Genomic DNA, 55,202 nt, shown 5'->3' with positions numbered 1-55,202 from the left:
CACTCGATCCGCGAGCAGGCGAGCGCAACGCAGGAAATCTCCAGCAATGCCCAGCGCGCCGCGCAGCGCACGGGCAATGTCAATCACAGCATCCGGGTTGTGACCGACGCGGTCGACGAGACCGGCCGCGCGGCGGGATTGCTGCTCGACGAATCCAACAATCTCGCGACCAAGGCGACCGAGCTGCAACAGCAGGCGGACGCCTTTGTGCGCCAGGTGCAGGCGGGCTGAACTCGAGGCTTATCGGATCCTGTCGAGATAAGGCGCGGATTCGATCGACCGGCGGATCAAGCGGCGATCTGCTGCGGATCCGCGTAGATGACGAGAAAGACTTGATCGACCAGGCCGCCGCGCCGACTGCGCACCGGCAGCAGCAGGCGCGTGATCGATTCGACATCATTCTGGAAGACGCGCATGGTATGGATCATGGGCCGATGCGTGCACACGACTTCGTGCATGAATTCGGTGATGCGGCAGCCATATCGCGCGTCGACGTCGCTGGCTCGCTTGCCGGTCCAGTCCTCGCCGGTGATGGCGACGATCGCGGTGCCTTCCAGCCGGATCCGGAAGTCGTGCCCGCCGTCGACCGCTTCATAAATGCTGATATGGCCGAGCCAGGGCCGCAGCGCGAATGGATCGAGCTGCGCGCGGTTCGGGACCTCGTCGCTGCCCGCGGTCCGAGACCAGAATTCCAGCAGGCTGTGAAGTGACGGGGATGCAGAAGCCGGCAAGGCGTCCAGCCCATGCTCCAGAACCGGACGCCGCAATATGGGAGTGCCAGAACTCAGACGCGTCCTCAAGTTGTCGATCCGTCGAGACGCTGTATTCAGGTTGAACATCGTGGCACTCATTGCAAGCGGCTGCAACATTGATGGCTTCGGCGACCCGCAAATGTGCCGCCGCTGCGGACTCCCGTGTTGACACCAATCTCAGTGGCCTGTGGCAGCCCGGCCGCTAGCTGTTGTTGGCAAGCGCATAGGTCCGGCGGCGCAATTCGCGCATCGCGAGGGCGGCGGAGGGGATTGCCGCCAACTCAGTCCAGGAAATGGGCCTGCCGACACGGACTTGCAGGGGCTTGCCGCGGCGCTTGTTCAACTCGCCGATCAGCAAGGCGATCCGCCACGCCAGGCTGATCTTGCTGGCGGCGTGAAACATCGGTCCGTTCTGCCCGACGAAATAGACCGGCAGGGCAGTCGCCTCGGCGGAGCGGATCAGCCGATAGGCGAAGTTCTTCCACGGCAGATCGTCCGCGCGCGCAAACCCTCTGAGCGGAAGCTTCAACGGCGCGGTCGACACGCCGCCGGCCGGAAAGATAACGATCGTCTCGCCCGCCCGCACCGCGTCGAGCGCGCGGCGCCGCGCTTCGATGTTGTTGCGCAGCGCATCCTCGGTCCCGTTGAAATCGATCGGCAGGAAATAGGGGATCGCCTCCGGCACCCGCATGAGCTGGCTGTGCGCAAGGACCTTGAACGGGCGGCCAAGCTTCTCCGCCAACGCGCAGATCGCGATGCCGTCCAACAGGCCATAGGGATGATTGGCAATGACCACGAGGCGCTCAAGGCGATTGACCGGCGGTGGCCACGGCTCGCCCTCCATCTCGAGCGAAATGCCAAGCCAGTAGAGCGCGCTTGACCACAGCGACATGCCGCTCAGCGGCCATTGATCCCGCCATTGTTCATAGAGCCGCACCAGCCGCGATCGCCCGCCGAGCAGTTCGATCATATTGATGAGGGCGCGCTCGAAGACCGGCGCGGTCGGATCGGCGTAGGTCAGGGGGCTCGCCGTGCGCGCGAGCGCGACGAGCCTCACGCCGGCCATGTTGCTTCGGATTGAACAGCGAGTCGGATGACGCTTATCATGCGCGCAGCTTACAATAGCTGGATGACGGATTGGTGACATCCCGCCGCGGATTGCACCGGATGGATCAAGGGAGATTCAATGGCACAACGTCTGAGTTCGGCCGAGCTGGTCACGCGCTTCATCGACGAGCGGATGTCGCGCGAGATTCCGGCGCAACAGGCCCTGCGCGCCGAGACGCGCAAATTGCCTGGCTCCGGCATGATGAGTCGTCCGGAATCCGATGCGCTGCTCCAGATGCTCATCAGGCTCACCGGCGCCAAGCACGTGATCGAGGTCGGCACTTTCACCGGGTCCGGCTCGCTGGCGATGGCGCTGGCTTTGCCGGAGGATGGGCGCATCGTCGCCTGCGACGTCAACGCGGAGTGGGCCGCCATCGGCCGCAAGCATTGGCAGCAGGCCGGCATCGCGCACAAGATCGACCTTCGCCTTGCACCGGCCTCGGAAACCATTGCAGCTTTATTGAAAGGCGATGCAGCCGGTACATTCGACATGGCGTTCATCGATGCCGACAAGACCGGCTATGACGCCTACTACGAGGGATGCCTGAAGCTGCTGCGGCAGGGCGGGCTGATGGTGCTGGACAATATGCTGTGGAGCGGTCACGTCGCCGATCCCGACATGCATGACAAGGACACCAATGCCCTGCGTGCGCTCAACCTGAAGATCAAGGACGACGGCCGGGTGGATTTCTGCCTGCTGTCGGCGGACGACGGAATCCTGCTGGCGCGCAAGCGCTGACGGCTGGCGGAGGCGGCGATGAGTACCGAGCGGCAGGTCGCAAAGCACTATACGCATGGCTCGCTGCAGCAGGCGATCTTCGATGCGTTGCGGGCGATGGGCAAGGATCCAGAGCGGTTCTCGGCCATGGATCTGTCGACAGGCGACGAGCTTCATCTCGGGTGGGTGCCGGCGACCGCCGCGCTGGCAAAGGATCTCGGGCTAGCGCCGGGCATGCATGTACTGGATGTCGGCTCCGGCATCGGTGGTCCAGCACGCTTCTTCGCGGAGACCCATCGCTGCCGTGTCACCGGCATCGATCTGACCGACGAGTTCGTGCAGGTGGCGACGGAACTTACGCGCCGATGCGGGCTCAGCGATCTCGTTTCCTTCCGCCAGGGCAGTGCCCTCGATTTGCCGTTCAGTGCCGGCGCGTTCGATGCCGCGACGCTCATCCATGTCGGCATGAACATCGCGGACAAGGCAAGGCTGTTCGAGAGTGTGCGTCGGGTGCTGAAGCCCGGTGCATTGTTCGGCGTCTATGAAATCATGCACGCAGGCAAGGGCGATCTGCCGTATCCGATGCCGTGGGCGCAGACGCGCGAGACCAGCTTCGTCGAGACGCCAGAGACTTATCGCCACCTGCTGAGCGCGGCCGGCTTCACCATTGAAAGCGAGGAGAACCGGCGCGAATTCGTGCTCGATCTGGCGCGGCAGATGCGCGAGAAGGCCGAGAAACATGGCATGCCGCCGCTGAACCAGCAGGTCCTGATGGGTCCTGCCTTCCGCGAGCGCCTCGGCAATGTGATGGCGACGCTCGAACGCGGCACCATCGCACCGGTGCAGATCATCGCGCGGGCTGCGTAAGGAGGTGATCGATTCCTATTCCCGATCCGATCTACGCCGTTGCGGGAGCATGGCGACGACCATGGCGCCTTTGCCTTCGGCGACGTCGATTTCGGCCACGCCGTCCAGCACCTTTGCGGCGCTGCGGAGCGCGTTCCAGGCGATGGTGAGCGGGCGCTGGGCGGATTTGCGGTCGGTGGGCTCGCGGGCGGCTTTCAGGACCTCGGCGGCGGACTGGGCGCAGCCGCTGGTCTGAATGGTCAGCAGCAGCCTTTCGTCCGAGCCGCATTGTGCGCGCAATACGATTTCGCCACCATGCTCGACGCACGCGAGGGCGAAATCGAGCTGCGCCTCGATCACCTTGCCGAGCAGGCGGCGCGGCAGATGGACCAGAGCAGCACTCGATTCAATCTCGGTCTCGATCACGGTGCGGCGACGTTCCGCATTGCGCTGGCGCTTGGCAATGATGTCGGTCACCAGCTCGCGTAGCGCGGTTTCGGCGCCGCTATCCTTGCGCCGTTCTTTGTCCGGATGGGCAGCACCATCGAGCAGCGCGCGCGCCTGATCAATGCCGCCCAGCGCCTCCGAAAGATAGCTCTTGTAGATCGCGACGCCGACCGGCCCGAACACCTCGTCGCTCATCATGTTGATGTTGCGGCCGATCAAGTCGAGGCGCGTAGTCACTTCCTTTGCGAGCTCATGCAACAGCTCGGCATTGGCGCGCAGGCCGTTGGGACCGTCGCTCTGCAGCGCGCTGTGGATCGGACCCGTTGCCGCGTTCGATCTCGGTATCGCCCAATCGACTTCGCGGAGCACGCATGCGATCAAAGAGCGGCCGAAACGCTGATAAGTATTGGCGAGAATCTCGACAGGACGGCTGAACCCGCCCGGCAAACGCAGGATCGCCGTCGAGGGGCCGCGCAGATTCGTCAGAGCCTCGGGCGTCCAGGTGGCGCCGCGGCCATCGTCCACAGCGCGCGATACCAGCGCCGAGAAGGGCGTGCCGATGAGTGCGCTGCCGCTCAGGCCGAACATGCGTTCCGCCGCGGCGTTGGCGAGGTCGATGGCGCCGTCCTCGCGCAACGCGACTACGGCTTCCGGCAGCGCGTCGAGCAGGGCGCGAGGGTGGTCATCGCTCTCGTCGTTCGCGGTTGCCGTCCAATATTGCAGGGAATCTTCTCGCAGTTTGCGGCGCTCGAGGCAGGCTGAGAAGCATAGCCGCGCGACCGAGCGGTCCAGCGGCTCGCGCAGGATGTCGTCGATACCGATCTCGATCGCCTTCTGAGTCGGTGTGCTCTGCACGTCGGCGCTGACCGCAACGCACACAATGCTGGCGAGCAGCGCATCGCCGCGCAGGATCTCGATCGCCGCCAGATGCTGGGTGCCTTCCCGGACCAGGTCGACGATCGTCAGGTCGAAGCCGCCGGTGCGCAGGGTGGCGATCGCCTGCTCAGCGCTGTCGACACGTTCCGCCGGCGGGCGATCGAGCGCGGCCAACGCGCTGTCGATCGCCTGGAATCCATCCTCCCGCACGGTGAGCAGAAGTGCTCGCCGAACGGCGGTTGCCGCTTCACTCAATTCTCCCGGAACCGGGCCTGACAGCGAATTCATGGGGCTTCTGCGCCACCGTTTTTGTATCGGTTTAGACTGGGGTAACAGGTCTTAAAATTGCGTTAGTTTTTGAGGCAAAGTCAGGGGAACTGAGCTATGACGGCGGCGCCGGCCGCCAACCCCAGCCGTCCATTGGCCCCGTCTTTTCAATGAGCTACGAGGGCTATAGTGGCGCTTCCAGGCACGCGGGCCGAGCAGCGGGCTTCGAACGCTGATCGACGTCTTCCTCCCTATCGTGCGGGCGCGCCTGGGTGTGCTTTTTGAGACTGCGGCGCGCGCAGCAGTGCCGCGCAGGCGCGGGCGATCGCCGGGGCGAAGTCGGACATGGTTCCGGTGACGCTGCCGTAAATCAGCGCAAGGGCAGGCTGGATGATCGCGCCCACCGTCATCGCGGCGGCGAGACCAGGATCCTGCCGCGGGATCTCGCCTCCTTCGATGGCGCGTGACACGAGGTCGCGGAAGATGATTGCCGGGCTGGTGGGTGCGGAGCGGATGTTCGGCAGCGCTGTGTGTTGCACCAGAAGGAGGAACCGATAGAGCGTCGCGTCCTCGTCGAACAGCCGGCACATGTAGTCGATCATCGCGCGCAGTTTGGCGTCGAGATCGCCGACGGTTTCCCGCTGGATGCGATCGAGCTCCGCACCGAACCGGAAATAGTGGTCCTGGAATAGGTCCCGAACGAGTTCGTCCTTCGATTCGAAGTGCCGATAGATCGTGCCCTCGGCGATGCCGGCTTTCTTCGCCAGATCTCGGGTCGTGGTCTCGGCGACGCCCTTTTCGACGAACAACTCCAGCGCGGCGGACCTCAGGCGGTGGCGGGTGGCTACGGCAGGCACGTCCAATCCCTCCCAGGAATGCGAGTGAGTGATCACTCATAAGTGAGCCTCGGTTGTATAGAGAGAGTCAAGGGGAGTCGCGCTTTTATCGACAAGCGCCTGTTCTGCCGTCGATTTTGCCCGTGAGAGGAGGCGAGCCATCCGTCCGGCAGCGGTCCCTGGAGGAGCTAAAACCGTCGTCCGTCGACGATCAGGCGCGCCGGTTCCCAAGCACTGTTTGCGCAGACCAAATGGAAATCAGACGGAGCGTGCATGAACGAGTGCCAGCCAGCGATAGCGGCGGACCGGGCTATGCCCAGACCTTGGAGGGTTCTGGCGGGCTGCGCGCTGGCGCTGGTCGCGGTGGCGATCTGGTCCGGATGGCTGGTGATCACCCGCTTGGCGGTGACCAGCACGCTGACGGCGGAGGATCTGGCGGCGCTGCGCTTCGGCGCGTCAGCGCTGATCCTGCTGCCGGTGGTATGGCGGCGCGGTTTGGAGTTGGACCGATTTGGCTGGCGGGGCCTGGCGCTGATCGTGATCTGCGCCGGGGCGCCCTATGTGCTGCTGGCCTCGCACGGTCTCGCGCTGGCGACGGCGGCCGAGGCAGGTGTGCTCATTCCCGGCACCATCCCGCTGTTCGTCGCGCTGATCTCTGCCTTTACCGTGCGCGAGCGTGTAGGACGGGTTGCGCGCATCGGGCTGGGGCTGATCATCGCCGGCATTGCCGTGATCGTCGTGCCCGCGCTGCTGCGGGCGGTCGGATGGCAGCTGGCGGGCTATGCCATCTGCCTAGTCTCCGCCGTCATGTGGGCCGCGTACACGATCGAAGCGCGGCGCGCCGGCGTCGACGCGCTGCATGCGACTGGGATCATCATGGTCGTCTCGGGCGCCTTGTTCCTGCCGATTTATCTGTTGCTGCCGGGCCAGAGGCTGTGGGAGGCGAGCCCCGCCGAGTTCTGGCTGCAGCTCATCTATCAGGGGCCGCTGACCGGCATCGTCGCGCTGCTGGTCTATACCAGGGCGGTCGCGATCCTGGGCGCCACGCGCGCTTCGTCCTTCACCGCTTTGCTGCCGCTGTCCGCCATGCTGCTGGCGATCCCGGTGGTCGGCGAACGGCCGGACCTGCGCACGGCGATCGGCGCCGTTTCGGCTGCCTTGGGCGTCCTGCTGGCGACCGCCTTTGCGCGGCGGTAGTGGCCCATTTGGGGGTGGCAGGGGCGGGGCTTCCTGGCTATAGCTTGCCCCATGAATGAAGGGGTTATCCTGCTCTCCGGCCTGGTCCTCGGCATCTGGGTCTATCTGGTGCTGTTCCATGGCCGGTATTGGCGCGAGCGGCCAGCCAAAGCGCCGACCGACGGTCCGAAGCACTGGCCGGAGGTCGCCGCGATCATTCCCGCGCGCAACGAGGCGCTGGTGGTGGGAGAAGCACTGAGCTCGCTTCTGAGGCAGGAGTACCCCGGCAAGCTGCGCATCATCCTGGTGGATGACCAGAGCAGCGACGGCACGGCGGACATTGTGCGCGCCACAGCCGCAGAGCTCGGCGCCGCGGATCGCGTCCGCGTCATTTCCGGCAAGCCGCTGCCCGAGGGCTGGACCGGCAAGATGTGGGCCGTCCATCAAGGCGCAAGCGAGCTCGAGGATTTCTCCCCCGGCGCCAAGTATGTGTGGCTGACCGACGCGGACATCGCCCATGACGCCGGCAGCCTGCGCGGGCTGGTGGCGCGGGCAGAGGCCGGCAATCTCGCGCTTACGTCTTTGATGGCGCGACTCAAGACGGATACCTTCGCCGAGTGCGCGCTGATTCCGGCCTATGTCTATTTCTTCCAGATGCTCTATCCCTTCGCCTGGGTAAACGATGCGAAGAAGAAGATGGCGGGCGCGGCCGGCGGGTGCATGCTGGTGCAACGCAAGGCGCTTAAAGCGGCCGGCGGCATCGCGGCCATCAGGAACGCGCTCATTGACGATTGCGCGCTGGGCAAGGTGCTGAAGAAGCACGGGCCGATCTGGCTCGGCCTGGCCGACGGCGTGCGCTCGCTGCGCGGCTATCCCGCCTGGGGCGATATCTGGCGCCTGATCGCGCGCTCGGCCTTCACGCAGCTCCAACATTCCTTGCTGCTGCTCGCGGTTTGCGTGTTCGGCATGGCGTTGACCTTCCTCGCGCCACCGCTGCTCTCCATCCAGCCCGACGTCGGCGCGCGCGCGTTCGGGCTGGCGGCCTGGGCACTGATGGCGCTGAGTTATCTGCAGACTCTCGTCTATTATCGCCAGCCGATCTGGTGGGCGCCGTTGCTGCCGCTGACGGCTCTGTTCTATCTCGCGGCGACCATCGATTCCGCGCGCCGGCACCTGATCGGACGCGGCGGCGAATGGAAGGGTCGTGTGCAGGCCCAAAAGCCGGTGTAGCGGCGATGAGCGAGGCGGCCGTGGACATCGCAACGCCCTCGGGCAAGAACAAGAGCACGGAGAATTTCCCGGTCGGCTCCGCGCTGATCCGCCCCGCTCTGCGCCCACATGTGCACGCCTATTATCGCTGGGCGCGCACGGCCGACGACATCGCCGACAACTCGGCGCTGACGTCGGAGGACAAGGTCGCGCGCCTCGATCTGATGGAAGCGGTGCTGAAGGACCCTGCGCGGCGCGATGTGCCGGTCGCCGCCGAGATGCGCGAGAGCCTGAACGTGACCAACGTGCCCGCGGTCGATTGCACGGATCTGCTGATCGCGTTCCGCTGGGATGCGACCAAGCTGCGCTACGACGATTGGGCGGACTTGATGAAATATTGCCGCTACTCCGCTTCACCGGTTGGCCGTTATCTGCTCGACGTCCATGGCGAGGATCCGGCAGGCAAGCATTACTCCGACGCCTTGTGCGACGCGCTGCAGGTCATCAACCACCTGCAGGATTGCAAGGCGGACTATCTCGAGATGAACCGGGTCTACGTGCCGCTGGATCACCTAGAGGCCGAAGGCATCGGCGTCGAAGCGCTGGCAGAGCCGAAATGCTCGCCCGCCTTGCGCCGCGTGCTCGATCGCCTGCTGGACGAGACCGACGAACTGATGCAGCGCGCGCGCAAGCTGCCCGCCGCCTTGCGCGATACGCGCCTGCGCTGCGAGAGCGCGACTATCGTGCGTCTGGCCGATACCTTGATCCGTCATCTGCGGCGGCGCGATCCGCTGGCCGAACGCGTGAAGTTGAAGAAGCCCGCCGTCGCCTGGTGCGCGATCCAGGGCATCGCCTGGGCGCTCGCCACGCCCAAACCCAAGCGGACGTCATGAGCGGCAACGGCGCAATCACCACCAACATGGCCGGCCTGCAATCGGACATCGCGGCCAAGGTGCAGGCTTCCGGCACGTCGTTCTATTCGGCAATGCGGCTGCTGCCGCAGGCGCGGCGCGATGCCATGTTCGCGATCTATGCCTTCTGCCGCGAGGTCGACGACATCGCCGATGAACCGGCGGAGATCGCGGACAAGAAACGCCGGCTGGACGGGTGGCGGACCGAGATTGCGCGGCTCTATGACGGCGTCCCGCAGCATCCGATTGCAAAGGCGCTGCTGCCCTGCGTCAAGAAGTTCGACCTGCGGCGGGAGGATTTCCTGGCGGTGATCGATGGCATGGAGATGGACGCGGTCGAAGACATCGTTGCGCCCTCGATGGTCAAGCTCGATCTCTATTGCGACCGGGTGGCGAGCGCCGTGGGGCGGCTGTCGGTGCGGGCCTTCGGTGCGACCGAGCCGCAGGCGGATGACGTCGCCCATCACCTCGGCCGTGCCTTGCAGCTCACCAACATCCTCCGCGACCTGGGGGAGGATGCGGAACGCGGCCGTCTCTATCTGCCGATCGAGCTGCTTCACGCCGCCGGCATCCTGGAGCACGAGCCGATGAAGGTCATGGCGCACCCGAACCTGCGCACGGCCTGCCGGCAGCTGGCGCGGCGCGCCCAGCAGCATTTCGCCGGCGCCCGGGTCGCGATGGCCGCCTGCGCCAAGGGTCCGATGCGCCCGGCGGCCATCATGGGCGGGGTCTATCGCGCCATCCTCGAGCGGCTCATCAAAGCCGACTGGCGCGACCCCTTTGCACGCGTCTCGCTGCCCAAATGGCAGAAGATCTGGCTCGCCTTCCGGCACGGGTTCCTGTGAGCGTGGCCAAGTCTCTGCACGGGCGCCGCATCCATGTGATCGGCGCTGGCCTCGCTGGGCTGGCGGCGTCCGTGCGGCTTGCGAAAGCAGGCGCGCATGTCAGGCTCTACGAAGCGGCACAGAATGCCGGCGGGCGCTGCCGCTCCTACCTGGATGCCGAGCTCGGCTGCCGGGTCGACAACGGCAACCACCTGCTCGTCTCCGGGAACGATGCGGCGATGGCCTATGTGGCGGAGATCGAATCCGCGGCCACCTTCATCGCCCGCGACATGGCGGAGTTCCCTTTCGTCGACTTGAGGACCGGCGAGCGCTGGTCGGTCCGGCCGACCGACCATCGCTTCCCTTGGTGGATCCTGCTCGCCCAGCGGCGTGTCGCCGGCTCCCGTGCGTGGGACTATCTGCAAGCGCTGAGGCTGCGCGACGCGGGGCTCGGCGATACCGTGCGTGCGGTGCTGCCGGCCGAGTCGGTCCTTTACGAGCGGCTGTGGCGGCCACTGACGATTGCCGCGCTCAACACGCTACCCGAGGAAGCCTCCGCGCGCCTGCTTTGGCATCTGTTCGCAGAGACCTTCGGGCGCGGCGGGGCAGCGCTCCATGCCCTGCTGCCGCGCGACGGCCTGTCGGAAAGCCTGGTCGATCCCGCCCTGAAGCAGCTCGCGGCGCGGGGCGGGCAGATATCCTTCGGTCACCGGCTGCGTAGCTTGACCGTGACTGCGGGCGCGGTCGCCTCGCTCGATTTCGGCGCCAAGGGCCAGGTCGATGTGGCGGCCGATGAGGCCGTCCTGCTGGCGGTCAATGCGCCGGTTGCAATCGATCTGCTGCCCGATCTTGTCGTGCCGACCGAGTTCCGCGGCATCGTCAATGCGCATTACGGCATCGAGCCGGCGAACGTCGCGCCGCATAGCTTCCTCGGCGTGATCGGCGGGACCGCGGAGTGGGTATTCGTGAAGCCCGGCCATGTCTCGGTCACCATCAGCGCGGCCGAGCATCTGATCGATCGCGCGGCGGAAGATCTGGCGCAGTCGATCTGGCGCGATGTGCAGCATGCGTTGAAGCTGGGCGCAACGCCGATGCCGCAATGGCGCATCGTGAAGGAGAAGCGCGCGACCTTCGCCGCCACGCCCGCGCAGCTGCGCCGGCGTCCCGGCCCTGTGACAGCGCATCACAACTTGTTCTTGGCCGGTGATTGGACGGATACGGGTTGGCCATCTACCATTGAAGGTGCGATTCGCTCCGGCTTCGCAGCGGTGCAAGCGATCGCGGGCTGAATGCAAATCTGAGCCCGCCATATTGAGGGCGCATTTCATCGCTAGGAAGTCAGCGAGACTCCAGATGTGGGGGAGAGGTGCGCAATGCTGGCAGCCAGCATTACCCCGATCGGACCGGAACGGACCGGCTATGCCGATGCGCCGGGTGGCCGCATCTGGTGGCGCATGGATGGCATCCGCCATCTCAAGTCAAATCGAGCACCGCTGATCGCGATCCATGGCGGGCCAGGCGGCTCGCACGACTATCTGCTACCGCTCACCAAGCTCAGCGAAGAGCGCACCGTCGTCCTCTATGACCAGCTCGATTGTGGTGACTCCGACAGGCCGGATGATCCCGGCAACTGGACCATCGATCGCTTCGTCGCCGAAGTGGATGCGCTGCGCGCCGCGCTGGAGATCGAGCGCTGCATCGTTCTCGGTCACTCCTGGGGCGGCCTGATCGCGGTCGAATATGCCGCGCGCGGTGCTCCGGGACTACAGGGTGCAATCTTCGCCTGTCCGCTGATCAGCACCGCGCGCTGGGTCGCCGATAACGCCGCGCACAAGGCGGCGTTGCCGGCGGATATCCAGATCGTGCTCGATCGGCACGAGGCGTCCGGGACTACCAACACCCCGGAATATCAGACGGCGCTCGGCAGCCTGATGAAGCAGCATTTCTGCCGCCTCGGCCAGGAGCCGCCGGAAGTCATGCGCCTTTTCAAGAAGCTGAACGGCAAGCTCTACCGGACTCTGTGGGGCGACAGCGAATTCGCCTGCACCGGCATGCTCAAGGATTACGATGGCAGCGTGCTATTGCCGCGCATCAACGTGCCCTGCCTATTCCTGTGCGGCGAGTATGATGAGTCCACTCCCGCCGCCAATCGAGATTTCGCATCGCTGACGCCTGACTCCAAGGTCTCGGTCATTCCCGGCGCCAGCCACATGCCCATGTTCGAGAACCCGATCGCCTTTTTGACAGCACTACGATGGTTCTGCGGGATTTAATTCCCTCGATCTGAGCTGCTCCCCCGCAACTATTCCTTTTGTTCTATGGTCGCCCGACCACAGGTTGAAAAATTCACCCCTTATGCCGTGTGGCTGCTTGACTTGTAACAACCTGGCTCTATGGTTAAGGGGCTATTAACGGGGGCTCAGCTCGTAAAGCATTTACTAACCATCTTTTTACTGCGAGGAGGGGCGCATGATCGAGCACACACAATCCCTAGAAGGGGATGCTGGCGTCGGCGATATTCTCGTGAAGATCCGCGGCCGGCATTATCTCATTCCGGCTGAAGCGATCGGCAGCCCGCTGGAGGACAGTGGGAGCGAAGTTCTCGGTATGCTGGAAAAAGAGTTGAGCACGCTGGAAGCCACCAGCGACTCCCGGATGATCGGCGTCGACTTCGTCATGGAGCTTGGCGGGAGCGACGATCGCAACGCCCGCGCGATCACCGACGATCGCAGCGCGCGGCAATGCGTGGAGCCAACGCGCAGCGCACGGCAGTGCGTTGAGCCGACCCGCAGCGCGCGGCAGTGCGTGGAGCCAACGCGCAGTGCACGGCAGTGCGTGGAGCCGACCCGCAGCGCGCGGCAGTGCGTGGAACCGACCCGCAGCGCGCGGCAGTGCGTGGAGCCAACCCGCAGCGCGCGGCAGTGCGTGGAACCGACCCGCAGCGCGCGGCAGTGCGTGGAACCGACCCGCAGCGCACGGCAGTGCGTGGAGCCAACGCGCAGCGCACGTGCCATCCACCCGCAGGCGGCCTGATCGACCGTTTGCGCAGTGGACCAAGTAAACGGGGCCGCGCCTAAAGCCTATTTGCGCGGAACGCATCGGGCAGTCGCGCCAGCGGAAACGCTGGCGCGATTTCGCCGTTATGCAGCCCCGATGGGCATTACCCGCTTGGCCGACGTCACCGGCCTCGACTACATCGGCATCCCCGTCATCATGGCGTGCCGCCCCAACTCCCGGGCCCTTTCGGTCGCGCAGGGCAAGGGGCTGGATCTCGATGCCGCCCGCGCCTCCGGCTTCATGGAGGCGGCGGAGACGTGGCACGGGGAGCATATCGATCTTCCCATTCCAGTGGCGTCGCGCCGGACGCTGAAGCGGGGGCGGCGCGTAGTCGACCTCGGCATCGTGCCGCGCACGCACGGCTTTAATGCGACCGACCGCACCGAGTTGCCGTGGATCGAAGCGGAGGATCTGTTCAACAACGAGCCGATCTGGGTGCCGTACGAGCTTATCCACACCGACTGCCGCGAGTTCCGCGAGCATCAGAACAGCGGCCATTTCCCGGTCTGCAGCAACGGGCTCGCCTCCGGCAACACCCGCCTGGAAGCGATCTGCGCCGGCCTTTACGAGATCATCGAGCGCGATGCCAACGCACTCTGGGCGCTGCTGCCGCGTGTCGCGCGCGCCGCGACGCGGCTCGACCTCGATACCGTCGACGATGCCTATTGCCGCGTGCTGATCGATCGCCTGACCGAGGCGAAGATGTTGCTCTCGGTCTGGGACATGACCAGCGATGTCGGCGTAGCCGCCTTCTTCGTGCGTCTGCGCGAGGGGCCGGGCAATACAAGAATGCCGTTGGGCGCCTTCTGTGGCGCGGGCTGCCACCTGTCGCGCGGCATTGCCTTGTCTCGCGCCATCACCGAGGCGGTGCAGTCGCGCCTCACCTATATCTCCGGGTCGCGCGACGATCTGAAGCGCCACAATTACGAGGAGCCGGCGCACCAGCGCATCTCGGAGCTGGCCAACAGATTGTGGGAGAGCCGCATCCCAGCACGCCGCTTCGACGAGGTGCCGGACAACGCGCGGGGCGATTTCGACTCCGATCTCAAGTTCCTGCTGGAGCGGGTGAAGGCGGTCGGTGCCGAGCATGTCTGCGTGGTTGACCTGACCAAGAAAGAGTTCGGCATTCCGGTGGTGCGGCTCATGGTCCCCGGACTGGAACTCGACCCGGAAGACGCGCCCGATTATGCTCTGGGTGAACGCGCACAACGCTTCCAGCAGAGCCTCGCATGACCATCTTCGTGTTCGCCGGACCCTCCCTCGCTCGCGCCGATGCCGGCGTGCCGGGGCTCACCTATCTGCCGCCAGCCGCCGAAGGCGACATCTACCGCGCGGCTTGCGAGAACCCGCGCGCCATTGCCCTGATCGACGGCTATTTCGAGGCGCAGCCAGCCGTCTGGCACAAGGAGATCCTGTGGGCGATGTCGCAAGGCATCCACGTGTTCGGCGCGGCCAGCATGGGTGCCTTGCGGGCGTCGGAGCTGTGGTCCTTCGGCATGGTGGGCGTGGGCGTCATCTATCGTGCCTATCGCCGCGGCGCCCTGATCGATGATGCCGAGGTTGCGGTGCTGCATGGGCCGGCGGAGCTCGGGTACCCCTCGGTCACAGAGGCGCTGGCCAATGTGCGCGCGAACCTGTCGCGCGCGCAGGCAAGGGGCGTGCTCTCGAATACGACCCGCCGCCTCGTGCTGCAAAGCGCCCAATCCATCTACTACAAGGATCGCACCTGGGACCGCATCCTGGCCGAGGCGGTCGGCACCGGGATGGCGGCAGAGGACGCAGCGGCACTGAAGTCCTGGCTCCGGACGAACAGCTTCGATCTGAAACGGCGCGATGCCGGCGCGCTCATACGCCTGATGAAGAGCCGCGAAGCGGCATTCGATGAGCCGCTGCAGGTCTCCTACGAATTCGAGGACACGACCTTCTGGCGCGACCTCATCGACCGGCATGAGCCAGAACCTGAAGAGTCGCTCAGGACCGCAGTCTAAGCCACAGAATTTGCATTATTTTCTGTGAGCACCCTGAGGTCTTTAATCTCCTTTATCGCGCCCTATCTCTGACTATACTGCCCCATCAATCCTGACAGTCGAGGATCAGAAATCATGTCGCAAGCCGCGCTCAAGAAACCATCCGCTTTGTCGCTCAAGGATCCGAGCCTGTTCCGCCAGCAGTGCTACATCAACGGCGCGTGGGCCGATGCCGACAGCGGCAAGACCATCGATGTCACCAACCCGGCGACCGGAGAAGTACTGGGCACCATCCCCAACATGGGCGCCGCCGAGACGCGCCGCGCCATCGAGGCGGCGAATGCCGCCTGGGGCGGCTGGCGCAAGAAGACGGCGAAGGAGCGCGCCAACATCCTGCGCAAGCTCTTCAACCTGATGATGGAGAACCAGGAGGACCTGGCGATCCTGATGACAGCGGAGCAGGGCAAGCCGATGGCGGAGTCCAAGGGCGAGATCGCCTATGCCGCCTCCTTCATCGAGTGGTTCGCCGAAGAGGGCAAGCGCACCTATGGCGACGTTATCCCGGCGCACCAACCCGACAAGCGCATTGTGGTGACCAAGGAGCCGGTCGGCGTGGTCGCGGCCATCACGCCGTGGAACTTCCCCTCCGCCATGATCACCCGCAAGGCCGGCCCGGCACTGGCCGCCGGTTGCCCGATCGTGCTGAAGCCGGCGACCCAGACGCCGTTCTCGGCCCTCGCCTTGGCTGAGCTCGCGCACCGCGCCGGTGTGCCGGCCGGCGTCTTCAACGTGGTCACCGGTTCCGCCACCCAGATCGGCGGGGAGATGACCTCCAACCCGATCGTGCGCAAGCTGACCTTCACCGGCTCAACCGAGATCGGCAAGATCCTGCTCGAGCAGTGCGCCAAGTCGGTCAAGAAGACCTCGATGGAGCTGGGCGGCAACGCGCCCTTCATCGTGTTCGACGACGCCGACCTCGACGCCGCGGTCGAAGGCGCGATCATGTCCAAGTACCGCAACACCGGCCAGACCTGCGTGTGCGCCAACCGCATCCTGGTGCAGGACAGCGTCTATGACGCCTTCGCCGCCAAGCTCGCCACCGCGGTCGCCAAGCTGAAGGTCGGCGATGGCCTCAAGGGTGAGACCCAGCAGGGCCCGCTCATCGACATGAAGGCGGTGGAAAAGGTCGAGGAGCATATTGCCGACGCCGTGCAGAAGGGCGCCAAGATCGCCGCCGGCGGCAAGCGCCACGCGCTCGGCCTCAGCTTTTTCGAGCCGACGATCCTGGTGAACGTCACGCCCAACATGAAGGTGACGCGCGAAGAGACCTTCGGTCCGGTCGCGCCGCTCTTCCGCTTCAAGACCGAGGAAGAGGCGGTGAAGCTCGCCAACGATACCGAGTTCGGCCTCGCTGCCTACTTCTATGCCCGCGATCTTGGCCGCGTCTGGCGCGTGGCGGAGCAAATTGAGTCCGGCATCATCGGCATCAACACCGGCATCATCTCCACCGAAGTGGCGCCGTTCGGCGGCGTGAAGGAGTCCGGTATCGGCCGCGAGGGCTCCAAATACGGCATCGAGGACTATCTCGAGGTCAAGTATCTCTGCATGGGCATCTAAAGGCCCACCGGACTGATGTAACGCGAACGGGCGGAGCCTCGGCTCCGCCCGTTTCTTTTTCGATGTGCCCCAGATCACTCGGCCAGCCAGGAGGAAAACCGCCTCGATAACGCGTCATGGTGCGACGCCCAGAATTCCGGATCGAGCGGAAACGCGGTTGCCATGTGCGCGGGGTGATCCGGAAGATCATCCAAGGCAGCCTTTGCGATCATCGGCACCGCATCCATGTTCGAGGGCCGTATCGGACGGCCTCCGCCATCCGGGCCATCTGAGCCGGGCTGCTGGCGAGCTTCAGGAACTCATAGGCCAAGTCGGAATTGGCACCCTTTGGAATGGCCCAATAGTTCCAATCGATTTCCTGGTAGTCCCACATAGTCCCAAAGGCGCCGGAATTAAGTGGGTTCTTGATGCCACCGGACCATGCGCTCGCCATCACGACCCGAGAATCGGATAGGAACTGGTATGGTTGGCTGCTTCCCTTGCCATAGTCCCACCAGACGATCTCAGACTTGATCGTGTCGAGCTTCTTGAAGGCGCGATCCACGCCGGTGCTGGTCGCCAATTCGCGATAGATCTCTGCTGCCGGCACACCATCGGCAATCAATGCCCATTCCAGGTTCCCGAAGGGTCCCTTCAGCAGGCTGCGCTTGCCGGGGTATCGCTGGAGGTCAAAGAAGTCGCCAGTCGCGGCATCCGTAAATCGCGTGTGCGGAATCGAGGTCGACCACGTCCACCGACCGGGCCTTGTGCAGATCGCCGTCATACTCTCTGTCCGAAACCATTACATTGGCCGCCGTGGCGAAAGGTTGGAAATAGTTTGCGCGCTGCGCCCGCTGATAATTCCCGCCCCACGACATTCCGGTCCGGGCTCTGCCCGCCGCATCCGGCCAGCAGCGCAATCGCGCCAACCGCGACATACTCTACGAAGCCATTCTCATGTATTGCCCCCAAAGCCACGTAAAAGTTGCATTCGTCGCCAGAAAGCTCGGCCTGGTCAAGCCGCCGTCTTGCAACCGGCAAATGAGCACGGTAGCCAAGAGCGGGGCGAGCGCGACTTTCCAGGAGTACCATCAAATGTCCAACGGCAATCCGCTGAAGCACAAATTGCGAGCCGGTCAGGCTTGCTTCGGCGCCTGGATGCTCAGCGCCTCGGCCGACATGGCGGAGATTCTGGGCTATGCCGGCATGGATTTCCTGCTGCTGGATCACGAGCACGGGCAGGGCAGCATCGATGATGCGATCGGCCAGCTTCGCGCCATCAAGGGCAGCGATTGCGTCGGCGTGCTGCGCGTTCCCAGCAACGACTACGTCTATATCAAGCGCGCGCTTGATGCCGGGGTGGCCGGCATCATGGTGCCAAACGTCAGCAGCGCGGCCGAGGCGCGCCGTGTCGTGGATGCCTGCCGCTACGCGCCGACCGGAATCCGCGGCGCGTTCGGCGGCATGCGCGCGATGAAGTATGGCTTCAATCCGGCCTACCACCAGGAATTCTTCGAGGACCTATTGATCGTCGTGCAGGTGGAAAACGCGCGGGCGATCGACGCCATTCCGGAGATGGCCGCAGTCGAAGGTGTCGACGTGATCTTCATTGGTCCGCGCGATCTTTCGGCCACGCTGGGCAGCTCAATCAGTTCGACGATCCCGTGGTGCGCGTGAGATCGACCGCGCGGCCGACGCGATCCTGGCGAGTGGCAAGCTGCTGGGCAGCACCGCGATCTCCGGCGGGATGGCGAAGGAAATGGCCGCGCACGGCTATCGCTTCATCATTCCCGGCAGCGATGTTGGCCTACTCGGGCTCGGCGTCCGCGCGCTTCTGGCGGAGGCCAAGGGGTAGGAGAGGCGTTCCTCCGACATGGCCTTCGCCAGCAGTCGTTTCTGCGATGGCCTAATCATCGTCGCCATCTCCTCCATCGTCACCGCCACCGCCGGAGCCGCTGCCACCGCCGCTACCACTACCACTACCACTACCACTGCCGCTGCTACCGCTACCACTACCACCACCGCTGCCGCTGCCACCTTTGCCGCTGCTGCCGCCGCTGCCCTCTCTATCGCCGCCGCCGCCATCACCTCTGCTGCCAGACGTGCCCTCGCTGCTGCTTGACCCCGTGCTGTCGTCATCGTCGGCCAGCTGATCGCTCGAGGCGGCATCGACCTTCGAGGTGCCGCTGCCCGCACGTGCTTTTGCGGCCGCGGCAGCGCCGCCTGCGGGCGTGGCCGCCAAGGCCGGTGCGCGATCAGCGTTGGTCACGGTGGCCGTTTTCCCAGGCGTCACGTCCAGCCCGCCAATCCGACCAACCGCCTTGACGGCAACTCTCCCCTCATAGACCGAAACTGCCGATGCGCCGTCGATCGCACTGACTTCGAAATCCGTTCCCTTGACCGTGGCAACCAGATTTGGGGTCTCAACGTCGAATGTCTGGTTCTTCTGCCGCTTTGCGACTTTGGCGCGGATGGTTCCGCCAAGAAGATGCACCGTGGTTTTCGTGCCTGACACCTCGAACGTGACGGCAGTAACAGGGTAGAGCTCCATCAGGTCGCGGCCCAGCTGGATGGTGCGCGTTTCACCGCGGCCGGTCACGATGGCGTCGGATGGCAGATTGCTCCCGGACAGAGACGCGTTCTCGACATCCGCATCGTCCCGAAGGAGGTTAGTCAGCCACTCCCAGGCGTCCGCCCGGCTCTCGGTGGGTTGCACAAGAACGAAGGCAGCCAGCGCGAACAAGAAGGCGCCTGCGATCCAGAACTTCAGTTTCGCACGCTGACGTGTGAGAAGCATGTCGTGGACCCCTCAGGATCGACCGCCGATCCGATAAGGGTGACTCCGCACTCGTTAAGCGCTGCTTAGAAGAAGGACGACATTTACCTTAACTTTAGGCGCTTGGTCTTTGGCTTTCGCTGCCCCTGAGCGCCCCAAACTTGCCCTAACCTCGTGAGATTCCGCACGTTTCCGCCGGCCGGCGCGTGGGTAAAGCTTGACCCGCCTCGAGTCCTCAGGGACGAATCGCCTCCATGCTATCTGTAAGACATCTGGTCTTCGACTATCCGGGGGTTCGCGCCCTGGACGACGTGTCGTTTTCCGTCGAGCCCAAGACCATCACGGCTCTGGTCGGACCGAACGGCGCCGGCAAGTCCACTTTGCTGCGCTGCCTCGCGGCGCTCGACCGGCCGTTTGCTGGCGAGGTCATGCTGGATGGGCTCAACATCCACGACACGCCCCGCGACGCCCATCAGCGCATGGGCTTCCTGCCGGATTTCTACGGACTCTATGACGAGCTGACAGTGCGCCAGTGCCTGACCTACCGGGCGGCCGCCTTGGGCGTCCCGCGGGGCGAGCAGGCGGCGCGCGTTCATCTGGCGGCGGAGCGCATGGAGATCCTGGACCGGATGGGCGACAAGGCGGGCGCCTTGTCACGCGGCCTGCGTCAGCGCCTCGCCATCGCGCAAGCCATCATCCATGAGCCGGCGCTGCTGCTGCTGGATGAGCCGGCGGCCGGCCTCGACCCCGAGGCGCGCATGGGCCTGTCAGCCGTGCTGCGCGCGCTGCGCGACAAGGGCATGACCATCATCGTCTCCTCCCACATCCTGGCGGAACTCGAGGACTACTCGACCCACATGCTGGTGATCCGCGAGGGTCGCATCCTGCATCACCGCGCGCTTGATCCCATGTCCAAGCAGCGCGTCCGCATCCGCGTCGAAGTGGCTGGTGGCGAGCATCGTCTGGTCGACGTGCTGAGCCACGAAGGCGGCGTCACCGAAATCACGCTCATCGGCTCGACCTGCACGTTCGAGTATCCGGCGAGCGCGGTGTCTCGCCACACCTTGCTCAAGCATCTCATGGCGGCCGATCTGCACGTCATTGAGTTCGCGATCGACGAGCAGGGGCTGCAGGAAGCCTATCTCGAGCAGGTGCGTGCGGCAGAGGCAGCACGCGCCCTGCCCAAGATCGGGCGAGGTGGCTGAGAATGTGGTTCAGCGCCGAGTTCCAGCGCAACCTGTGGCTCCAACTGAGCTGGGGCAGGGTGCTGGCCGCACCGATCCTGCTGGGGATCATCGTTGCGGCCCTGCTGCAGGCCATCGCGCCGGCGCCCAGCCATATGGCGGAGTTCGCGCGCTGGGGCTTCGTGCTGCTGATAGCACTGTGGAGCACGCGCCGCGTGGCGGATGCATTGGCCGAAGAGGTCGGGAGCGGCACCTGGGAAGGCCAGCGCATGTCCGGCATGTCCGCCTGGTCGATGGTGTGGGGCAAGATGTTCGGCGGCGCGATCTTCCCCTGGTACTGCGGACTGATCTGCCTCGGCGTGATGGCATGGTTCGGGTTGCAGGCGTCCGCCGGCGCCATGCGTGTCGCCGTGTGGCAGCAGGTCGCCACCCTTTTGCTGGGCGCTGTCCTGGGTCAGGCGACGGCGCTCGTGGTCGCGCTGCTGCTGTTGCGCAAGGTGCAGTTCCGTCGCCGCCTCGCCGTGACGATGGCGCAGATCGCGGGGCTGCTGGCGTTCGGATTGGCGGTCGGCTGGGACTATTCGGCGAACCCATGGGCAGCCAGCGTCGGCACCATCCGCTGGTATGATCGAACCTATGACGCCAATCTGTTCTATCTCAGCTCGGCCGGTGTGTTCACAATCTGGGCGCTGCTCGCTTCGTGGCGGCTGATGCGGGCGGAGCTGCTCTATGTCAACCGTCCCTGGGTATGGAAGCTCTTCACGCTTTTCGCCATGGCCTATGCCGCCGGGTTCGTGAGCTGGGAGACCAAGGCGCTGAGCTCGCGCCTCGCCATCGCTTGCGTGAGCGCGCTGATGCTGACCTATGCCGCATTCTTCGCCGAGGTGAAGGATCCGGTGCGCTATCGCTGGGGCCTCGCGCGGCTCAAGGCGCTGCACTGGTGGCGCGCCCTGGAGTTCATGCCCTGGTGGCTGATCTCGTACATCCTCGCCGTGGTTGCCGGTGCCGCCACCATCTGGTCGATCGCCAGCGGCGGACAATTGACCTGGGAGGATTCCTGGTGGTTCACGCTGCAGCGCGACGCCAACTGGTTCGCGCTCGGGCCGATCGCATTCAACATCGCCGCCCTGCTGCTGTTCGTGCTGCGCGACATGCTGTTCCTGCTGTGGCTCAATTTCGGTGGCAAGACGCGCAATCGCGCGGACCTGACCGGGTTGGTGGTGCTGGCGATCGCCTACTGGCCACTGCCCATGCTGATGATCGGCGCCGGCTTGGCGACGTTCCTGCCGGCGGTCATTCCGTTCGCGGTCACCAACGCCATGGCGATCGCCTGGCCTGCGGCGGAAGTGGTGGTGATCTGGTTCCTACTGCTCCTGCGCTGGCGCCAGGCGACTCGCATCGACATCATCGCCGACAACCGCGAAGAGCCCTCGATCGGGCACCAGTAGCCGGGCGTCTGCTCGATCACAAATGAGTCCCCTCTCCCCTCGCGGATTGTCTCGTCATACGCGCATGAAGATGAAGCGCCGTCACTTCGCGTCGTGAAAGATGATGCCGAGAGTCATGCGGTGGCCGGAGCGCAGGCGGCTGACGCCGTGTCGCATGGTGACGCGATAGGTGCCGCGCGCGCCGGCGACCGGCCGATGATGGACTGGAAAGATCACACCTTCGCCCTGGCCTATCGGCACTACCTCGACACGTGACTGCCGGCGCGGCCGCTGTTCGGTCAACACGAATTCGCCGCCGCTGAAATCGCGCCTGGGATCGGATAACAGGATGGCGAGCTGAAGCGGAAACACATGCTCGCCATAGAGATCCTGATGCAAGCAGTTGTAGTCGCCCGGCCCGTATTTCAGCAGCAAGGGAGTCGGCCGTTTCTGGCCGGCCTTGTGGCAGCGCGCGAGATAGTCGTCGAGCGTCGCCGGAAACCGTTGCGGGATTCCGAGGCGCTCGTTCCATCGATTGGCGATCTTCGCGAGCGCCGGATAGAAGCCGGCGCGCAATGTCGCAACGGTCGCCGGCAGTGGCGCGGCAAAGTACTTGTACTCGCCTTCCCCGAAACCATGGCGCGCCATCACGATCGTGCTGCGGAAGCGCGCTTCGTCCTCGTAGCTCTCGATCAGCTGCGTGCATGTTTCCGCCGGCAGCAGCGGACCGGTGAGGGCACAGCCATGCTCATCCAGGTCCGCTGCGATCTGCGTCCAATCGAGCGCATTGGTGTGCCTGGCGCGCATCATCAGGTCGGTCGGTGTCTCTGGCAGCCGCGATACTTGGTGGGTGTGCATCTTGTCTCCACTCGGTCGACTGAGTGGCAGCGTGCCGTGCGCTGAGCTGGGTCGCGCTCCGATCCTTGCTCAGAGCGCGAAGCCGCGCCGTGCGAGCCAATCGGCATCGATCGTGCCTTCGGCGATGCGCTCCACTTCGACGGTGGTCCGGACATTCCGCAGGGGACCAGCCGACGATTCGTCGAATTCGATGTTGAGCGTGCCGCCGCCGCTCGCGCGAATCATCACCGGCGGCTTGGCGAGGCCGAGGCGGTAGGCGATGAGCGCGATGGCAGTTGCGCCTGTGCCGCAGGACAAAGTCTCCGCCTCAACGCCGCGCTCATACGTGCGCATGCGGAATGAATTCTCGTCGACCCGCGCTGCCCAGTTCACGTTGCAGCCGTGCGGAAACAGCGCGTGATGGCGAACCTCTGGCCCCAGTTCGGCGAGATTCGCTTGGGCCACATCGTCGACGAACAGCACGACATGGGGCACGCCGGTGTCGATGTAGTGGCCGAGCAGCGTGCCTTCGCTAGTCGGAATGGAGAGATTGAGCCGTTCGTCCTGCGGATCAGTCATAGTCATGGTGATGCGGAACCCGTCGATCCGCGCGCCGATCGCGCCGGCATCGGTATCCAGAACGGTTTCCGATCCTTGGAAGAAACGCAACTCCCAGGCACGCCGCACCGCACAGCCCGCGCCATTGCCGCACATTTCGCCGTCGTTGCCGTCGGCGTTGATGTAGCTCATCACCACGTGACCGGCGCTGCCGTTCGACAGGAGGACAAGCCCATCGCCGCCAAGACCGCGACGCCGGTCGCACAAGGCTTGCGCTAATGCCCGGCGATGTGGGCGCAACCGACCGGCGCGATCGTCGACTACCGCGAAGTCATTGCCGCTACCGTGCATGCGTGCGAACGGAATCATCAAGCCACCAATTGTCTCAGACCAATCTCGAACCAATTATGCCCAGCTTGCGTGCCACGGCAAGCATGCTAGGCTTGCCCGCTCAAAAACGCGCCGCATGCGCCGGCAGCTGGCAGCGCCCTCAAGAGCGCGACGCCGAAACGCGGAACGGAGCGGAACAGGGGGCCGGAGGAATTGGACCAACAGAACACGAGGGCTTATGCGTTGCTGTCGCCTGCGTTGGTCTCGCTGGCGCTATTCCTGGTCGCGCCAATCCTGTTCATTGCCGTCTATTCATTCTGGATCCGCACGGCAGAGGGGCTCGACGTGCCGGCCTTCCAGTTCGGCAACTGGATTGCCGTCGCGACCGACTACTATTACTGGCTCGGCCTGTGGGGCAGCTTCAAGCTTGCGCTGATCACGACGATCTCCTGCGCAATCATCGGTTATCCGGCCGCCTATTTCCTGGCGCGCATCCAGTTCAGCAACAAGGTGCTGCTGCTGTTCCTGTTGTTCCTGCCGTTCTGGATCTCCTACATCATCCGCACCATGGCTTGGATCAGCGTCCTGGGCCGGACGGGCGCGTTGAACACCATGCTGATCTCGCTGGGCATCATCGATGAGCCCCTGAAGATGCTCTACAATGATTTCTCGGTGATCATGGGGCTGGTCTATTTCCTGCTGCCCTACATGATCATCAACATCTATGTCAGCCTCGATGGCATCGATCGCAATCTCGAAGCCTCCGCGCGCACGCTGGGCTGCTCGCCCTGGCAGACGTTCCGCGAAGTGACGTTGCCGCTGTCGCTGCCTGGCCTCGGCGCCGGCTGCATGCTGTGCTTCGTGCTGGCAGCCGGCTCCTACGTCACGCCGCGCCTGCTCGGCGGACCGGATACCCTGTTCTTCCCCGATCTCATCTACGAGGCGATCATCTCGCAGCTCGACTGGCCGACCGGCGCCGTGCTGTCGGTGATCCTGCTTCTGTCGCTCGGCCTGCTGGTGGCGGTCTACAACCGCTTCATGAGCCTGAGCGACATCTATCGGAGCTTTGCGCGATGAGTGCGACGCTGGAATCGCGCGCGGCGCTCTGGCTGCTCGGCCTGTTCTCAGTCGCCGTCTATATCTTCCAGTTCGCACCGATCGCTGTGGTGATGCTGCTCTCCTTCAACGGCTCGCGCAGCGGCGCCTTCCCGATGGAGGGGCTCAGCCTGCAATGGTACGAGAAGCTGTTCGCCAACGATTCGATCCTGCAGGCGTTCCAGACCTCGATCGTTCTCGCCCTCGGCTGCTCGCTCGTGGCGACCGCCGTTGGCGTCATGGCCGCCATCGCCCTGGTGCGCTACCAGTTCAAGGCCAAGAACGGGATCAGCACGCTGATCTCGCTGCCGCTGCTGGTGCCCGAAGTGGTGCTCGGCGTCGCTCTGCTGATGTTCCTGAAGCTGATGGGTGTCTATCGCAGCTTCGGCATGCTGTTGCTCGGTCACACGGTGCTGGCGCTGCCCTTCGTTGTGCTGGTGGTGCAGGCGCGGCTGGTCGGGCTGCGCCAGAATTTCGAGGAGGCAGCTTTGAGCCTCGGCGCCAATCGTTTGCAGACCTTCCGCGAAGTGACGCTGCCGCTGATCTCGCCCGCGATCCTGGGCGGGTTCCTGTTCGCGGTCGCGATCTCGTTCGACAACATCACGGCGACCTTGTTCTGGAAGAAGCCCGGCATCGAGACTGTGCCGACCAAGATCTTCGCCATGCTGCGCACCTCGATCTCGCCGGAGATCAACGCGCTCGGCTCGGTGATGATCATCGTGACGATTTTGCTGCCACTGATCGGCGGATTCGTGGTCCGTCGCTTCAGCCGCGGCAGATGAGGACGCCCGGACGGTTCCGGGCGAAAATCGGGAGGAAAGAGTTATGAGATTCGGTGACGACAAGAAGTACGAGCGCCTGCTGGAGGCGTGTGGCAATGGCGACATCAGCCGCCGCCAGTTGATGGGTTTCCTGACCGTGGCTGCCGCCGCGGTCGGCGTGGTCGGCGGTCCGTTCAGAGGGCTCACGCGCGAGGCGCTCGCGGCGGTGGAGCAGGTCCGGTTCGACGGCTGGGGCGGCATCGTATCCGAGGCATTTCGGAACAACGCCTTTCCGGCCTTCACGAAAAAGACCGGGATCAAGGTCGTGGAAGGTGAGTTTGGCGACACCGACGAGTTCCTGACCCAGGTGAAGGCATCGCAGCCCGGCGAATACAACATCTTTCTGGTGAGCGGCGTCTATGACTATGCGCGCTTCAACAAGGCCGGATTCGGCGCCTGGATCAACGAGGCGAACATCCCCAACCTGAAGCTGATCCTGCCCGCCACGCTCGACGCGTTCCGCAACGAGACCGGCGGCAAGCTCTCCGCCATTCCGTTCGATTACGGCACGACGGGCATTGCGTACAATCGCAAATACATCTCCGACGCGGAGGCGAAGGAAGCCGGCGCCAAGATCCTGTGGGACGAGAAATACAAGGGCAAGATGGCGATGTACGACGGCTGGCAGACGCGCGCCTGGATGGCCAGCCTCTATACCGGTCAGGATCCGCAAGGGGCGACCGACGTCGAGGAAATGTGGGAAGCCTGCCGCAAGCAGCGCGATCTGGTGGTGAAATACTGGGGCTCGGGCCAGGAGTTCATCGACCTCATGAGCAAGGAGGAGATCATCCTCTCCGACGGCTGGTCGGGCCGCGTCGCCTATCTCCAGCAGAACGGCCACGATATCGGCTGGGTTGATACCGCCAATGCGGGTTTCGCCTGGCTCGAAGGCCTGATGGTGCTGGCGGGCAGCCCGATGCCGGAATGCGAGCAGCTGCTCGATTTCTGCAGCGAGCCCAAGGTCGCCATCGCGATCGCCGAAGGGCAGAACTATCCGCCGGCGCTCGACCCCAACAAGGTCGAGCTGACCGAAAAAGTGAAGTCACTGCCGGGCTTCGATCCGACCGGCAAGTTCGAGAACTTCATCTGGGAGAAGGCGGACTACTGGACGAAGAACCAGGACGCCTTCAAGAAGGAGTGGGAACGCATCTCCAAGGGCGCCTGAGCATCTGGCGCGCCTCCGGGGAGGTTGAGAGCGTGACGGGAGGAGCCGGCGGCGGAGGGGAGTCGCCGCCGGCTCCGCTTCAGAAGTATCGAGAGCCATCATCGCAATGCATGCCGTTGAATTGAGCCAGGTGACCAAGCGGTTTGGTCACAACATTCTCGCCGTGGACAACATCGACCTGACGGTCCCAGCCGGTTCGTTCGTGACCCTGCTCGGCCCCTCCGGCTGCGGCAAGACCACGACCTTGCGCATGGTCGCGGGCCTCGAAAGCCCAAGCGCGGGCGAGATCCGCATCAAGGGCCAGCGCATCAACGATGTGCCGATCCACCGGCGCAATCTCGGCATCGTGTTCCAGAACTATGCTCTGTTCCCGCACAAGACGATCGCCGCGAATGTCGGGTTCGGGCTCAAATACCGCAATGTGACGGCGGACGAGATCAGCAAGCGTGTGGCGCGGGCGCTCGACATGGTGCGCCTGCCCGGCGTCGAGGATCGCTATCCGCAGCAGCTGTCGGGCGGGCAGCAGCAGCGCATCGCCCTGGCGCGCGCGCTGGTGATCGAGCCGGACGTGCTGCTGCTGGACGAGCCGCTCTCCGCGCTCGATGCCAACCTGCGCGAGGAGATGCGGGTGGAGATCAAGAACATTCAGCGCCGCATCGGTATTGCCACCGTGTTCGTGACTCATGACCAGGGCGAGGCGCTCGCCATGTCCGACCATGTGGTGGTGATGAATAAGGGCAAGATTGAGCAGGTCGGCGCGCCGCGCGAGGTTTACGAGCATCCGCACAGCGCCTTCGTGGCGAGCTTCCTCGGCAATGCCAATTTCATCACCGGCCAGGTGCGCGCGTCGGCCGATGGTCACGCCCAGGTCGGGCTCGGCATGCATGTGCTGAACGCGACGACCAACCGGCGCGTGCAGGTTGGCGAGACCGTCACCGTCGTGGTGCGCGCGGAAAAGATCGATCTGCTGCCTGCGGGGCAGGGCGGCTTGCCCGGCACCGTCGCGGACGTCGATTACTTAGGCGCGCTGGCGCGCTATCAGATCGTGCTCGCGGACGGCACCAAGTTGCTCGGCCTCGCCAGCCTCAAGGACAAGCCCCTGACAGTGGGGCAGACGGTCGAGCTGCGCATCGACCCGAAGCATTGCCGGATTTTGTGAAGGCTCGCACTACCGCTTCTCAGGCCGCCATCCCGGCTCAAGGCCGGTGTGACAGAAGAGTGTTTGCGCGGTTCGTGCATACTACTGCCCCCACGGCCCCTTGCTCTTGACCTTCTCCAGCGCGCGCTGGCGCGCTAGGCCGCGTTCCTGGTCGGGGACGTGGATGAGCCCGGCGATGCGGCGGAGCAATGCGTCTTCGTGCGGGTCGAGCACGCCGTCGGCGTAGGCAACCTCCCACATCATCTCCAGGATGTGGGCGCGGTCCTCGGGGCTGATGCGCTGCACGATCTCGCGGGTGAACGGGAAGAACTGCGTCGCGCTCCGAACCGCTCTTTCGGCGGAGTCCATCAGCGACTGGACGGCATCGTGCGAGAGATCGAACCGGTTCTGGAGCAGCCGCTCGATGGTCGCGCGCTCGGCCGCGTCGAACTGGTCGTCCATACGCCCCGCTTCGATCAGCAGCGCCGCAACGGCCAGCTCCAGTTCGTCGGGCTTGTCCGCCAGGGCCGGGGCCTGTCGGCCGGTCAGAAAGTCGAGCATGCGGTCGATCATGCCGCCTCCATAAAGGTTTGTCGTGCAATGCAAACAGTCTCGGCCTGCTTTGTAACGGGACTATGTCAGACCTAGCGGTTCATCCGGGCCTGCCGGGCCTGGATCTCGGGCGGCCATGTGCTCTTGATATAGGTCATGACGGCCGCGATTTCCTCCTCCGACAGCACATTTCCGAAGGCCGGCATGTCGGTCTGGACGCCCAGGCTCGCGTAGAAGGCGGGCCCGTCGCGCACGATCTGCAGCAGCACGTCGTCCGGATGGTGCCACGTATGGCCGCTGGCATCGTGCGGCGGCGCGGGCAGGCGGCCGTTGGGCAGCCGGTTGCGCCAGTCCGGCTGCCCCTCCAGGTTCACGCCGTGGCAGGAGGCGCAGTGCGCGCGATAGACGACCTCGCCGGCGGAAACCTGCTGTGCGTCGTTGGGATCGATGCGCGGCGATTGTTCACCGAGCCACCAGATCGCGCCGGCAACGATGCCGGTCGCCACGATCACCGCCGCCGTCACCCTCCAGATCGCCGATGGGCGGTGCCTCATGGCTGGCCGAAGCTCTGCCAACTCTTGCCGCCGTCGGTGCTCTGGATGATGCCGGCCTTGTGCGCGATGGCGAACATGCGATTGGGATCGCGTGCGTCGATCGCGAGATGCAGTTGAATCCGCTCGTCCGAAGACAGCGGCGACCATTCATTCGGCTTCTCCTCCTTGGCGCTCATCAAGCCTTGCCCGACGGCATAGGCGTAAAGCATGTCATCGGGTCCGGTCGCAACCATGCTCACGGTCTCGCCGCCGAAAGCGACGGCCTGCCATGTGGCGCCCGCATCATCGCTAATCACAAGTCCATTCTGGGTCGCGCCATAGAGCCGGTCGGCAGAACGGGCTGAGGCCGCAAGCGCGATCAACCCCTCCGGCGCCGGCCCCGCCATCGACCAGGTCTTGCCGCCGTCGCGGCTGACCTGGATGCCCCCATAGACGCCATAGATCACTTGCGGATCGGCGGGGCTCACATCCATCTGATGAAAGTCCACCGGCCCGTTGAGGCCTGGCGAGATCTGTGTCCAGTTCGCGCCGCCATCGACGGACATGAGGAAGCCGAGATTGCCGCCGTTGCTCGGATGCCCGCTGGCATACAGCACCGATGGATCGGTCGGATGCGGCGTGAAGCCCATGAAATCCTGGACCTGCGAGAGCCGGGTCGCCGTTCCGTCCGCTGCGACCAGATAGAAGCCGTGATGGGTCGCGAGATACAGCCGTGACGGGTCGGTGGGATCGACCGCCAGGCCGTGATAATGCGTCTGCGTCTCGAGCTTCGACAGCGGGACGGAGTCCGCGGCCGTTGCCGGCATGGCGAAGGATATGATCGCATATGCCAAAGCGGCTGCGGCGGAAAATGATCTTTTCATCATCGATCCTTGTCGTTTGATTTGGACATCAATTGTGCAGGTGGGCTTCGCCGCCGCAGCCATCCGACAGATTCCAGACCTGTGTCACCTGTTCGCCGGTGAAGCCGTGCTCGCGGATCAGCAGCTTGCCGAGCCCGCCAAACACTTCCCACCGCCAGCACTGGCAGCAGCAGGGTCCTTTCTCGTTGGAGTTCTCCATCGCGAAGTCGTAGTGCTTCTGCTCCTCGGGGCCCAGCGGCTTCTCATAGGCGAGCAGCAGCTTCCGCGCGAGCGGCGCGGCCACGTCGTATGGGTCGGGCGGAACGTCCGTGATATGCGCATATTGCTTCAGCCCTTCGATCTGCTCGCTGTAGCGATGCAGGTCCATTGCCATGCAGCATGAACCCTGCAGGCGGGCGTCCACCGGCATGTCGAGGATCGAATCCCGAAAAGCGCGGCTGCACGACGAGTTGCCATTCTGACTCAGGAACTCGAAGCGCTTCACGATCTCGGGGTCGGGCGTCGCTTCTGCGCGCGCAATCGCCGAGCCGAAGGCGAACAGCGCGACTACCAGCACAGACGAGAATAAGGCGGCAATGGACAAACGTAATCTCGACGTCATGGGAGACACTCCTCTCCACTTGAGTTTGAGATGCGCGAAACCGTCGGCTTCAGGCGCGAGGCGGAGAGGTATCCGGTCTGATCGAATAGTCGGCGCTCGGTTCCGAGCGCGTCATCCAATGGTCATGGACGCGAACGTCGGCAAGGCCAACGGGACTCGCGTCGATTGCCGGGAGAGCCGCACAGACTGCATCACACGGCATATCGGCCGTCATTCCGCCGCACGCCTTGCAGCTCGTGTCCGGCTTCTGGATGTCGCTCATGTGCATGCCGTCCATGCCCGAACTCATGGTCATGACGGCAAAGCGATCCCCGCCGGCGACCAGCGCTAGCAGGAGCAGCAGTGCGATCAGCTGTTTGGCAAGGGAACGTTGCACGATCCAACTATGCGCACCGAGGGTCGGATCCGCAAGGCTGAACGCCGGAGCCGCCACGCGCTCGCGACATCGTGACGCCGAAGAAAAAAGGCCCGGCGCGGGGGGTGCGCCGGGCCCTTCCATGCAGGGCCGACCTAAAGGAATCCGCCCTGCCTGTCCTCACCCTAGCCAGCGAGGCCTTCGGCCTTCGCAGCCTCCTGGGCCGACGGGCGCGCGGCGACCCGTTCCATGAACGATTTGATCGCCGGCCACTTCGCGAGATCGATGGCGAAATATTTCGCCCAGTTCAGCACGGTGTAGAGATACGCATCCGGCGCGGTGAAGCTCTCGCCGAGGATATATTTGCTCTTCGACAGATGCTCGTTGATCGCATCGAAGCGCGTGGCGAGCTTCTCCTTCACCATCGTCTTGTACTCTTCCGGCACCGTCTTGTTGAACAGGGGCGAGAACTGCTTGTGCAGCTCGGTGGAGATGAAGTTCAGCCAGGATTGCAGCTTGTAACGCTCCGGCGTGCCGGCGGCCGGGGCCAGCTTCTTCGCCGGGACGAGGTCCGCGATGTACTGATCGATCGCCGGTCCCTCGGTCAGGACCGTGCCGTCCTTGAGCTGCAGGGCCGGCACGTAGCCGTACGGGTTGATGGTCTTGAAATCGGCGCCGGTCTCAGTCTTCTTCGCGGCGAGATCGACCTTCTCCAGCGAGAAATCCAGGCCGGCTTCGCGTAGCAGGATGTGCGGCGCGTGCGAGCAGGCACCGGGTGAGTAATAGAGCTTCATCGACATTTTGCTCCGAATGGTGGGGGCGCCGGCCGCCCTCGATCGGCAGGCCGTTCGCAGTGGTGACGCAGCGATCTGTAACATAATAAGTTACTAAATATGGTCAAGCGCTTTCGGCACGATTCATTGCGGTGCCGAAGCACCGTTAATAGACTGCTGCAAACGATTCAATATCCAGGCGCGCATCATGGCTTTTGACTACGATCTCTTCATCATCGGCGCCGGCTCGGGCGGTGTGCGTGCGGCGCGCATCGCAGCCGGCTATGGCGCCAGGGTCGGCATTGCGGAAGAGAGCAGGGTGGGCGGCACCTGCGTCATCCGCGGCTGCGTGCCGAAGAAGCTGTTGGTCTACGCCTCCCACTTCGGCGAGGACTTCGAGGACGCCGACGGCTACGGCTGGTCGGTGCCAAAGCCGAGCTTCGATTGGGCGCGCCTGATCGCCAACAAGGACAAGGAGATCGACCGGCTCAACCAGGCCTACAAATCAACCCTGGCAAAGGCCGGAGTCGAGCTGATCGAATCGCGCGCCGAGTTGGTGGATCAACACACGATCTCCATCGGTGGCAAGCAGGTGCGCGCGGAGGTCATCCTGATCGCCACCGGTTCCTGGCCGGAGCTGCCGAAGCTGCCCGGCATCGAGCACGCGATTTCCTCCAACGAGTGCTTTCATCTCGAGACGCTGCCGGAGCGCGTGGTGGTGGTCGGTGGCGGCTATATCGCGCTGGAGTTCGCCGGAATCTTCAACGGGCTCGGCTCGAAAACCACTGTGCTTTATCGCGGCGAGCAGGTGCTGCGCGGCTTCGATGGCGATGTGCGCAACTTCCTGCAGGACGAGCTGGTGAAGAAGGGCATCGACGTGCGCTGCCACACCAACGTCACGCGCATCGACAAGGTGGCGGGCGGCCTGGCCGTGACACTGGATGACGGCACCGCGATCCATTGCGACCAGGTGCTTTATGCCACCGGCCGGCGCCCGCTCACGCGCAACATGGGACTGGAGAGGATTGGCGTCGCGCTGGACGATGTCGGCGCCATCAAGGTCGACGGTTGGTCGAAGAGCAGCATGCCCAATATCTATGCCGTCGGCGACTGCACCAATCGCGTGAACTTGACGCCGGTCGCGATCCGCGAGGGCCACGCTTTCGCAGACAGCGTGTTCGGCAACAAGCCGTGGATGATCGATCATTCCGACTTCCCATCCGCCGTCTTTACCCAGCCGCCGGTTGCCACCGTCGGCGAAACCGAAGAGCGGGCGCGCGCGAAATATGGCGCAGTGGACATCTACCGCGAGACCTTCCGCCCCATGAAGCACACCATGACCGGGCGTCCGGAACGAACGCTCATGAAGCTGGTGGTCGACCGTAAGAGCCAGGCCGTCGTCGGCGCCCACATGGTGGGGCAGGACGCACCGGAGATCATCCAGACCCTCGCCATCGCCGTGAAGCTCAAGGCCACCAAGCAGCAGATCGACCAGACCATCGCCATCCACCCCACCGCCGCCGAAGAATTCGTCACCATGCGCACACCGGTCGCGGCGGAGTAGGCCATGGAGTTCTCGAAATCCTATCTCGGCAAGCTGCGCAAGATTGTCGGGACGCGGCTGGTCCTCATTCCCGGCGCGCGCATCGTGGTGCATGACCGGCTGGGCCGCGTGCTGTTGGAGCTGCGCAAGGATTTTCGCTGCTGGGGGCTGCCGGGCGGTCACCAGGAGGTCGGCGACAGCACTGTCGAGACCGCGATCCGCGAAGTGCTCGAGGAGACCGGCCTCAAGATCAAGCGGCCGCAGGTGTTCGGCATCGCGTCCGATCCGCGTCACGAGACCATCACCTTTCCCAACGGCGACCGGACGCAGAGCGTCGCCGTCCTATTCCACGCCAGCAAGCCACGCGGGAAGCCAAAATTCGACCCGCGCGAGACCCTGGAGCTTGACTGGTTCGCGCTCGAGGACTTGCCGGCCAGCCTGATGCCCAACAGCGCCCGCACGCTGAAAGCCTTCCGGCGCTATTGCATGACCGGCAAGTTCCAGATGATCTAGGCTCTTGCAATTCGCTCTTTGTTGCGATGGAGTTGCGCCCGAGAGCGCTTGCAATTCTAGGACATGGTCATGATCGCACGCATCTGGCACGGACGCGTTCCGGCCGCCAAGAGCGACGCCTATCTTCAACACATGCGGGAGGTCGCCATCCCGCGCTACCGGGAGGTGCCGGGCAATCTCGCGGCCTATGCGCTCCGCCGCCTCGAGGGCGACGTCGCGCATATCGAGATGCTGACCTTCTGGGAGTCGCTCGAGGCCATCAAGGGCTTCGCCGGCGAGAATGTCGAGCAGGCGCGCTATTACGATTTCGACCAGGACTACTTGCTGGAATACGAGCCGACCTGCCGGCACTACGAGGCATATGAGAAATAACGTCCAGGTCGCTCTGACGTCATCACACTCTCAACTGTCATCCCGGCCTTGAGCCGGGATCCATTTCTCAGACGCTCGTGGCGACTGCGGAATGGACCCGGCTCGCGCTACGCTTGGCCGGGGTGACGGCGGGAGAGGAATGCCAGCGGCGCGCCTTAACCGCGTCCCGCTTCCTTCATCATCTGCACGATGCTGGCGCGAAGGTGCGTCATGTCGCTGCCGGAGATGAGCAGGCTGTAGCCCTGGTCGAACAGCTGCCTGGCGAGCGCGCCTGTCGGTGCGATCGTGCCGAGTGCCTTGCCGGATTTCAGTGTTGCCTGCTCCACCATAGTGATCAGTGCACGCAGCTCGGGATCATCAAACTTGTTGAGCTTGCCCATATACGCGGAGAGGTCGCGTGGCCCGATGAACACCACGTCCACGCCATCTACGGCCGCGATCGCCGCTGCGTTCTCCACCGCCTGCGGCGTTTCGACCTGCACCATCACAAGGAGCTCATCGGCGGCGCGGCCGAAGTATCCCATATCGACGCCGTAGGAACTGGCCCGGGTACCGCCGGCAGCGCCGCGGATACCCAGCGGCGGATAGCGGCAGGCCGCGACGACGGCGCGCGCTTCTTCGGGCGTGTTGACCTGCGGCACCATGATGCCCTGGATGCCGGCGTCGAGCACCCGCTTGATATAGATCATGTCGTTCCACGGCACGCGCATCAGGCCGGCGCAGCCGGTGCCCTTGATGGCGCGCAGCTGGGCAATGGCGGCGGGTAGGGTGGCCTGGCCGTGCTCATGGTCCATCAGCACGAAGTCGAGGCCCGTCTGTGCCATGACTTCGGCATTGTCCGGCGAGTCGGTCATCGTCCAGGCGCCGAGGAGCTTTTCCCCGGCTTTCAGGCGGGCTTTCAGGTTGGTCGTCACGCGTCGCATCTCCGATAGGGTCCTGCGACATTATCGCCCGCCAACTGCTCCGTCTATGGCCGGGCGGCACAAGCGATATTTCTTTACGGCTTTGGGTTTGCCCGCTATGGCTGCTTGCCAAGATGGCCCAAACTCGACTGCCCTATTGTTCGCCCTATCGCCTGTTCTGGGCAGCCCTAGGGACTCCACGATCCGCTTCGGACAAGATTCACGCCGCCTACGCCCGCTTCGCTTGGCGCAGCATGGGCCCAAAGCATGTTGCGCTGACGGCAGCCTTGTGCGTGCTCTGGCCGGTCAATTTCATCGTCATGTTGTGGATGTTCACCCGTCGCATCGCGCCGGCGGTGGCGCGCGCGACCGGCAAGCCGGTGTGGCGCCAGATCGTGGAGCAGCTCTGGCTCGCAATCCGCTACTCGATCCCGCCGGACAAATATTATGTGTTCGACCTGTTTCGCCCGGAGCGGCTGGCCAATGCGCGCCACTACATTCTGCGCTACGAGCTGAAGGGCGGCTTCCACAATCTGGTCCATTTCCACACGCGCGTTACCATGCGGCGCAGCACCAAGGAGTGGCTCAAGGACAAGCAGCGTTTCTTCCACCGCTGCGAAAAGGCCGGCGTTGCGAGCCCGATCATCTATCAGGTGGCGACTGCGGATGGAACGTTCGCGCCTGAGCGCCACACGGGCGAGGGATTGCCGCCGCACGATCTCTTTCTCAAGCCGGCGAAGGGCAAGGGCGGCCGCGGCTGCGAGAAGTGGGTCTATCGTGACGGATCGTATGAAGGTCCAGCCGGGCAGCGCCTGACAGAGACCGCGTTGCGGGCGCACATTCTGACATTGGTCGCGCGGCGCGGCCGCTACCTCATGCAGGAGTGCCTGAGGAATCATCCCGATCTCCTGCGTTTTGGGGGCGGGTTGACGTCGCTGCGCATCACCACGTGCAAGACCGAGACGGGCGGTTTCGAAGTCACGAACGCGGTGCTGAAGATGTCGCTTGCCGCCGGCTCTTCGGTCGACAACTTCCATCAAGGCGGCGCTGTGTGCCGCGTCGATGTCGCGACTGGAGAGATCGGACCCGCCTGGGACAATTGGATCAAGCGGCCCTGCGTGCTGCATCATCAGCATCCGGTCACGGGTGCAGCGATTGTTGGCACGCGCCTGCCATGCTGGCCGGAAACGGTGGCGATGGTGGCAACGGCCGCGCGCCTGTTTCCCGACCGCATCATGATCGGATTCGACGTGGCGATCACGGATCGCGGGCCCGTCATTATCGAAGGCAATGTGCAGCAGGGATCCGACATGGTCCAGCGCACGCACGATCTGCCCGTCGGACTGCAACGCTTGGGCGAGTTGCTCGCCTTCCAGTCGAGCGAAGCCCTGGCGACCCGGCCGCCGCGCGCCATGCGCTGGTACGGGCCGAGCGACTACTGGGGCCCGCGCTAGGGGAACCAAACCTTTTCCTGGACGTTTTTACCCTTATCGCGTCCCGCCTCGGCGGAGAGCGCAAGGTTTGTGCGTCATGGAGAAAGTACCGTGCGTAAAGTTACGGATAAGTTTCGGTTTCTGCTGCCGCTGATGATGCTCAGCGTGGCGGCCGCGGGCTGTTCCGTGCGATCGGGTCAGGAATCAACCGGCGAATATGTTGATTCCGCGGCCATTTCCACCCAGGTGAAGACGAAGCTCGCGACCGAAGGCAGCGTGGCCTTGGCCAACCAGGTCAAGGTCGAGACGCTGAAGGACGTCGTGCAATTGAGTGGCTTTGTGCCGACTGTGGCCGACCGCACCAAGGCCGAGCAGATCGCCTGGAGCGTTGACGGCGTGCGCGCCGTGCGGAACGACATCATCGTGCAGCCATAGAGTTCCCGCGCGAGGCGGGAAGAAAGCGGCGTAATCGCGCCACGGATGTACTGGCGCGACTTCGCCGCTTTCGTTCATGCGCGCAACAGCGCTTCGCCTTCGATCTCGACCGCGATGTTGAATGGGAGGCCGGCAACGCCAATCGCCGAGCGCGCATGGCGGCCGATCTCCGGCCCGAACACTGCCAGGATCAGATCCGAGAAGCCGTTGATCACCGCCGGATGACGGTCGAATTTCGGCGCGCTGTTTACCATCCCGAACACGCGCGCCCAGCCCGCGATGCGATCGAGATCGCCAAGCTCGCGCTGCAGGCTGCCCAGGATCGACAGGCCGACCTTGCGCGCCACCTCTTGCGCTTGCTCCAGCGACACCTCCGCGCCGACCTTGCCGAACGGGCCGGCGAGCGAACCGTCCGGATTCTGCGGCCCGTGCCCCGAGATGATGACGCGATCGCCGCGCACGTTGATCCACGGGAACGGCAACGCCATACCGCCCGGCACCTGCATCGGCGGCGGCAGGGTAAGGCCGAGTTCTTTCAGTTTTGCTTCTATGCGTGACATGCGGCCCATGAATACTCCGGTCGCACGTTCCACTCAATCGTCATCCCGGTCCTGAGCCGGGATCCATTCCGCCGCTGCTCATGCGACTGGACCATGGATCCGGATCGCGCCGCTTCGCGGCTTGTCCGGGATGACGTCTGGTGGCGCCATCGATATATCTACACGAATATATCGCTTGCCAATCCGGCGCGAGTTCGCTTGATATACTTGGCCGGATATGTCGCTCGCTGAGGTCTCCATGCATCCTACTCTGCGCACTGTCGCACTTGCTGCCTTGATCGCTGCGCCAGGCATGGCCCGGGCCGACGAAGCACTGGTCGCGGTGGCGGCAAATTTCGCCGGCGCGGTTGAGGCGATCGGCGCGGAGTTCGCCAAAGATACGGGGCATACGATCCAGGTGACGACGGGCGCCACCGGCAAGCTCTACGCCCAGATCAGCGAAGGGGCACCGTTCGACGTGCTGCTGTCGGCCGATATAAAGACTCCGGCGCAGCTGCAGGACGAGGGAACCGCCGTGCTCGGCACCAGCTTCACCTATGCGGTGGGCATGCTTTCGGTGTGGAGCGCGGATTCCGATCGCATCGGCGCTGATCCAAAAGCCGCGCTGACCGCGCCCGAGACGCTGCACGTCGCCATCGCCAATCCGGACTTGGCACCCTATGGCGTTGCCGCGCGCGAGGCGTTGACGGCGATGGGCCTGTGGGAGACGATCCAGCCCAAGATCGTGATGGGGGAGAATATCGGCCAGACCTTTTCGATGGTCGATACGGGGGCGGCACAGATGGGGTTCATCGCCACGTCGGCAATCGAGAGTCCGGGCAGCGCACCGAAAGGATCGCGCTACGACGTGCCGCAGGCGCTGTTCACGCCGATCAAGCAGGATGCGGTCCTGCTCAAGGCCGGCGACGGCAACGCGGCCGCCATCGCTTTTCTCGACTATCTGAAGGGCGACAAGGCCAAAGCCATCATCGCGTCCTTCGGCTACGGGACCGAGTGACTCATGGCGCTGCCGGACCTCGGCCCACTTTGGTTGACCCTCGAGCTGGCAGCGATCACGACCGCGATCCTGCTCATTCTGGGCACGCCGATCGCCTGGTGGCTGGCCCACACCAGGAGCCATGTGAAGCCGGCCGTCGAGGCAATCACGGCGCTGCCTTTGGTGCTGCCGCCGACGGTGCTCGGTTTCTATCTTCTGATCCTGCTCAGCCCGAAATCCGCCATTGGCGGATTCTGGCTGGAAATGACGGGCACCACGCTGACCTTTTCCTTCATCGGGCTGGTCGTTGCATCGACCTTCTACTCGCTGCCGTTCACAGTCCAGCCCTTGCAAGCGGCTTTCGAGGTGATCGGCCGTACGCCGCTCGAGGCCGCCGCAATGCTGCGCGCGGGGCCCTCGGATCGGTTCTTCACCGTCGCCGCGCCGATGGCCGCGCGCGGCTTTTTGACCGCCGCGGTGCTGAGCTTCGCCCACACGATCGGCGAGTTCGGGGTGGTGCTGATGGTGGGCGGCAACATTCCGGGCAAGACCAAGGTCATCTCCATCGCGATCTATGAGCAGGTCGAGACGATCCGCTATGCCGACGCGCATGTGTTGTCTGCCGGCCTGCTGATCTTTTCCTTCCTTGTGCTGCTTCTGGTCTACGTCGTGAACCGCCGCTTTCCTGTGCACGTGGGCTAAGCGATGGCGCTGTCAGTCGATATCCGCCTGAGCTATGGCGACTTCAGCCTGAAGGTCGCGCAGGATTTCCAGCTCTCCGGCGTCACGGGTCTGTTCGGTCCATCGGGATCCGGCAAGAGCACGCTGCTGCGCGTGATCGCCGGGCTGGAAGCGCGCGCCATCGGTCGCGTGGCGATGAAGTCCGAGGTTTGGCAGGACGGGCATACGCACGTGCCGCCGCATCGCCGCGGCGTAGGCTATGTGTTCCAGGACACGCGCCTGTTTCCGCATCTCACCGTGCGCGGCAATCTGGACTACGCGTTCCGTCGCGCGAAAGCCCTCGGTGGTCCAAGCACGGAGGAGATCGTAGACGCGCTCGATCTCGGCACGCTGCTCGCGCGGCGCCCATCGCAGATCTCTGGAGGAGAGAAACAGCGCGTGGCGATCGGACGCGCGCTTCTGACCGCGCCGAAGGTCCTGCTGATGGACGAGCCGCTCGCAGCCCTGGACGAAGCACGCAAGGCCGATATCCTGCCTTATCTCGAGCGGCTGTGCGACCAGTCGCGTGTGCCGATCCTGTATGTCAGCCACTCGGTCGCGGAGGTGGCGCGGCTCGCCCAGCACATGGTCGTGCTGCGCGACGGCCGGGTGCTGCGCACCGGGCCGGCGGCCGAGGTCCTGTCGGATCCGGAGGCGGTGCCGATGGTCGGCTCGCGAGAAGCCGGCGCCGTCATCGAGGCCCGCATCGTTGCCCAGCACGAGGATGGATTGACGGAGCTGGCGGTTTCGGCGGGCAGCCTGTTCCTCCCGCGCATCGAGGCAGCGATGGGAGATGCTTTGCGTCTGCGCATTCCAGCGCAAGACGTGATCCTGGCCCGCACACGGCCCGAGGGGCTTTCCGCGCTCAACATCCTGCCGGTCACGGTGACCGAGGTGAAAATTGGCGAGGGGCCGGGCGCGGTGGTGCAGTTGCGCGCCGGGCAGGATCTGTTGCTCGCCAGGCTTACCCGCCGCTCCGTCGCCGCGCTTGGCTTGAAGCCGGGAGTCGCGGCGCATGCGGTTTTGAAATCCGTCGCCCTGGCGAAGAGCGACATCGGGACACCGCATATGCATAGGGGCGCCGATAGCGGCGCGATCTAGATCTTATCTTTGCGGCTTGGCGATGGTCGCGAGCGCGCTCAAGTCTGCGGCGATCGCTTTCTGCGTCTTGCGTTCCATGCTGCGGAAGTGGCGCAGCACCCGTGCGCCGAGCTCGGTCAGGCGCGCGCCGCCGCCATGGGCTCCGCCTTTGTCTGCCGCCACCAGGGCGCTCTGGAACGAGCTGTTGAGCTCCTCGACCAGCAACCAGGCACGGCGATAGCTCATCCTGAGCTTGCGTCCGGCGGCGGAGATCGAGCCGGTCGCCGCAATCGCCTCCAGCAAGTCGGCCTTGCCCGGCCCCAGGGCGATGCCCGGCCCCAGAACCACGCGCAGCCGCGCGCCCGTGTTGGTGTGTTTCGGTTTCATGGCGCGCCCAAGATAGCGCGCGCCGCTGCCTGATCAAAGCGCGCCGCCGTGTGACCGGTCACACAGCGGCTGGGCTGGACAGCGCACGGACGCTCCACCACTATGATAAGGGCCAAGATCGGGGGAATGGGATTCATGTATCTGGCATCTGTCAGGAAATGGCTGGGCTCCGGATTGCTGGCCGGCCTGATGGTTGCTGCGATCCCGTCTTCTGCGACAGCGCAGGGGCTGAGTGCGATTGTCGAGGCGATCTCCCCGTCGCACGCAGAGGTCCGGGCGTTCGACATCCTGGCGGAAGGCACGGTGATCACCCTTCAGCCGGGCCAGACACTGACGCTCGGCTATATGGATTCCTGCGCTCATGAGGAGATATCGGGTGGCAGGGTCACGATCGGCGAGGCCGAAAGCACGGTGGAAAGCGGCACCGTCAAGCGCACGATCGTGCCCTGCAACGGATCGGTCGATCCCGACAGCGCTGCCGGCGCGAACGAAGCGGCGGTGGTTGCGATCCGCAGCCTGGGTGCAGACGCAGGCGAAGTCGTGCACGTGGTGCCGAGCCAGCAGCCGGTCTTCGTGTTGGGCGAGGGCGATGTGCCGAGCGACCCGTCGCTCGTTATCCAGCGCCTCGATCGGCAGGAACCGCCGATTCGCGTCTCACTGTTCGGCCGCACCCTCGATCTGAAGCAGACCGGCATGAAGCTGACGCCGGGCGGGATCTATTCCGCGAGCTGCGGCGGCCGCAAGATGGCATTCAAGATCGCGGACAATGCCGGCGTCGGCCCCGTCGTAACCCTGCAGCGCGTCGTGCGCTTCTGACCCATGAAGACGCGCGTTCGCTTCGCGGCGATCGTCGCGATTCTCTCATTCCTGATCGGCGCCGTCACTGAGCGACTCCTGACCTATGGCTTATCCTTTGACGCGCTGTTGACTCTGCGCCACGCGATCTTCGGCGACCGCCACCTCGAAGAGACGCCGCATGTCGTGGTCGTGAATATCGACGAAGACACCTTCAAGGCGACCGCGTTCAAAGACATTCCATCTGCCTTATGGGCGCCTCAATTCGGCACCGTGCTGGATGCGCTAGATGCTGCCGGAGCCAAGGTGATTGGTGTCGACATCATCTTTTCCACGATCGCCGAAACCGTAGTCCGCGGACACGATCGGCCGCTCTTTGCGTCCTTGCACCGCTTGGCTGCCGCGGAGCGCGTGGTCTTGGCCAAGACCGATGCGGGTGGCAGCAGGACCTTCGATCAGCACAGATTCATTGGTTCAGTAGTCGGTTTTCAGAAGAACATCCGATCGGCCAATGTCCATATCGGCCTGGATGGTGTGGTGCGGTACGTTCCGCTCTGGCACGGAGTTGGCGCGGAAAGGGTGCCGTCCTTTGCCCCAACCATTGCACAGCGTGCAGGGTTCGACATCGGCCAATTGCCAGAAAACCTGCGCCACTTGGCGCCGAATTATGGCGACGTATCCGTGGCGCCGGTCTATGCGATGCAGGATGTCCATCAATGCGCCGTGTCCGGCGCGATGGAGCCGCTGGCGAACGCGTTCGCGGGCAAGATCGTATTGATTGGCGCCGAGTTCGACGTCGAGGATCGCAAGTCGACACCAGGCCGCGCGTTCCTCGAGAGTAGCAATCCGAAACTGCTGCCTTGTGGCACCGAAAGCAAAGCCGAACGGATCGGGCGGCGCACGATTCCAGGTGTCTTCATCCACGCCCAGGCAGTGAACGATCTCATGCGCGGTGAACTGGCGCGGTTCTGGCCGGGATGGGCCGTGTTATTAGCCTGCACCGTGATGGCGACGGGCGGCTCGGTCTTCTCCATCTTCCTGCGCGCGCAGACGGCGAGCCTGCTGCTCGCGGGCACGTTGCTGCTATGGCTGGCCGGCACGGTTGCGTCTGCTTCAGTCGACTGGTTCGCGCCGCTGCTGGGTGGCGTGACGGCTGCGGTGGCGGCCTTTCTCATCGGGCTCGGCCTGCGCACCTTCGTGATCGATCGCGAGCGGCGCAGGATGGCGCTCGCTCTCTCGCGCTATCTCGACGTCCATCTGGCGCAGAAGCTGATGGAGAGCGATCAGCCGCCGGAGCTGGGTGGCGAGGCGCGCGAGGTCACCGTCTGGTTCTCCGACATCGCGGGCTTCAGCACCTTGGCCGAGAAGATGGATGCGAAGGAGCTGGTGACGGAGCTCAACGCGCATTTCGCCATGATCGGCCAGGCGATCGAAGCGGAGGGCGGCATCATCGACAAGTATGTTGGCGACGCGGTGGTCGCGATCTTCGGCGCGCTCGTACCGTTGCCGAACCACGCTGCTGCCGCCATGCGCGCCGCGCTCAAGGTGCAGGAGAAACTCCGCGCCGAGGCGGGGAAGGCCGGTGCGTTCCGGATCCGCATCGGGCTCAACACGGGCAGCTGCGTGGTCGGCAATGTCGGCTCGATCAATCGCATCAACTACACGGCGATCGGCGATGCGGTGAATGTCGCGGCGCGGCTTGAAGCCGCCAACAAGGAGCTCGGCACCAGCATCCTCGCGAGCGAGTCGACGGTGCGTGCCGCCGGGACCGGATTTGTCTGCCGATCGCTAGGGGCAATTCACGTCAGGGGCCGTGCGGAAGAGGTGACTGTCCACGAAGTACTGGGGCCACAATCGCCGCAGTCTGCGGAGACGGTTCATTCTGAGCTACCGCGGCTTCCATGAGGCGCGCTAGTCTCGCGCCGTGCAACAACTGGGGTGGCCATCGATGAGTCTCCGCGCGCGGACCTGGCTGTGTTTCATTGGCGCGATGCTAGCGGGCTTCGCGCCGATTTTCGCTGAGGCCCAGCAACCCGGCCTCCAACCCGATGGTCGCATCGTCGTCACCGCCGCAGCCGATGCGGACATACAACGCTATGTCGACCAGGTGTCCGGCCGCTATGGAGCCTTGGCCGTCTCGCAGGATGGCGACATGGCGGTCTCATACGTCTGCCGATCGCGGCTGTGGAAGAACTGCGACGAGCCGGGGGCCGACGACAGCAACATCGCCATTCCATCCGGCAAGATCGCGCGGGACGAGGCGCTGACCCGCTGCCGCGCGCAAAGCGGGGCAGCCTGCATCCTGCTCTTTATCAACGATGACCAGCAGCGCGAGTTCGGAATCCAGCCTTAGCCCGGCGCTGTGTGAAGGGCATCACAGGCAGGCGCGAGCGCTGCTTGCATTCCCCCTGTGAGGCGACGAAATAAGGGTGCGCTGCGCGCTTGATTCGGAGGGGTCCATGTTCGCGGGTTTGAAGAAGGCCATTTCGGCTGTCGCTGTGGCCGGTTTGGTGCTGGGCGCATCACTTGCTGCCGTGCAGGCGGCCGAGAGCAGCCAGCCGGATGACCGCATCGTCGTCGGCGCGGCAGCGGCCAAGGTGATCGGTGAATATTTGAGCAAAGTGTCCGGCCGCTACGGTGCGCTGGCGGTTTCGCGCGATGGCCAATCGGCCGCCTATTACATCTGTCAGTCGCGGCTTTGGAAGAACTGCGACGACTACTACCTGGAAGACGAATTCAAATCCGTTCCGTCCGGCCGGCTGGCGGCCAGGCAGGCAGAGCAACGCTGCCGGGGCTATGCCAGCGGCGGGTGTGTCGTGCTTTTCATCAACGACCAGTGGATCCAGGAATTCACCCTGGCCCAGTAACCGGAAAGCGTAATCGGAACGCCCTCTCAGAGCGATCGAAGCTTTCGGCCTAGTTAATTGATTCTGCGGGATGTTTTGAGGATTGTTGCCGCCAACCCTGCATGTTAGCTTGCCGCTCATGCGGAAAGGCCGCCTGGACAAGCTCCGGGAAATGGTGCTTTCCCATGTGGGATGAACGAGCAGCAGCAAGGGACGATCATGAACGCGAAGTGGGCCCCGGATAGCTGGCGGACCAGGCCAGTCTCGCAGGTGCCGGACTATCCGGATGCGGCCAAGCTGAATTCGGTGGAAGAGCGCTTGAAGAGTTACCCGCCGCTGGTCTTCGCCGGCGAAGCGCGGCGCCTCCAGGAAGCGCTCGGCAACGTGGCGGAGGGCAAGGGCTTCCTGCTGCAGGGCGGCGACTGCGCCGAGAGCTTTGCCGAGTTCTCCGCCAACAATATCCGCGACACCTTCCGCGTGCTGCTGCAGATGGCCGTGGTGCTGACCTTCGGCGCCGCTTTGCCGGTGGTGAAGGTGGGGCGCATCGCCGGCCAGTTCGCCAAGCCGCGCTCCGCGCCGACCGAGACCATAGGCGGGGTCGAGCTGCCCTCCTATCGCGGCGACATCGTCAACGGCATGGAGTTCAATGCCGAGGCACGCACGCCGGACCCGGAGCGCTTGGTCCAGAGCTACAACCAGGCGGCGGCGACGCTCAACCTGCTGCGCGCCTTCGCCCAGGGCGGTTTCGCCGACCTGCACAAGGTCCATCGCTGGAACCTCGAATTCGTGGCGGACAGCCCGCTCGGCCATCGCTACCAGGAGCTGGCGGAGCGCCTCTCCGAGACGCTGGAGTTCATGGCGGCCTGTGGCCTTACCTCCCAGACCGTCCCGCAGATCCGCGAGACCGAGTTCTATACCAGCCACGAGGCGCTGCTGCTGCACTACGAGCAGGCGCTCACCCGCGTCGACAGTCTGACCGGCAAATGGTACGGCTGCTCCGCCCACATGCTGTGGATTGGCGACCGTACACGCAACCTGGACGGCGCGCATGTCGAATACATGAAGGGCATCCAGAACCCGATCGGGCTCAAATGCGGTCCGACGCTGGAGCCGGATGACCTGCTGCGCCTGATCGACGCGCTCAACCCGCAGAACACCCCCGGCCGCCTGACCCTGATCGCCCGCATGGGCCACGAAAGGGTGGAAGCGAAGCTGCCGGCACTGCTGCGCGCGGTGAAACGCCACGGTGCCAAGGTGGTGTGGTCCTGCGACCCCATGCACGGCAACACCATCAAGTCCGCGAGCGGTTACAAGACCCGGCCGTTCGATCGGATCCTGAGCGAGGTGAAGAGCTTCTTTGCCGTGCATCGCGCCGAGGGAACTCATGCCGGTGGCGTCCATTTCGAGATGACCGGCCAGGACGTGACCGAGTGCATTGGCGGCGCCAAGGCGGTGACCGAGGACAGCCTGGCGGATCGCTATCACACCCATTGCGACCCGCGGCTCAATGCCAGCCAGTCGCTGGAGCTCGCCTTCCTGATCGCCGAGCAGCTGAAGGCCGAGCGCAACGGACAAGGTGCGCGCATTGCCGAAGCATCCTGATCATCTGCGTCCGGTTGAATCCTCATCCGCGCCGGCCGCGGAACGTCCGGCCGCGGGGCCGGGCAACGGCTCCATCGAGCGCTGGACCGACCACTACTTCCTGAAGACCAAGGCGGTGGTGGCGAAGTTCGGCGACGCGCGCGTGACCTATGCGGTCTTCATGCGCCGCCCGGTCATTTCCGCGCCGCGCCTCGCGATCGACTGGCTGAAGGAGATGGCGAAGGATCGAGGGACAGAGTTCGAGATCGACCTGCGCTACGCCGAAGGCCGTTGGGTCGGCGCCGGTGAGCCGCTGATGTACATCACCGGCTCGCTCTACCATCTCTCCGACCTCGAGACGATCCTGTTGCAGAAGCTGGGCCCGGCCTGCGTGGCGGCGTTCAATGCCTTTACCATGTGCTCCGACCTGCCGCGCGTCGCCTTCCTGGCGATGGAAGCGCGCCACTGCGCCGGGCTGGAGATGGAAGAGATCATGGCCTATGCCGCCAGCGTCGGGTCGGACCGCGCGCGGCGCAAGGTCAGTGCCGTCGGCTTCATCGGCAATGCCACGCAGGCGACCGCGCATTATTTCGGCCAGGCACAGGCGATGGGCACCATGCCCCATGCGCTGATCGGCTACGCCGGCTCGACGCTGCGGGCGGCGGAGATGTTCCACGAGACCTTCCCCGATCAGCCGATGACGGTGCTGGTCGATTATTTCGCCCGCGAGGTGACCGATGCGCTGACCGTCGCGCGCCGCTTCGCGCATCTGGCCTCGCAGGGCAAGCTGGCCGTGCGGATCGATACGCCCGGCAGCCGCTTCATCGAGGGGCTTGATCCCTCCGTCTCCTATGCGGTGCTGGACCGCAACGTGCCCGACGCCATCCGCGGCTATCGCAACGAGACGGAGCTGCGCCACTTGGTCGGCGCGGGCGTCTCCGCCGCCGCCGTCTGGCACCTGCGCGAGGCACTCAACCGCGAAGGCTTCCAGAAGGTGAAGATCGTCGTCTCCTCGGGCTTCGATCCCGCCAAGTGCAAGGTGATGGCCGAAGCCAACGCGCCAATCGACATCGTCGGCACCGGCTCCTTCCTGCCGCAACGCTGGACCGAAACCTACGCCACCGCCGACATCGTCGAATACAACGGCGAGAAGCGTGTGAAGATCGGTCGCGAGTTCCTGTTCCGGAAGTAGGCGTTTATCCCCACCCACGCGCGCTTCTGATTGGAGCCGGTCGCCGACCGGCCGAGGCCGGCGGCAACGCGCAAATCTTGCGGGAAACGCAAATCGAGCGCAGAGTCCGTAAGCCGGAGTTCATCCGGCAAATGTTGGGTGGGGGGTGCTCGATGAAGACGATGCTGCACGCCTGCCACGCTGCCATTGCGCTGGCAATTTGCTTGGCGATGGCTTCGGCCCAAGCCGAAGAGCCGAGCAAGACACAAGCCGAGGAGCCGACCAAGGCACAACTTGATGCAATGCGTCAGGCGCTCTCGAAGTATCAGGATCCCTACGTCGCGATCCGCGATGCCTATCTGTCGACGGTTGGATGCGTTCACTACAGCGGCGAGAAGATCGACGGCCACATGGACTATCCGAAGGGAGGCATGGGCATTCATTTCGTCAACCTCACTGTGAGCGGGCCGCCCGATCCCATGCGGCCGAACGTGCTGATCTATGAGCCGGTTGGCGGGAAGCTGCAGTTGGTCGCCGCTGAGTGGCTGGTCCCGCTGGCAGTCGCGAAGGAACGGCCGACGCTCCTGGGCCAAGCCTTCCAGGGTCCGATGGAAGGGCACGAACCGCTCATCCCGAAGGACTTCGCCCATTACGATCTGCATGCCTGGCTGTTCAAAGAGAACCCGCTGGGAGTGTTCAGCCCGACGAACCCGGATGTCAGCTGTGAAGGCTACGAGTTCGCCCTGCTCGAGGCGCCGACCAAACTGGTACCCGAGCCCTAGGGCCGAGCGGCTGGATCGGCTCTCTAGCAGCGCGCAATGGTCGCACGCGAGTTCCGGAGGAGTTCAAGGCGTGTGGGCCTGACGCAGGTGTGAGCGCACAAACGTTCAAGACGCTCCGACCATCCGCTCATATTGGAAGCGGAAGGGAGGAACCTGTCATGTCCTGCTGCGGTCATCTTGTCGACGAGTTCAACGCCATCACGGAATACTTCTCGCCGCGCGTCATCGCGATCGTGAATGGGCAATATGTGAAGCTCGCCAAGTTCAAGGGCGAGTTTCCGTTCCATGCGCACGCCGAGGAAGACGAGTTCTTCCTGGTCCATAGCGGCCAATTCACCATGTGCTATCGCGATCGCGAAATCGTGCTGAAAACGGGCGACTTCCACGTGGTGCCGCGCGGCATCGAGCATCGGCCGCGTGCCACGGATGAAGCGTGGGTGATGTTCATCGAACCTGCCGCAACCAAGCACACGGGCGACACAGTCACGGCGTTCACCAAGTCGATCGATCAGCAGGTCGCGCACTTACGCTAGGCGCGGCGGAGCGCCTCCGCGCTGAGCCACCAGACCAGCGCCGCGGCCAGCACGAGCGCCGCCGCGGCAGCCACCGACGGCAGCAGGAACGTGCCGGTGAGATCATGCATCCAGCCGGCGAATATCGGCCCGATGATCTGGCCGAGGCCGAAGGACGCAGTCATCAATCCGATGATGCGCGAGGCCGCGCCGGTTGCGAGACGCCGCGCGCCGACGAGGCCCAGGACGGTGATGCCGACGAAGGTGCCGCCCAGCAGGATCGCAGCCAGAATGGCACCGGCTGGTGCGTTCCACAGCACGCTCGACAGCACGCCCGCCGCTTCAACCAGGCAGGCCAAGGCGTAACCATGCCCGAGGCCGATGCGCCTACCGATTGCGGCCCACAGCGCGACAGAAGGAATGCCGGCCAGTCCCACGATCACCCAGATGAAGGGCTCGAGCGGCGCCATCTCCGAGCTGGTGCGCACCAGCTGCACCAGGAATGTCGCGGTGATCACGTAGCCGAAGCCGAACAACCCGTAGGCAAGGATAAGCGCGGCCAGGGGGCTGCCGATGCCGCCATTGCGGTTCGCGGCTGCCACACCACCGCCTTCGCGCCGCGCTGGGATCAGCGCCGCGACGGCAAACACGGCCACCAGCGAGAGCAAGGCGGTCGCGATCCACTGCCATTGCCAGGCGACGTGATGCGCGGTGAGCTGCGCGACCAGGATCGCGGAGACCGCGATGCCGGCGCCGACGCCCGCAAACTGGTGCCCGGCCATGTGGCTGCGCCCCGCCGCGGAGAGCCGATCCAGCACCAAGGAAGAGGTGAAGACGAGCGCAAAGGCGCTGGCGAAGCCACTCAGGAAGCGCAGCAGCAAGAAGGCGACAAGCGAGTCAGTTGCTGCCATCGCGCCCGTGGTGAGCGCGCTGATCAGCAATGCGCCCAGCATCCACCCGCGCCGGTGCGGCGCGAAGACATGCGCGGCCGCAACCAGCGCGCCGATCAGGTAGCCGGCGAAGTTGGCGGACGCGATGAGCCCGGCCTCGCTCGCGGTCAGATGCAACGCCGCCACCATCTCCGGCAGGATTGGCGTGTAGACAAACCGCCCGATGCCCATCGCCGAAGCCAGCGCAATCGCACCACCGATGGCGAGCGCAATGGGGTGAGCGTGTTCAAGCGCGCGGGTACTATTCATCGGCTGCTTTCTTTCCTCATGGTCGGACTTGATCCAACCCATCCACGAGTGTCGATGAGTAGGACTTCGCTGTATCAGGCAAACTCGTGGATGGTCGTGCCAAGCACGACCATGATGGGATTGGGGCTGCTTCTGTCAGTGTCTTCGTTTGGCGGGCTAAGACCTTCAGCTATCAATTCGTCGGGGGCCTTACGTATGGCACTTCGATCCAGACGTAGCCTTGCTCGTTGCTGCCGGGCTTCTGGCCGTATTCCAGGATCCAGGAGCGGCCGGTCTGGGTGTCGAACATCATGTTGATCTTGGAGTCGCCTTTGGTCAGGTCGCGGTCGGCCTGGTCCAGGACGATGAGCACGAAACGCTGGCTCAGCGGTTCGGCAACCGGAGCGGGCACGATGTCGTACGGACTGTCCTGCGCGGCGGCTGTGCCGGAAAGCGCCAACGCCATGAGTCCAAGCGCGAGCATGTATCGAGACATGGAACCCCTCCAAGACAGCGTGGAAGCAGATGCCGCGTCAAACCCTGATAGGGAACCATGGCCGGAGGAGCCTTGGCAAATGCGGGAAAAGCTGGCCTCGCATGCACGGAACTCGGGTTTGCATTCCCCTCCGTTGTCCGTAATCTTCTCTAAGTCCTTGCTTCCCTCAGGCGGCCATGACCCACGAACTGAAAATCGCGCTGGCGCAACTCAATCCCACGGTCGGCGACGTCGCCGGCAATCTCGCTTTGCTCCGCAAGGCGCGCGCGACGGCAGCCGACAAGGGCGCCGACTTGGTGATGTGCAGCGAGCTGGTGCTGTCCGGCTATCCGCCCGAGGACCTGGTGCTGAAGCCGGCCTTCCAGCGGGCCTGCAAATCGGCGCTGGAGGAGCTTGCGGCAGAGACCATCGATGGCGGCCCAGCCATGCTGGTCGGCTCGCCCTGGGCCGACGGCGAGGGGGTCTATAACGGCCTGTTCCTGTTGGCTGAAGGCAAGATCGCCGCCAGCCGCTTCAAGCACGAGCTGCCGAACTACGGCGTGTTCGACGAGAAGCGCGTGTTCAAGCCGGGCCAGCTGCAAGGGCCGGTGAACTTCAAGGGCGTGCGCCTCGGCCTGCCGATCTGCGAGGATCTGTGGTTCTGCGACGTCGCCGAGTGCCTCGCCGAATCCGGCGCGGAGATCCTGCTGTCGCCGAACGGCAGCCCGTTCGAGATCGACAAGCTGGATCAGCGGATGAACGTCTCGGTGGCACGCCAGCAGGAAACGGACCTGCCCATCATCTATGTCAACCAGGTTGGAGGACAGGACGAGCTGGTGTTCGATGGCGCGTCCTTCGTGCTGGACCGCGGACAGCAGATCAAATGCGCATTGCCGATGTTCCGCGAGGCGGTGGAGCTGACGCACTGGCGCCGCACCAACGAGGGCTGGACCTGCGATCCCGCGCCCATCCCCCGGGAATTCTCGCTTCTGGAGAAGATCTACCAGGCGATGATGCTGGGCCTGAAGGACTACGTGAACAAGAACCACTTCCCCGGCGTGATCCTGGGCCTTTCTGGCGGCGTGGATTCCGCTCTGACGGCCGCCGTTGCGGTCGATGCGCTCGGCGCCGACAAGGTGCGCGCGGTCATGATGCCGTCGCCCTACACCAGCCGCGAGAGCCTGGAGGATGCCGAGGCCGTCGCAAAAATGCTCGGCATCTCTTACGAGATGATCTCGATCGAGCCGGCCATGAAGGCCTTCGCCCACATGTTGGCGAAGCCGTTCGCCGGACGGAACATCGACACCACGGAGGAGAACGTCCAGAGCCGCGCCCGCGGGCTGACGCTGATGGCCCTCTCCAACAAGTTCGGCCACATGCTGCTGACCACTGGCAACAAGTCGGAGATGTCGGTGGGCTATGCCACGCTCTATGGCGACATGTGCGGCGGCTATTCGGTGCTGAAGGATATCTACAAGATGACGGTGTTCGAGCTCAGCCGCTGGCGGAACGCCAACCACCCGCTGGACGCCCTCGGTCCGAAAGGCACCGTTATGCCTGACCGAGTGATCACCAAGGCCCCATCTGCCGAACTCAAGCTTAACCAGACCGATCAGGACACGCTGCCGCCCTATGACGTGCTTGACGGCATCCTGGAGTGCCTGGTGGAGCGCGAAATGACGGTGGACGAGATTGCCGCCAAAGGCTATGACCGAGCGACCATCGCTCGGGTCTGGCGTATGCTGGACTTGGCGGAATACAAACGGCGCCAGGCGCCGCCGGGGGTCAAGATCTCGTCCAGGGCCTTCGGTCGCGACCGGCGCTACCCGATCACCAATGGCTTCAGTGCCAAGGTTTGATGCGAATGGAGTGCGTCTGTCAGGATGGTTGTGCGCGTTCGCTTCGCCCCGTCGCCGACGGGAAGGCTACACGTCGGCAATATCTACATCGCCCTGCATAACTGGCTCCATGCCAGGAAGGCGGGCGGCGAATTCCTGCTGCGCCTCGACGACACCGACCGGGAACGGTCCACCGAAGATTTCGCGAACGGCATCAGGAGAGACCTGGAATGGCTCGGCCTCGCCTGGAACCTGTTCGACCGCCAGTCGGCGCGGCTTGCCATCTACGACGCAGCAGCTGAGCGCCTGCGCGAAGGGGGGCGGCTCTATCCCTGCTACGAAAGCGCAGAGGAGCTTGGGCTCAAGCGCAAAGTGCAGCTCTCCCAGGGCAAGCCACCGATCTACGACCGCGCCGCCCTCAAGCTGACCGACGCCGACCGCAAGAAGCTGGAAGCCGAAGGCAAGCGCCCGCATTGGCGCTTCAAGCTGGAGCCGCGCGATGTCACGTGGAACGACGTCGTGCGCGGGCCGCAGCACATCGACGAGACCAGCCAGTCCGACCCCGTGCTGGTGCGGGAGGACGGCACCTATCTCTACACATTGCCGTCGGTCGTCGACGATATCGACTTCAGGATCACGCATGTGATCCGCGGCAACGATCACGTCACCAACACCGCGACCCAGATTCAGATCTTCGAAGCGCTCGGCGCCGCGGTCCCGACCTTCGCGCACCTGCCGCTGCTGGTGGATGCAGCGGGCGAGGGGCTCTCGAAGCGTCTAGGCTCGCTTTCCATCGGCCAGATGCGCGACGACGGTCTGGAGGCGATGGCGATCAATGCGTATCTCGCAAAGATCGGCACCGGCGATCCCGCCGTTCCGGTCCGCAGCCTCGACGAACTGTTGTCCGACCATGAGCTCTCCAAGTTCGGCAAATCCTCGCCGCGCTTCGATCCGGACGAACTCAAGCATCTGAATGCGCGGCTGCTGCATCACCTGCCGTTCGAGGAAGCGCACAAGCATCTGGCTGCCATCGGCCTCGGCCATGTCGACGCGGCGGTGTGGGACGTCGCGCGCGCCAATGTCGAGAAGGTCGAGGATGTCGCGGTCTGGCAATCGGTGGTGAAGGGGCCGGTCAAGCCCGCGATCACCGACCCCGAATTCGCCGCCAAGGCAGCGGACCTGCTGCCGCCGGAGCCCTGGAGCGCCGAGACCTGGAGCGCCTGGACCAACGCGGTGAAAAATGCCACCGGCCGCAAGGGCAAGGATTTGTTCATGCCCTTGCGCCAAGCCCTGACCGCGTCCGACCATGGCCCGGAGCTGAAACTGCTGCTGCCGCTGATCGGCCGCGCCCGTGCGCTGAAGCGCTTGAAGGGAGAGACCGCGTGAGCGCTTTTGCTCTTCATCTGTCATCCCGGCCAGCCGCGAAGCGGCCGGGACCCATGCATTCCCTCGGCGACTCTGACGCACCGCATGGGCCCCGGCTCTCGCTGCGCTCGGTCGGGGTGACAGTTGGTGTGGAGGAAATTGCTCGATGACCATCCATCTCTACAACACGCTCACGCGCGAGAAGGAGGTGTTCGCGCCGATCGATCCCAGGAACGTGCGCATGTATGTCTGCGGTCCGACGGTCTATGACTACGCGCATATCGGCAACGCGCGGCCGGTCGTCGTGTTCGACACCTTGTTCCGCCTGCTTTGCCACACCTATGGCGAAGCGCATGTCACCTATGTGCGCAACATCACCGATATCGATGACAAGATCATGGACGCCGCGAAGGAAAGCGGCGAGGACATCGGCAGCATCACCTCGCGCACCACGAAATACTTCCACGATGATATGGGCGCGCTGAACGCGATGCTGCCGACCAGGGAGCCACGCGCCACCGAATTCGTGCCGCAGATGACCGCACTGATGCAAACGCTCATCGCCAAGCGCTTCGCGTATGAGGCTGAGGGCCACGTTCTCTTCCACGTGCCGGCCATGCCCGACTATGGCCAGCTGTCGCGCCGCTCTCTCGACGATATGATCGCCGGCGCACGGGTCGAGGTGGCGCCCTACAAGAAGCATCCGGCCGATTTCGTGCTGTGGAAACCGAGTACGCCGGACCAGCCGGGCTGGGAATCGCCCTGGGGGCGCGGCCGGCCGGGCTGGCACATCGAATGCTCCGCGATGTCGGGTGCGCTGCTGGGCGAGGTGTTCGACATCCATGGCGGCGGGATCGACCTCATCTTTCCGCATCATGAGAACGAGATCGCGCAAAGCCGCTGCGCGCACGGCACGCCGGTGATGGCGAAGACCTGGATGCATAACGGCTTCGTGCAGGTGAACGGGCAGAAGATGGCCAAGTCGCTCGGCAACTACTTCACGGTGCACGAGCTGCTGGAGGAGGGGCACCGCGGCGAAGCGATCCGCCTGGCGCTGCTGTCATCGCATTACCGCCAGCCGACCGACATTACGCGCGAGGGAATCAAGGAGGCGAAGGCGCAGCTCGATCGTTTCTATACGGCGCTGCACAAGCACGCGGACGTCGCGGTGGAACCGGAGCCGTCGAGCCACCTGCTGGCGGCGCTGGCGGATGATCTCAACACGCCGCTGGCGATCTCGGAGATGCACGAGCTGCTGTCAAAGCTCAACAAGGCGACCAGCGAAGCCGAGATCCGCGCCGCGAAGGCGGACCTGCTCGGCTCCGCGCATCTCATGGGGCTCCTGCTGCAGGATCCGACCGCCTGGCTGCAATCCACCGAGGGCGTCGACGCCGCCGAGATCGAGCGCCAGATCGCTGCGCGCCAGGCTGCGCGCAAGGCCCGCAACTTCGCCGAAGCCGACCGCATCCGCGGCGATCTTGCCGCGAAGGGCATCATCCTCGAGGACGGCCCGCAGGGCACGAGCTGGAAGCGGATCTAGAGACTAGATCAGGCCGGCCATGCGCGCCGCGCGCACGGCGTCCTGCCGAACCTGCCACCGCTGATCCTCGAGATCTTTGAAGGCGCCGATCCGCCGACGCAGCCACGTCAGCTGGTTGGGGCCGAGACCCATCGTGACGTCTGCCGCGTGCGACGCAAGGTGCGCCGGGGCGCCACTATCGTTCGTATAGGACAGCGCTGAGATGGCGTTCATGGTCGTGACTCCTTTGGTAGCTCGGAGCGACGTTCAGCGCTGACATTGTCTGCGATGAGCATCGCTTCCTGGATAGAGACATATTTCAGTCAAATTTGAATTTCATCTGTCTTGGAGGCTATTTCGGCACACTCCATTATGAGTTCATGCATCGTTAAGGTTAATCGCACCGGTTTTCTCACGATCGCGTACGGTGCATGATGCGCCATCAACATGGAGTAACTTGGCATGAATGACGCAACACAGAACCCGCAGCCGGTTGACGCTGCGCTGGTGCCGCGGTTCGGCGCCATTCCAACGTTCATGCGCCTGCCGCACGTCACCGATGCGGCGCGGCTCGATATCGCGCTGATCGGCGTGCCGTGGG

The 55,202-nt window shown here is 64.4% G+C and carries 59 protein-coding genes (1 of these 59 running past the window's edge); 39 read left to right on the top strand and 20 right to left on the bottom strand.

Annotated elements, in window-relative coordinates; all coding sequences use genetic code 11:
• Positions 1-231, top strand: partial view of a methyl-accepting chemotaxis protein gene (locus tag DTX69_RS26850; protein WP_119304668.1) — the 3' portion only. It extends 1,419 nt beyond the left edge of the window; the window shows 231 of its 1,650 coding nt (coding positions 1,420-1,650); the start codon falls outside the window, past its left edge; it ends in the stop codon at positions 229-231.
• Positions 232-287: 56 nt separating this feature from the next.
• Here the strand turns inward: DTX69_RS26850 and DTX69_RS26845 are convergent, their stop codons facing one another.
• Together DTX69_RS26845 and DTX69_RS26840 are read right to left on the bottom strand one after the other, a co-directional pair.
• On the bottom strand, positions 288-731 hold the full coding sequence (locus DTX69_RS26845; protein ID WP_162917594.1) for a PAS domain-containing protein: 444 nt from the start codon (positions 729-731) through the stop codon (positions 288-290).
• A 223-nt stretch (positions 732-954) separates the two neighbouring features.
• Positions 955-1,818, bottom strand: a complete 864-nt coding sequence (locus DTX69_RS26840) for a 1-acyl-sn-glycerol-3-phosphate acyltransferase (RefSeq protein WP_162917593.1) — start codon at positions 1,816-1,818, stop codon at positions 955-957.
• Between the two features lie 120 nt (positions 1,819-1,938).
• On the opposite strand from DTX69_RS26840, the gene DTX69_RS26835 reads away from it, so the two are divergent.
• Together DTX69_RS26835 and DTX69_RS26830 are read left to right on the top strand one after the other, a co-directional pair.
• Entirely contained in the window at positions 1,939-2,598 is a 660-nt protein-coding gene (locus DTX69_RS26835) for a class I SAM-dependent methyltransferase (protein ID WP_119304665.1), read from the top strand.
• Positions 2,599-2,616: 18 nt separating this feature from the next.
• A complete protein-coding gene (locus DTX69_RS26830) occupies positions 2,617-3,444 on the top strand; it encodes an SAM-dependent methyltransferase (RefSeq protein ID WP_119304664.1) in 828 nt (275 codons plus the stop codon).
• 15 nt (positions 3,445-3,459) lie between these two features.
• Here the strand turns inward: DTX69_RS26830 and DTX69_RS26825 are convergent, their stop codons facing one another.
• Together DTX69_RS26825 and DTX69_RS26820 are read right to left on the bottom strand one after the other, a co-directional pair.
• Positions 3,460-5,034 carry a PAS domain-containing protein gene (locus DTX69_RS26825; protein ID WP_119304663.1) on the bottom strand — a complete coding sequence of 525 codons (1,575 nt, stop codon included), beginning with the start codon at positions 5,032-5,034 and terminating at the stop codon, positions 3,460-3,462.
• A gap of 230 nt (positions 5,035-5,264) precedes the next feature.
• Complete coding sequence (locus DTX69_RS26820; RefSeq protein ID WP_284736101.1) at positions 5,265-5,870, bottom strand: TetR/AcrR family transcriptional regulator; 606 nt, start codon at positions 5,868-5,870, stop codon at positions 5,265-5,267.
• A 291-nt stretch (positions 5,871-6,161) separates the two neighbouring features.
• Here DTX69_RS26820 and DTX69_RS26815 point away from each other — a divergent pair, with 291 nt between their 5' ends.
• The 10 genes from DTX69_RS26815 (at position 6,162) to gabD (ending at position 16,610) form a co-directional block, all read left to right on the top strand.
• Entirely contained in the window at positions 6,162-7,046 is an 885-nt protein-coding gene (locus DTX69_RS26815) for a DMT family transporter (RefSeq protein WP_162917591.1), read from the top strand.
• A gap of 51 nt (positions 7,047-7,097) precedes the next feature.
• Positions 7,098-8,255 carry a glycosyltransferase gene (locus DTX69_RS26810; RefSeq protein WP_119304660.1) on the top strand — a complete coding sequence of 386 codons (1,158 nt, stop codon included), beginning with the start codon at positions 7,098-7,100 and terminating at the stop codon, positions 8,253-8,255.
• Between the two features lie 5 nt (positions 8,256-8,260).
• Complete coding sequence (gene hpnC, locus DTX69_RS26805) at positions 8,261-9,127, top strand: squalene synthase HpnC (RefSeq protein ID WP_119304659.1); 867 nt, start codon at positions 8,261-8,263, stop codon at positions 9,125-9,127.
• Positions 9,124-9,990 carry a presqualene diphosphate synthase HpnD gene (gene hpnD / locus DTX69_RS26800; RefSeq protein ID WP_119304658.1) on the top strand — a complete coding sequence of 289 codons (867 nt, stop codon included), beginning with the start codon at positions 9,124-9,126 and terminating at the stop codon, positions 9,988-9,990. Before hpnC ends, hpnD begins: the two co-directional genes overlap by 4 nt.
• A 2-nt stretch (positions 9,991-9,992) precedes the next feature.
• Positions 9,993-11,258 (top strand): hydroxysqualene dehydroxylase HpnE, encoded by a 1,266-nt coding sequence (hpnE, locus tag DTX69_RS26795; protein ID WP_284736098.1) that lies wholly within the window; start codon positions 9,993-9,995, stop codon positions 11,256-11,258.
• A gap of 84 nt (positions 11,259-11,342) precedes the next feature.
• On the top strand, positions 11,343-12,242 hold the full coding sequence (locus DTX69_RS26790) for a proline iminopeptidase-family hydrolase (protein ID WP_119304656.1): 900 nt from the start codon (positions 11,343-11,345) through the stop codon (positions 12,240-12,242).
• Between the two features lie 196 nt (positions 12,243-12,438).
• A complete protein-coding gene (locus DTX69_RS26785; protein ID WP_119304655.1) occupies positions 12,439-13,002 on the top strand; it encodes a hypothetical protein in 564 nt (187 codons plus the stop codon).
• A 15-nt stretch (positions 13,003-13,017) separates the two neighbouring features.
• On the top strand, positions 13,018-14,259 hold the full coding sequence (locus tag DTX69_RS26780; protein WP_119304654.1) for a YcaO-like family protein: 1,242 nt from the start codon (positions 13,018-13,020) through the stop codon (positions 14,257-14,259).
• Positions 14,256-15,014, top strand: a complete 759-nt coding sequence (locus DTX69_RS26775) for a TfuA-like protein (RefSeq protein WP_119304653.1) — start codon at positions 14,256-14,258, stop codon at positions 15,012-15,014. Before DTX69_RS26780 ends, DTX69_RS26775 begins: the two co-directional genes overlap by 4 nt.
• 114 nt (positions 15,015-15,128) lie before the next feature.
• Entirely contained in the window at positions 15,129-16,610 is a 1,482-nt protein-coding gene (gabD, locus tag DTX69_RS26770) for an NADP-dependent succinate-semialdehyde dehydrogenase (protein WP_119304652.1), read from the top strand.
• A 208-nt stretch (positions 16,611-16,818) separates the two neighbouring features.
• Here gabD and DTX69_RS26765 read toward each other — a convergent pair whose 3' ends face one another.
• Entirely contained in the window at positions 16,819-17,373 is a 555-nt protein-coding gene (locus tag DTX69_RS26765) for an extracellular solute-binding protein (protein WP_119304651.1), read from the bottom strand.
• A 311-nt stretch (positions 17,374-17,684) separates the two neighbouring features.
• Between DTX69_RS26765 and DTX69_RS26760 the strand changes: the two genes are divergently transcribed.
• The gene (locus tag DTX69_RS26760; RefSeq protein WP_162917590.1) at positions 17,685-18,266 is read left to right on the top strand and encodes an HpcH/HpaI aldolase family protein; all 582 of its coding nucleotides are present in this window, start codon (positions 17,685-17,687) and stop codon (positions 18,264-18,266) included.
• A gap of 229 nt (positions 18,267-18,495) precedes the next feature.
• Here DTX69_RS26760 and DTX69_RS26755 read toward each other — a convergent pair whose 3' ends face one another.
• Complete coding sequence (locus DTX69_RS26755; RefSeq protein ID WP_119304649.1) at positions 18,496-19,386, bottom strand: FecR domain-containing protein; 891 nt, start codon at positions 19,384-19,386, stop codon at positions 18,496-18,498.
• A 233-nt stretch (positions 19,387-19,619) separates the two neighbouring features.
• On the opposite strand from DTX69_RS26755, the gene DTX69_RS26750 reads away from it, so the two are divergent.
• Complete coding sequence (locus DTX69_RS26750; protein WP_119304648.1) at positions 19,620-20,570, top strand: ABC transporter ATP-binding protein; 951 nt, start codon at positions 19,620-19,622, stop codon at positions 20,568-20,570.
• A 2-nt stretch (positions 20,571-20,572) separates the two neighbouring features.
• Positions 20,573-21,997: a hypothetical protein gene (locus DTX69_RS26745; protein ID WP_119304647.1), complete on the top strand. Its 1,425-nt coding sequence runs from the start codon at positions 20,573-20,575 to the stop codon at positions 21,995-21,997.
• A gap of 81 nt (positions 21,998-22,078) precedes the next feature.
• Here DTX69_RS26745 and DTX69_RS26740 read toward each other — a convergent pair whose 3' ends face one another.
• Together DTX69_RS26740 and dapF are read right to left on the bottom strand one after the other, a co-directional pair.
• Complete coding sequence (locus DTX69_RS26740) at positions 22,079-22,834, bottom strand: 2OG-Fe(II) oxygenase (protein WP_284736097.1); 756 nt, start codon at positions 22,832-22,834, stop codon at positions 22,079-22,081.
• Between the two features lie 69 nt (positions 22,835-22,903).
• Entirely contained in the window at positions 22,904-23,740 is an 837-nt protein-coding gene (gene dapF / locus DTX69_RS26735) for a diaminopimelate epimerase (RefSeq protein ID WP_119304645.1), read from the bottom strand.
• Positions 23,741-23,944: 204 nt separating this feature from the next.
• On the opposite strand from dapF, the gene DTX69_RS26730 reads away from it, so the two are divergent.
• From DTX69_RS26730 to DTX69_RS26715, 4 genes are all read left to right on the top strand, one after another.
• Complete coding sequence (locus DTX69_RS26730; protein ID WP_284736096.1) at positions 23,945-24,778, top strand: ABC transporter permease; 834 nt, start codon at positions 23,945-23,947, stop codon at positions 24,776-24,778.
• Positions 24,775-25,578 carry an ABC transporter permease gene (locus tag DTX69_RS26725; RefSeq protein ID WP_119304643.1) on the top strand — a complete coding sequence of 268 codons (804 nt, stop codon included), beginning with the start codon at positions 24,775-24,777 and terminating at the stop codon, positions 25,576-25,578. The genes DTX69_RS26730 and DTX69_RS26725 overlap by 4 nt, the downstream gene beginning before the upstream one ends.
• Positions 25,579-25,621: 43 nt before the next feature.
• Positions 25,622-26,782, top strand: a complete 1,161-nt coding sequence (locus DTX69_RS26720) for an extracellular solute-binding protein (protein WP_119304642.1) — start codon at positions 25,622-25,624, stop codon at positions 26,780-26,782.
• Between the two features lie 106 nt (positions 26,783-26,888).
• Positions 26,889-27,941, top strand: coding sequence for an ABC transporter ATP-binding protein (locus DTX69_RS26715; protein WP_119304641.1), 1,053 nt, complete (start codon positions 26,889-26,891; stop codon positions 27,939-27,941).
• A gap of 81 nt (positions 27,942-28,022) precedes the next feature.
• Here the strand turns inward: DTX69_RS26715 and DTX69_RS26710 are convergent, their stop codons facing one another.
• The 6 genes from DTX69_RS26710 to gstA form a co-directional block, all read right to left on the bottom strand.
• The gene (locus tag DTX69_RS26710) at positions 28,023-28,493 is read right to left on the bottom strand and encodes a tellurite resistance TerB family protein (protein ID WP_119304640.1); all 471 of its coding nucleotides are present in this window, start codon (positions 28,491-28,493) and stop codon (positions 28,023-28,025) included.
• 71 nt (positions 28,494-28,564) lie between these two features.
• The gene (locus DTX69_RS26705) at positions 28,565-29,026 is read right to left on the bottom strand and encodes a c-type cytochrome (RefSeq protein WP_119304639.1); all 462 of its coding nucleotides are present in this window, start codon (positions 29,024-29,026) and stop codon (positions 28,565-28,567) included.
• Positions 29,023-29,889, bottom strand: coding sequence for a WD40/YVTN/BNR-like repeat-containing protein (locus tag DTX69_RS26700; RefSeq protein WP_284736095.1), 867 nt, complete (start codon positions 29,887-29,889; stop codon positions 29,023-29,025). The genes DTX69_RS26705 and DTX69_RS26700 overlap by 4 nt, the downstream gene beginning before the upstream one ends.
• A 28-nt stretch (positions 29,890-29,917) precedes the next feature.
• Entirely contained in the window at positions 29,918-30,490 is a 573-nt protein-coding gene (locus DTX69_RS26695; RefSeq protein ID WP_162917588.1) for a hypothetical protein, read from the bottom strand.
• A gap of 49 nt (positions 30,491-30,539) precedes the next feature.
• On the bottom strand, positions 30,540-30,866 hold the full coding sequence (locus tag DTX69_RS26690) for a hypothetical protein (protein WP_162917587.1): 327 nt from the start codon (positions 30,864-30,866) through the stop codon (positions 30,540-30,542).
• Between the two features lie 164 nt (positions 30,867-31,030).
• Positions 31,031-31,639, bottom strand: a complete 609-nt coding sequence (gene gstA / locus DTX69_RS26685) for a glutathione transferase GstA (protein WP_119304686.1) — start codon at positions 31,637-31,639, stop codon at positions 31,031-31,033.
• Positions 31,640-31,823: 184 nt separating this feature from the next.
• Here gstA and gor point away from each other — a divergent pair, with 184 nt between their 5' ends.
• The 3 genes from gor to DTX69_RS26670 all read left to right on the top strand — a co-directional run bounded on the left by gor (position 31,824) and on the right by DTX69_RS26670 (position 34,046).
• Positions 31,824-33,182, top strand: coding sequence for a glutathione-disulfide reductase (gene gor / locus DTX69_RS26680; RefSeq protein WP_119304635.1), 1,359 nt, complete (start codon positions 31,824-31,826; stop codon positions 33,180-33,182).
• 3 nt (positions 33,183-33,185) lie between these two features.
• Positions 33,186-33,674: an NUDIX hydrolase gene (locus tag DTX69_RS26675; RefSeq protein ID WP_119304634.1), complete on the top strand. Its 489-nt coding sequence runs from the start codon at positions 33,186-33,188 to the stop codon at positions 33,672-33,674.
• Positions 33,675-33,743: 69 nt separating this feature from the next.
• A complete protein-coding gene (locus tag DTX69_RS26670) occupies positions 33,744-34,046 on the top strand; it encodes an antibiotic biosynthesis monooxygenase family protein (RefSeq protein WP_119304685.1) in 303 nt (100 codons plus the stop codon).
• A gap of 155 nt (positions 34,047-34,201) precedes the next feature.
• Here DTX69_RS26670 and DTX69_RS26665 read toward each other — a convergent pair whose 3' ends face one another.
• On the bottom strand, positions 34,202-34,960 hold the full coding sequence (locus DTX69_RS26665) for an HpcH/HpaI aldolase family protein (protein ID WP_162917586.1): 759 nt from the start codon (positions 34,958-34,960) through the stop codon (positions 34,202-34,204).
• A 122-nt stretch (positions 34,961-35,082) separates the two neighbouring features.
• On the opposite strand from DTX69_RS26665, the gene DTX69_RS26660 reads away from it, so the two are divergent.
• Entirely contained in the window at positions 35,083-36,402 is a 1,320-nt protein-coding gene (locus DTX69_RS26660) for a sugar-transfer associated ATP-grasp domain-containing protein (protein WP_119304632.1), read from the top strand.
• A 90-nt stretch (positions 36,403-36,492) separates the two neighbouring features.
• Positions 36,493-36,816, top strand: a complete 324-nt coding sequence (locus DTX69_RS26655) for a BON domain-containing protein (protein ID WP_162917585.1) — start codon at positions 36,493-36,495, stop codon at positions 36,814-36,816.
• A gap of 74 nt (positions 36,817-36,890) precedes the next feature.
• Here the strand turns inward: DTX69_RS26655 and DTX69_RS26650 are convergent, their stop codons facing one another.
• Positions 36,891-37,385 (bottom strand): RidA family protein, encoded by a 495-nt coding sequence (locus DTX69_RS26650; protein ID WP_284736094.1) that lies wholly within the window; start codon positions 37,383-37,385, stop codon positions 36,891-36,893.
• 229 nt (positions 37,386-37,614) lie between these two features.
• On the opposite strand from DTX69_RS26650, the gene modA reads away from it, so the two are divergent.
• The 3 genes from modA to modC are packed head-to-tail and all read left to right on the top strand — an operon-like array spanning position 37,615 to position 40,173.
• A complete protein-coding gene (gene modA, locus DTX69_RS26645; RefSeq protein WP_119304683.1) occupies positions 37,615-38,373 on the top strand; it encodes a molybdate ABC transporter substrate-binding protein in 759 nt (252 codons plus the stop codon).
• 3 nt (positions 38,374-38,376) lie between these two features.
• Complete coding sequence (gene modB / locus DTX69_RS26640; RefSeq protein WP_119304630.1) at positions 38,377-39,054, top strand: molybdate ABC transporter permease subunit; 678 nt, start codon at positions 38,377-38,379, stop codon at positions 39,052-39,054.
• 3 nt (positions 39,055-39,057) lie between these two features.
• On the top strand, positions 39,058-40,173 hold the full coding sequence (gene modC, locus DTX69_RS26635; protein WP_119304629.1) for a molybdenum ABC transporter ATP-binding protein: 1,116 nt from the start codon (positions 39,058-39,060) through the stop codon (positions 40,171-40,173).
• A 3-nt stretch (positions 40,174-40,176) separates the two neighbouring features.
• On the opposite strand, the gene DTX69_RS26630 is transcribed toward modC, so the two are convergent.
• Positions 40,177-40,539 carry a winged helix-turn-helix domain-containing protein gene (locus DTX69_RS26630; protein WP_119304628.1) on the bottom strand — a complete coding sequence of 121 codons (363 nt, stop codon included), beginning with the start codon at positions 40,537-40,539 and terminating at the stop codon, positions 40,177-40,179.
• A 135-nt stretch (positions 40,540-40,674) separates the two neighbouring features.
• Here DTX69_RS26630 and DTX69_RS26625 point away from each other — a divergent pair, with 135 nt between their 5' ends.
• The 8 genes from DTX69_RS26625 (at position 40,675) to DTX69_RS26590 (ending at position 48,247) form a co-directional block, all read left to right on the top strand.
• Positions 40,675-41,355, top strand: a complete 681-nt coding sequence (locus DTX69_RS26625; protein WP_162917584.1) for a hypothetical protein — start codon at positions 40,675-40,677, stop codon at positions 41,353-41,355.
• Between the two features lie 3 nt (positions 41,356-41,358).
• Entirely contained in the window at positions 41,359-43,239 is a 1,881-nt protein-coding gene (locus tag DTX69_RS26620) for an adenylate/guanylate cyclase domain-containing protein (protein WP_119304626.1), read from the top strand.
• A gap of 43 nt (positions 43,240-43,282) precedes the next feature.
• Positions 43,283-43,687, top strand: coding sequence for a hypothetical protein (locus DTX69_RS26615; RefSeq protein ID WP_119304625.1), 405 nt, complete (start codon positions 43,283-43,285; stop codon positions 43,685-43,687).
• 106 nt (positions 43,688-43,793) lie between these two features.
• Positions 43,794-44,201 (top strand): hypothetical protein, encoded by a 408-nt coding sequence (locus DTX69_RS26610; protein WP_162917583.1) that lies wholly within the window; start codon positions 43,794-43,796, stop codon positions 44,199-44,201.
• A gap of 198 nt (positions 44,202-44,399) precedes the next feature.
• Positions 44,400-45,782 (top strand): class II 3-deoxy-7-phosphoheptulonate synthase, encoded by a 1,383-nt coding sequence (locus DTX69_RS26605; RefSeq protein ID WP_119304682.1) that lies wholly within the window; start codon positions 44,400-44,402, stop codon positions 45,780-45,782.
• 73 nt (positions 45,783-45,855) lie between these two features.
• The gene (locus DTX69_RS26600) at positions 45,856-46,953 is read left to right on the top strand and encodes a nicotinate phosphoribosyltransferase (protein WP_119304681.1); all 1,098 of its coding nucleotides are present in this window, start codon (positions 45,856-45,858) and stop codon (positions 46,951-46,953) included.
• Positions 46,954-47,105: 152 nt separating this feature from the next.
• Positions 47,106-47,714: a hypothetical protein gene (locus DTX69_RS26595; protein WP_119304623.1), complete on the top strand. Its 609-nt coding sequence runs from the start codon at positions 47,106-47,108 to the stop codon at positions 47,712-47,714.
• Between the two features lie 158 nt (positions 47,715-47,872).
• Positions 47,873-48,247 carry a cupin domain-containing protein gene (locus DTX69_RS26590; protein ID WP_119304622.1) on the top strand — a complete coding sequence of 125 codons (375 nt, stop codon included), beginning with the start codon at positions 47,873-47,875 and terminating at the stop codon, positions 48,245-48,247.
• On the opposite strand, the gene DTX69_RS26585 is transcribed toward DTX69_RS26590, so the two are convergent.
• Both DTX69_RS26585 and DTX69_RS26580 read right to left on the bottom strand, forming a co-directional pair.
• Positions 48,244-49,425 (bottom strand): YbfB/YjiJ family MFS transporter, encoded by a 1,182-nt coding sequence (locus DTX69_RS26585; protein WP_284736093.1) that lies wholly within the window; start codon positions 49,423-49,425, stop codon positions 48,244-48,246. The genes DTX69_RS26590 and DTX69_RS26585 overlap by 4 nt on opposite strands.
• A 172-nt stretch (positions 49,426-49,597) precedes the next feature.
• Positions 49,598-49,900 (bottom strand): hypothetical protein, encoded by a 303-nt coding sequence (locus DTX69_RS26580; RefSeq protein ID WP_162917582.1) that lies wholly within the window; start codon positions 49,898-49,900, stop codon positions 49,598-49,600.
• Positions 49,901-50,076: 176 nt separating this feature from the next.
• Here DTX69_RS26580 and DTX69_RS26575 point away from each other — a divergent pair, with 176 nt between their 5' ends.
• The 3 genes from DTX69_RS26575 to cysS all read left to right on the top strand — a co-directional run bounded on the left by DTX69_RS26575 (position 50,077) and on the right by cysS (position 54,622).
• Entirely contained in the window at positions 50,077-51,738 is a 1,662-nt protein-coding gene (locus DTX69_RS26575; protein WP_119304620.1) for an NAD+ synthase, read from the top strand.
• A 24-nt stretch (positions 51,739-51,762) separates the two neighbouring features.
• Entirely contained in the window at positions 51,763-53,103 is a 1,341-nt protein-coding gene (gltX, locus tag DTX69_RS26570) for a glutamate--tRNA ligase (RefSeq protein WP_119304619.1), read from the top strand.
• Between the two features lie 145 nt (positions 53,104-53,248).
• On the top strand, positions 53,249-54,622 hold the full coding sequence (gene cysS, locus DTX69_RS26565) for a cysteine--tRNA ligase (protein WP_119304618.1): 1,374 nt from the start codon (positions 53,249-53,251) through the stop codon (positions 54,620-54,622).
• Positions 54,623-54,625: 3 nt separating this feature from the next.
• Here cysS and DTX69_RS26560 read toward each other — a convergent pair whose 3' ends face one another.
• Positions 54,626-54,835, bottom strand: coding sequence for a hypothetical protein (locus DTX69_RS26560; RefSeq protein WP_119304617.1), 210 nt, complete (start codon positions 54,833-54,835; stop codon positions 54,626-54,628).
• Positions 54,836-55,202 lie beyond the last annotated feature (367 nt).

The sequence above is a fragment of the Dongia deserti genome, from assembly GCF_003574735.1.
Classification (GTDB): domain Bacteria; phylum Pseudomonadota; class Alphaproteobacteria; order Dongiales; family Dongiaceae; genus Dongia_A; species Dongia_A deserti.
This window is presented reverse-complemented; position numbering and strand designations above follow the sequence as displayed.

Bases quoted from the DNA above. Each gene is read 5' to 3' on its own strand.
- hpnD (WP_119304658.1), top strand. From the start codon at position 9,124: ATGAGCGGCAACGGCGCAATCACCACCAACATGGCCGGCCTGCAATCG.
- DTX69_RS26605 (WP_119304682.1), top strand. From the start codon at position 44,400: ATGAACGCGAAGTGGGCCCCGGATAGCTGGCGGACCAGGCCAGTCTCG.
- DTX69_RS26815 (WP_162917591.1), top strand. From the start codon at position 6,162: ATGCCCAGACCTTGGAGGGTTCTGGCGGGCTGCGCGCTGGCGCTGGTC.
- DTX69_RS26625 (WP_162917584.1), top strand. From the start codon at position 40,675: ATGTATCTGGCATCTGTCAGGAAATGGCTGGGCTCCGGATTGCTGGCC.
- dapF (WP_119304645.1), bottom strand. From the start codon at position 23,740: ATGATTCCGTTCGCACGCATGCACGGTAGCGGCAATGACTTCGCGGTA.
- DTX69_RS26670 (WP_119304685.1), top strand. From the start codon at position 33,744: ATGATCGCACGCATCTGGCACGGACGCGTTCCGGCCGCCAAGAGCGAC.
- DTX69_RS26755 (WP_119304649.1), bottom strand. From the start codon at position 19,386: ATGCTTCTCACACGTCAGCGTGCGAAACTGAAGTTCTGGATCGCAGGC.
- DTX69_RS26775 (WP_119304653.1), top strand. From the start codon at position 14,256: ATGACCATCTTCGTGTTCGCCGGACCCTCCCTCGCTCGCGCCGATGCC.
- DTX69_RS26725 (WP_119304643.1), top strand. From the start codon at position 24,775: ATGAGTGCGACGCTGGAATCGCGCGCGGCGCTCTGGCTGCTCGGCCTG.
- DTX69_RS26630 (WP_119304628.1), bottom strand. From the start codon at position 40,539: ATGAAACCGAAACACACCAACACGGGCGCGCGGCTGCGCGTGGTTCTG.
- DTX69_RS26560 (WP_119304617.1), bottom strand. From the start codon at position 54,835: ATGAACGCCATCTCAGCGCTGTCCTATACGAACGATAGTGGCGCCCCG.
- DTX69_RS26715 (WP_119304641.1), top strand. From the start codon at position 26,889: ATGCATGCCGTTGAATTGAGCCAGGTGACCAAGCGGTTTGGTCACAAC.
- DTX69_RS26765 (WP_119304651.1), bottom strand. From the start codon at position 17,373: ATGACGGCGATCTGCACAAGGCCCGGTCGGTGGACGTGGTCGACCTCG.
- DTX69_RS26660 (WP_119304632.1), top strand. From the start codon at position 35,083: ATGGCCCAAACTCGACTGCCCTATTGTTCGCCCTATCGCCTGTTCTGG.
- DTX69_RS26575 (WP_119304620.1), top strand. From the start codon at position 50,077: ATGACCCACGAACTGAAAATCGCGCTGGCGCAACTCAATCCCACGGTC.
- DTX69_RS26830 (WP_119304664.1), top strand. From the start codon at position 2,617: ATGAGTACCGAGCGGCAGGTCGCAAAGCACTATACGCATGGCTCGCTG.
- DTX69_RS26710 (WP_119304640.1), bottom strand. From the start codon at position 28,493: ATGATCGACCGCATGCTCGACTTTCTGACCGGCCGACAGGCCCCGGCC.
- DTX69_RS26620 (WP_119304626.1), top strand. From the start codon at position 41,359: ATGAAGACGCGCGTTCGCTTCGCGGCGATCGTCGCGATTCTCTCATTC.
- DTX69_RS26595 (WP_119304623.1), top strand. From the start codon at position 47,106: ATGAAGACGATGCTGCACGCCTGCCACGCTGCCATTGCGCTGGCAATT.
- gabD (WP_119304652.1), top strand. From the start codon at position 15,129: ATGTCGCAAGCCGCGCTCAAGAAACCATCCGCTTTGTCGCTCAAGGAT.
- DTX69_RS26825 (WP_119304663.1), bottom strand. From the start codon at position 5,034: ATGAATTCGCTGTCAGGCCCGGTTCCGGGAGAATTGAGTGAAGCGGCA.
- gltX (WP_119304619.1), top strand. From the start codon at position 51,763: ATGGTTGTGCGCGTTCGCTTCGCCCCGTCGCCGACGGGAAGGCTACAC.
- DTX69_RS26835 (WP_119304665.1), top strand. From the start codon at position 1,939: ATGGCACAACGTCTGAGTTCGGCCGAGCTGGTCACGCGCTTCATCGAC.
- DTX69_RS26585 (WP_284736093.1), bottom strand. From the start codon at position 49,425: ATGAATAGTACCCGCGCGCTTGAACACGCTCACCCCATTGCGCTCGCC.
- DTX69_RS26760 (WP_162917590.1), top strand. From the start codon at position 17,685: ATGTCCAACGGCAATCCGCTGAAGCACAAATTGCGAGCCGGTCAGGCT.
- modB (WP_119304630.1), top strand. From the start codon at position 38,377: ATGGCGCTGCCGGACCTCGGCCCACTTTGGTTGACCCTCGAGCTGGCA.
- DTX69_RS26580 (WP_162917582.1), bottom strand. From the start codon at position 49,900: ATGTCTCGATACATGCTCGCGCTTGGACTCATGGCGTTGGCGCTTTCC.
- DTX69_RS26675 (WP_119304634.1), top strand. From the start codon at position 33,186: ATGGAGTTCTCGAAATCCTATCTCGGCAAGCTGCGCAAGATTGTCGGG.
- DTX69_RS26745 (WP_119304647.1), top strand. From the start codon at position 20,573: ATGTGGTTCAGCGCCGAGTTCCAGCGCAACCTGTGGCTCCAACTGAGC.
- DTX69_RS26695 (WP_162917588.1), bottom strand. From the start codon at position 30,490: ATGACGTCGAGATTACGTTTGTCCATTGCCGCCTTATTCTCGTCTGTG.
- DTX69_RS26740 (WP_284736097.1), bottom strand. From the start codon at position 22,834: ATGCACACCCACCAAGTATCGCGGCTGCCAGAGACACCGACCGACCTG.
- DTX69_RS26720 (WP_119304642.1), top strand. From the start codon at position 25,622: ATGAGATTCGGTGACGACAAGAAGTACGAGCGCCTGCTGGAGGCGTGT.
- DTX69_RS26810 (WP_119304660.1), top strand. From the start codon at position 7,098: ATGAATGAAGGGGTTATCCTGCTCTCCGGCCTGGTCCTCGGCATCTGG.
- cysS (WP_119304618.1), top strand. From the start codon at position 53,249: ATGACCATCCATCTCTACAACACGCTCACGCGCGAGAAGGAGGTGTTC.
- DTX69_RS26590 (WP_119304622.1), top strand. From the start codon at position 47,873: ATGTCCTGCTGCGGTCATCTTGTCGACGAGTTCAACGCCATCACGGAA.
- DTX69_RS26840 (WP_162917593.1), bottom strand. From the start codon at position 1,818: ATGGCCGGCGTGAGGCTCGTCGCGCTCGCGCGCACGGCGAGCCCCCTG.
- DTX69_RS26790 (WP_119304656.1), top strand. From the start codon at position 11,343: ATGCTGGCAGCCAGCATTACCCCGATCGGACCGGAACGGACCGGCTAT.
- hpnC (WP_119304659.1), top strand. From the start codon at position 8,261: ATGAGCGAGGCGGCCGTGGACATCGCAACGCCCTCGGGCAAGAACAAG.
- DTX69_RS26785 (WP_119304655.1), top strand. From the start codon at position 12,439: ATGATCGAGCACACACAATCCCTAGAAGGGGATGCTGGCGTCGGCGAT.
- DTX69_RS26615 (WP_119304625.1), top strand. From the start codon at position 43,283: ATGAGTCTCCGCGCGCGGACCTGGCTGTGTTTCATTGGCGCGATGCTA.
- DTX69_RS26610 (WP_162917583.1), top strand. From the start codon at position 43,794: ATGTTCGCGGGTTTGAAGAAGGCCATTTCGGCTGTCGCTGTGGCCGGT.
- DTX69_RS26650 (WP_284736094.1), bottom strand. From the start codon at position 37,385: ATGGGCCGCATGTCACGCATAGAAGCAAAACTGAAAGAACTCGGCCTT.
- gstA (WP_119304686.1), bottom strand. From the start codon at position 31,639: ATGAAGCTCTATTACTCACCCGGTGCCTGCTCGCACGCGCCGCACATC.
- DTX69_RS26705 (WP_119304639.1), bottom strand. From the start codon at position 29,026: ATGAGGCACCGCCCATCGGCGATCTGGAGGGTGACGGCGGCGGTGATC.
- DTX69_RS26700 (WP_284736095.1), bottom strand. From the start codon at position 29,889: ATGAAAAGATCATTTTCCGCCGCAGCCGCTTTGGCATATGCGATCATA.
- DTX69_RS26750 (WP_119304648.1), top strand. From the start codon at position 19,620: ATGCTATCTGTAAGACATCTGGTCTTCGACTATCCGGGGGTTCGCGCC.
- modC (WP_119304629.1), top strand. From the start codon at position 39,058: ATGGCGCTGTCAGTCGATATCCGCCTGAGCTATGGCGACTTCAGCCTG.
- modA (WP_119304683.1), top strand. From the start codon at position 37,615: ATGCATCCTACTCTGCGCACTGTCGCACTTGCTGCCTTGATCGCTGCG.